The 55,575-nt window shown below is 67.3% G+C and carries 53 protein-coding genes and 5 pseudogenes (1 of these 58 only partly in view); 32 read left to right on the forward strand and 26 right to left on the reverse strand.

Annotation, left to right across the window (positions count from 1 at the left end):
* A protein-coding gene (locus KBY96_RS06830; protein WP_254978610.1) for a CTP synthase crosses the window boundary here: on the forward strand, positions 1-350 show its end. It extends 1,363 nt beyond the left edge of the window; the window shows 350 of its 1,713 coding nt (coding positions 1,364-1,713); the start codon falls outside the window, past its left edge; its stop codon occupies positions 348-350.
* Here the strand turns inward: KBY96_RS06830 and KBY96_RS06835 are convergent.
* The 4 genes and pseudogenes from KBY96_RS06835 to KBY96_RS06845 form a co-directional block, all read right to left on the reverse strand.
* Positions 337-1,500 (reverse strand): HlyD family secretion protein, encoded by a 1,164-nt coding sequence (locus tag KBY96_RS06835; protein WP_254978611.1) that lies wholly within the window; start codon positions 1,498-1,500, stop codon positions 337-339. The two genes, KBY96_RS06830 and KBY96_RS06835, sit on opposite strands and share 14 nt — an antisense overlap.
* Before the next feature lie 211 nt (positions 1,501-1,711).
* Positions 1,712-2,318: pseudogene (locus KBY96_RS16525) on the reverse strand (ATP-binding cassette domain-containing protein); the annotation flags it as partial.
* A gap of 54 nt (positions 2,319-2,372) precedes the next feature.
* Positions 2,373-4,442 (reverse strand): annotated as a pseudogene (locus tag KBY96_RS06840) (ABC transporter transmembrane domain-containing protein); the annotation flags it as partial.
* A complete protein-coding gene (locus tag KBY96_RS06845) occupies positions 4,439-5,173 on the reverse strand; it encodes a peptidylprolyl isomerase (RefSeq protein WP_254978613.1) in 735 nt (244 codons plus the stop codon). The pseudogene KBY96_RS06840 and the gene KBY96_RS06845, both read right to left, overlap by 4 nt.
* Positions 5,174-5,248: 75 nt before the next feature.
* Between KBY96_RS06845 and KBY96_RS06850 the strand changes: the two genes are divergently transcribed.
* Genes KBY96_RS06850 through KBY96_RS06865 form a run of 4 tightly spaced genes read left to right on the forward strand, consistent with a single transcriptional unit; the run spans position 5,249 to position 8,878 of the window.
* On the forward strand, positions 5,249-5,890 hold the full coding sequence (locus KBY96_RS06850; protein ID WP_254978614.1) for a 7-carboxy-7-deazaguanine synthase QueE: 642 nt from the start codon (positions 5,249-5,251) through the stop codon (positions 5,888-5,890).
* Between the two features lie 5 nt (positions 5,891-5,895).
* Entirely contained in the window at positions 5,896-6,597 is a 702-nt protein-coding gene (queC, locus tag KBY96_RS06855; protein ID WP_254978615.1) for a 7-cyano-7-deazaguanine synthase QueC, read from the forward strand.
* The gene (locus KBY96_RS06860) at positions 6,594-7,946 is read left to right on the forward strand and encodes an anthranilate synthase component I family protein (RefSeq protein ID WP_254978616.1); all 1,353 of its coding nucleotides are present in this window, start codon (positions 6,594-6,596) and stop codon (positions 7,944-7,946) included. The genes queC and KBY96_RS06860 overlap by 4 nt, the downstream gene beginning before the upstream one ends.
* Positions 7,943-8,878 carry an aminotransferase class IV gene (locus tag KBY96_RS06865; protein ID WP_254978617.1) on the forward strand — a complete coding sequence of 312 codons (936 nt, stop codon included), beginning with the start codon at positions 7,943-7,945 and terminating at the stop codon, positions 8,876-8,878. Before KBY96_RS06860 ends, KBY96_RS06865 begins: the two co-directional genes overlap by 4 nt.
* Here KBY96_RS06865 and urtE read toward each other — a convergent pair whose 3' ends face one another.
* From urtE to ureE, 8 genes are all read right to left on the reverse strand, one after another.
* Positions 8,879-9,586: an urea ABC transporter ATP-binding subunit UrtE gene (gene urtE / locus KBY96_RS06870; protein WP_254978618.1), complete on the reverse strand. Its 708-nt coding sequence runs from the start codon at positions 9,584-9,586 to the stop codon at positions 8,879-8,881.
* Positions 9,586-10,353 carry an urea ABC transporter ATP-binding protein UrtD gene (urtD, locus tag KBY96_RS06875; protein WP_254978619.1) on the reverse strand — a complete coding sequence of 256 codons (768 nt, stop codon included), beginning with the start codon at positions 10,351-10,353 and terminating at the stop codon, positions 9,586-9,588. Before urtD ends, urtE begins: the two co-directional genes overlap by 1 nt.
* Complete coding sequence (gene urtC / locus KBY96_RS06880) at positions 10,350-11,486, reverse strand: urea ABC transporter permease subunit UrtC (protein WP_254978620.1); 1,137 nt, start codon at positions 11,484-11,486, stop codon at positions 10,350-10,352. The genes urtD and urtC overlap by 4 nt, the downstream gene beginning before the upstream one ends.
* Positions 11,487-11,489: 3 nt before the next feature.
* The gene (locus tag KBY96_RS06885) at positions 11,490-12,644 is read right to left on the reverse strand and encodes an ABC transporter permease subunit (RefSeq protein ID WP_254978621.1); all 1,155 of its coding nucleotides are present in this window, start codon (positions 12,642-12,644) and stop codon (positions 11,490-11,492) included.
* A gap of 100 nt (positions 12,645-12,744) precedes the next feature.
* On the reverse strand, positions 12,745-14,034 hold the full coding sequence (gene urtA, locus KBY96_RS06890) for an urea ABC transporter substrate-binding protein (RefSeq protein WP_254978622.1): 1,290 nt from the start codon (positions 14,032-14,034) through the stop codon (positions 12,745-12,747).
* 176 nt (positions 14,035-14,210) lie between these two features.
* Positions 14,211-14,813, reverse strand: coding sequence for an urease accessory protein UreG (gene ureG, locus KBY96_RS06895; protein ID WP_254978667.1), 603 nt, complete (start codon positions 14,811-14,813; stop codon positions 14,211-14,213).
* A gap of 29 nt (positions 14,814-14,842) precedes the next feature.
* Positions 14,843-15,502, reverse strand: coding sequence for an urease accessory protein UreF (locus KBY96_RS06900; protein ID WP_254978623.1), 660 nt, complete (start codon positions 15,500-15,502; stop codon positions 14,843-14,845).
* A gap of 9 nt (positions 15,503-15,511) precedes the next feature.
* Positions 15,512-16,018, reverse strand: a complete 507-nt coding sequence (gene ureE, locus KBY96_RS06905) for an urease accessory protein UreE (protein ID WP_254978624.1) — start codon at positions 16,016-16,018, stop codon at positions 15,512-15,514.
* Here ureE and KBY96_RS06910 point away from each other — a divergent pair.
* The 7 genes from KBY96_RS06910 to KBY96_RS06940 all read left to right on the forward strand — a co-directional run bounded on the left by KBY96_RS06910 (position 16,017) and on the right by KBY96_RS06940 (position 22,949).
* Positions 16,017-17,024, forward strand: a complete 1,008-nt coding sequence (locus KBY96_RS06910; RefSeq protein WP_254978625.1) for an urease accessory protein UreD — start codon at positions 16,017-16,019, stop codon at positions 17,022-17,024. The two genes, ureE and KBY96_RS06910, sit on opposite strands and share 2 nt — an antisense overlap.
* 107 nt (positions 17,025-17,131) lie before the next feature.
* Entirely contained in the window at positions 17,132-17,434 is a 303-nt protein-coding gene (locus KBY96_RS06915) for an urease subunit gamma (RefSeq protein WP_254978626.1), read from the forward strand.
* 20 nt (positions 17,435-17,454) lie between these two features.
* Complete coding sequence (locus tag KBY96_RS06920; RefSeq protein WP_254978627.1) at positions 17,455-17,772, forward strand: urease subunit beta; 318 nt, start codon at positions 17,455-17,457, stop codon at positions 17,770-17,772.
* A 20-nt stretch (positions 17,773-17,792) separates the two neighbouring features.
* On the forward strand, positions 17,793-19,517 hold the full coding sequence (gene ureC, locus KBY96_RS06925; RefSeq protein ID WP_254978628.1) for an urease subunit alpha: 1,725 nt from the start codon (positions 17,793-17,795) through the stop codon (positions 19,515-19,517).
* Positions 19,518-19,600: 83 nt separating this feature from the next.
* Positions 19,601-21,040, forward strand: a complete 1,440-nt coding sequence (locus KBY96_RS06930) for a circularly permuted type 2 ATP-grasp protein (protein ID WP_254978629.1) — start codon at positions 19,601-19,603, stop codon at positions 21,038-21,040.
* Positions 21,034-22,035, forward strand: a complete 1,002-nt coding sequence (locus KBY96_RS06935; RefSeq protein WP_254978630.1) for an alpha-E domain-containing protein — start codon at positions 21,034-21,036, stop codon at positions 22,033-22,035. The genes KBY96_RS06930 and KBY96_RS06935 overlap by 7 nt, the downstream gene beginning before the upstream one ends.
* The gene (locus tag KBY96_RS06940) at positions 22,020-22,949 is read left to right on the forward strand and encodes a transglutaminase family protein (protein WP_254978631.1); all 930 of its coding nucleotides are present in this window, start codon (positions 22,020-22,022) and stop codon (positions 22,947-22,949) included. Before KBY96_RS06935 ends, KBY96_RS06940 begins: the two co-directional genes overlap by 16 nt.
* Positions 22,950-22,997: 48 nt before the next feature.
* On the opposite strand, the gene KBY96_RS06945 is transcribed toward KBY96_RS06940, so the two are convergent.
* Positions 22,998-23,471, reverse strand: a complete 474-nt coding sequence (locus KBY96_RS06945) for a redox protein (RefSeq protein ID WP_254978668.1) — start codon at positions 23,469-23,471, stop codon at positions 22,998-23,000.
* Between the two features lie 261 nt (positions 23,472-23,732).
* Here KBY96_RS06945 and KBY96_RS06950 point away from each other — a divergent pair, with 261 nt between their 5' ends.
* Positions 23,733-24,617, forward strand: coding sequence for a CsgG/HfaB family protein (locus KBY96_RS06950; protein ID WP_254978632.1), 885 nt, complete (start codon positions 23,733-23,735; stop codon positions 24,615-24,617).
* 33 nt (positions 24,618-24,650) lie between these two features.
* Here the strand turns inward: KBY96_RS06950 and cobA are convergent, their stop codons facing one another.
* From cobA to KBY96_RS06965, 3 genes are all read right to left on the reverse strand, one after another.
* Positions 24,651-25,451, reverse strand: coding sequence for a uroporphyrinogen-III C-methyltransferase (gene cobA, locus KBY96_RS06955; RefSeq protein WP_254978633.1), 801 nt, complete (start codon positions 25,449-25,451; stop codon positions 24,651-24,653).
* On the reverse strand, positions 25,448-26,767 hold the full coding sequence (locus tag KBY96_RS06960) for a CbiX/SirB N-terminal domain-containing protein (RefSeq protein ID WP_254978634.1): 1,320 nt from the start codon (positions 26,765-26,767) through the stop codon (positions 25,448-25,450). The genes cobA and KBY96_RS06960 overlap by 4 nt, the downstream gene beginning before the upstream one ends.
* Before the next feature lie 91 nt (positions 26,768-26,858).
* Positions 26,859-28,457: a ferredoxin--nitrite reductase gene (locus tag KBY96_RS06965; RefSeq protein WP_254978635.1), complete on the reverse strand. Its 1,599-nt coding sequence runs from the start codon at positions 28,455-28,457 to the stop codon at positions 26,859-26,861.
* A 237-nt stretch (positions 28,458-28,694) separates the two neighbouring features.
* On the opposite strand from KBY96_RS06965, the gene KBY96_RS06970 reads away from it, so the two are divergent.
* From KBY96_RS06970 to KBY96_RS06990, 5 genes and pseudogenes are all read left to right on the forward strand, one after another.
* A complete protein-coding gene (locus KBY96_RS06970; protein WP_315859474.1) occupies positions 28,695-29,786 on the forward strand; it encodes an anthranilate phosphoribosyltransferase family protein in 1,092 nt (363 codons plus the stop codon).
* A 196-nt stretch (positions 29,787-29,982) separates the two neighbouring features.
* Positions 29,983-31,290 (forward strand): CmpA/NrtA family ABC transporter substrate-binding protein, encoded by a 1,308-nt coding sequence (locus KBY96_RS06975; RefSeq protein ID WP_254978636.1) that lies wholly within the window; start codon positions 29,983-29,985, stop codon positions 31,288-31,290.
* 73 nt (positions 31,291-31,363) lie between these two features.
* Positions 31,364-32,197, forward strand: a complete 834-nt coding sequence (gene ntrB / locus KBY96_RS06980) for a nitrate ABC transporter permease (RefSeq protein WP_254978637.1) — start codon at positions 31,364-31,366, stop codon at positions 32,195-32,197.
* Position 32,198: 1 nt separating this feature from the next.
* Positions 32,199-32,987: pseudogene (locus KBY96_RS06985) on the forward strand (nitrate ABC transporter ATP-binding protein); the annotation flags it as partial.
* Positions 32,988-33,039: 52 nt separating this feature from the next.
* On the forward strand, positions 33,040-33,900 hold the full coding sequence (locus KBY96_RS06990; protein ID WP_315859475.1) for a nitrate ABC transporter ATP-binding protein: 861 nt from the start codon (positions 33,040-33,042) through the stop codon (positions 33,898-33,900).
* Between the two features lie 15 nt (positions 33,901-33,915).
* Here the strand turns inward: KBY96_RS06990 and KBY96_RS06995 are convergent, their stop codons facing one another.
* On the reverse strand, positions 33,916-36,126 hold the full coding sequence (locus KBY96_RS06995) for a molybdopterin oxidoreductase family protein (protein WP_254978638.1): 2,211 nt from the start codon (positions 36,124-36,126) through the stop codon (positions 33,916-33,918).
* A 20-nt stretch (positions 36,127-36,146) separates the two neighbouring features.
* On the opposite strand from KBY96_RS06995, the gene KBY96_RS07000 reads away from it, so the two are divergent.
* Genes KBY96_RS07000 through KBY96_RS07015 form a run of 4 tightly spaced genes read left to right on the forward strand, consistent with a single transcriptional unit; the run spans position 36,147 to position 39,459 of the window.
* Positions 36,147-36,740 carry a nitrate reductase associated protein gene (locus KBY96_RS07000; RefSeq protein ID WP_254978639.1) on the forward strand — a complete coding sequence of 198 codons (594 nt, stop codon included), beginning with the start codon at positions 36,147-36,149 and terminating at the stop codon, positions 36,738-36,740.
* Complete coding sequence (locus tag KBY96_RS07005; RefSeq protein WP_254978640.1) at positions 36,737-37,390, forward strand: NTP transferase domain-containing protein; 654 nt, start codon at positions 36,737-36,739, stop codon at positions 37,388-37,390. The genes KBY96_RS07000 and KBY96_RS07005 overlap by 4 nt, the downstream gene beginning before the upstream one ends.
* A gap of 24 nt (positions 37,391-37,414) precedes the next feature.
* Positions 37,415-38,344, forward strand: a complete 930-nt coding sequence (locus tag KBY96_RS07010; protein WP_254978641.1) for an MOSC domain-containing protein — start codon at positions 37,415-37,417, stop codon at positions 38,342-38,344.
* A gap of 56 nt (positions 38,345-38,400) precedes the next feature.
* Complete coding sequence (locus tag KBY96_RS07015; RefSeq protein ID WP_254978642.1) at positions 38,401-39,459, forward strand: GTP 3',8-cyclase MoaA; 1,059 nt, start codon at positions 38,401-38,403, stop codon at positions 39,457-39,459.
* 23 nt (positions 39,460-39,482) lie between these two features.
* On the opposite strand, the gene KBY96_RS07020 is transcribed toward KBY96_RS07015, so the two are convergent.
* Positions 39,483-40,217 carry a sulfite exporter TauE/SafE family protein gene (locus KBY96_RS07020; protein WP_254978643.1) on the reverse strand — a complete coding sequence of 245 codons (735 nt, stop codon included), beginning with the start codon at positions 40,215-40,217 and terminating at the stop codon, positions 39,483-39,485.
* 156 nt (positions 40,218-40,373) lie between these two features.
* Positions 40,374-42,647, reverse strand: coding sequence for an FdhF/YdeP family oxidoreductase (locus tag KBY96_RS07025; RefSeq protein WP_254978644.1), 2,274 nt, complete (start codon positions 42,645-42,647; stop codon positions 40,374-40,376).
* 108 nt (positions 42,648-42,755) lie between these two features.
* On the opposite strand from KBY96_RS07025, the pseudogene KBY96_RS07035 reads away from it, so the two are divergent.
* The 10 genes and pseudogenes from KBY96_RS07035 to KBY96_RS07080 all read left to right on the forward strand — a co-directional run bounded on the left by KBY96_RS07035 (position 42,756) and on the right by KBY96_RS07080 (position 48,002).
* A pseudogene (locus KBY96_RS07035) lies at positions 42,756-43,534 on the forward strand (integron integrase).
* 269 nt (positions 43,535-43,803) lie between these two features.
* The gene (locus KBY96_RS07040) at positions 43,804-44,421 is read left to right on the forward strand and encodes a hypothetical protein (RefSeq protein ID WP_254978646.1); all 618 of its coding nucleotides are present in this window, start codon (positions 43,804-43,806) and stop codon (positions 44,419-44,421) included.
* 150 nt (positions 44,422-44,571) lie between these two features.
* Positions 44,572-45,174, forward strand: coding sequence for a hypothetical protein (locus tag KBY96_RS07045; RefSeq protein WP_254978647.1), 603 nt, complete (start codon positions 44,572-44,574; stop codon positions 45,172-45,174).
* 109 nt (positions 45,175-45,283) lie between these two features.
* Positions 45,284-45,670, forward strand: coding sequence for a VOC family protein (locus KBY96_RS07050; RefSeq protein ID WP_254978648.1), 387 nt, complete (start codon positions 45,284-45,286; stop codon positions 45,668-45,670).
* A 239-nt stretch (positions 45,671-45,909) separates the two neighbouring features.
* Complete coding sequence (locus tag KBY96_RS07055; RefSeq protein WP_254978649.1) at positions 45,910-46,155, forward strand: hypothetical protein; 246 nt, start codon at positions 45,910-45,912, stop codon at positions 46,153-46,155.
* The gene (locus KBY96_RS07060) at positions 46,137-46,490 is read left to right on the forward strand and encodes a type II toxin-antitoxin system PemK/MazF family toxin (protein ID WP_254978650.1); all 354 of its coding nucleotides are present in this window, start codon (positions 46,137-46,139) and stop codon (positions 46,488-46,490) included. Before KBY96_RS07055 ends, KBY96_RS07060 begins: the two co-directional genes overlap by 19 nt.
* A gap of 140 nt (positions 46,491-46,630) precedes the next feature.
* Positions 46,631-46,885, forward strand: a complete 255-nt coding sequence (locus KBY96_RS07065) for a type II toxin-antitoxin system HicA family toxin (protein WP_254978651.1) — start codon at positions 46,631-46,633, stop codon at positions 46,883-46,885.
* Entirely contained in the window at positions 46,882-47,214 is a 333-nt protein-coding gene (locus KBY96_RS07070) for a type II toxin-antitoxin system HicB family antitoxin (RefSeq protein ID WP_254978652.1), read from the forward strand. Before KBY96_RS07065 ends, KBY96_RS07070 begins: the two co-directional genes overlap by 4 nt.
* 156 nt (positions 47,215-47,370) lie before the next feature.
* Positions 47,371-47,673, forward strand: coding sequence for a type II toxin-antitoxin system RelE/ParE family toxin (locus KBY96_RS07075; RefSeq protein ID WP_254978653.1), 303 nt, complete (start codon positions 47,371-47,373; stop codon positions 47,671-47,673).
* Entirely contained in the window at positions 47,670-48,002 is a 333-nt protein-coding gene (locus KBY96_RS07080) for an addiction module antidote protein (RefSeq protein ID WP_254978654.1), read from the forward strand. The genes KBY96_RS07075 and KBY96_RS07080 overlap by 4 nt, the downstream gene beginning before the upstream one ends.
* A 300-nt stretch (positions 48,003-48,302) precedes the next feature.
* On the opposite strand, the gene KBY96_RS07085 is transcribed toward KBY96_RS07080, so the two are convergent.
* From KBY96_RS07085 to KBY96_RS07115, 7 genes and pseudogenes are all read right to left on the reverse strand, one after another.
* Complete coding sequence (locus KBY96_RS07085) at positions 48,303-49,367, reverse strand: transposase (RefSeq protein ID WP_254978655.1); 1,065 nt, start codon at positions 49,365-49,367, stop codon at positions 48,303-48,305.
* Positions 49,367-50,272 carry a site-specific integrase gene (locus KBY96_RS07090; protein WP_254978656.1) on the reverse strand — a complete coding sequence of 302 codons (906 nt, stop codon included), beginning with the start codon at positions 50,270-50,272 and terminating at the stop codon, positions 49,367-49,369. The genes KBY96_RS07085 and KBY96_RS07090 overlap by 1 nt, the downstream gene beginning before the upstream one ends.
* Before the next feature lie 476 nt (positions 50,273-50,748).
* Positions 50,749-51,687, reverse strand: a complete 939-nt coding sequence (locus KBY96_RS07095) for an alkene reductase (RefSeq protein WP_254978657.1) — start codon at positions 51,685-51,687, stop codon at positions 50,749-50,751.
* 47 nt (positions 51,688-51,734) lie between these two features.
* Positions 51,735-52,022, reverse strand: a pseudogene (locus KBY96_RS07100) (molybdopterin-binding protein); the annotation flags it as partial.
* 18 nt (positions 52,023-52,040) lie between these two features.
* Positions 52,041-53,315, reverse strand: a complete 1,275-nt coding sequence (locus tag KBY96_RS07105; RefSeq protein WP_254978658.1) for a molybdopterin molybdotransferase MoeA — start codon at positions 53,313-53,315, stop codon at positions 52,041-52,043.
* Complete coding sequence (moaC, locus tag KBY96_RS07110; protein WP_254978659.1) at positions 53,308-53,802, reverse strand: cyclic pyranopterin monophosphate synthase MoaC; 495 nt, start codon at positions 53,800-53,802, stop codon at positions 53,308-53,310. Before moaC ends, KBY96_RS07105 begins: the two co-directional genes overlap by 8 nt.
* Positions 53,803-53,851: 49 nt before the next feature.
* A complete protein-coding gene (locus KBY96_RS07115) occupies positions 53,852-55,126 on the reverse strand; it encodes a thioredoxin family protein (protein ID WP_254978660.1) in 1,275 nt (424 codons plus the stop codon).
* Positions 55,127-55,575 lie beyond the last annotated feature (449 nt).

The following is a 55,575-nucleotide window of genomic DNA, read 5'->3' on the forward strand; positions in this document are numbered from 1 at the left end:
ATCAGCTCTACGGCGAGGAGGTGGTGTACGAGCGCCACCGCCACCGCTACGAGTTCAACAACGCCTACCGCCAGGCGTTCATCGATTCGGGCTACCGCATCAGCGGCAGCTCCCCCGACGGCCGCCTGGTGGAGCTGGTGGAACTCACGGACCACCCCTTCTTCACCGCCTGCCAGTACCACCCGGAATTCCTGTCGCGACCCGGCCGGCCCCACCCCCTGTTCCGGGGCCTGATCGAGGCGGCGCAGGGGCGGCACCAGGGCGCAGACGATTCCGCTGCCACCGATCCCAACTCCACCGAACCCAACTCCGCGCAGACCACGTTCAAGGAGAGCATCACAGCCGCCTGAGCGAATCGGTCTTGTCCTGGAAGCCGCCGAGCAGCAGCTGCAGGTAGCTCACCTTGCGCAGCTTGATGTTGGCGGTGAGCGACATGCCCACCTGCAGGGGCAGCTCCTGGCCCGACTTCAGCATGAACTGCTGGCTGTCGAGGGCCACGGTGGCCGGGAAGCGATAGCCGGGATTGCGCTCATCGGGGGGCAAGGCGTCGGAGCCGATGGCCTGGAGTGTGCCCGCCAGGGTGCCGAAGTCGCTGGCGCGGAAGGAATCGATGCTGATCTCCACCGGCTTGCCCACCTGCACGAAGCCGATGTCGCTGCTGTTGATCTCCACCTTGGCCTCCAGGTCGTTGAAGGGCACGATCCGCATCACCGGCTCGCTGCCCTGGGCCACGAACCCCGGCCCGGTGGGCTTGAGGTCGAACACCACCCCGTCCACCGGCGAGCGCACATCCTGATAGCGCACGTTCACCGTGGATTCGCTGAGCCGGCCGCGCAGATCCGCCAACTCGCTGTTGAGCTGGGCGATCGCCTGCTGCAGGATCGCTGTCTGGCGGTTGCGGTCCACCCGCAGCTTGTCCAGCTCGCCCTCCACCTCCTGCACCCGGTTGCGCTGCTGCAGCATCTGCAGTTCGGGCACCGCTCCATCGCGTTGCAGGCCCTCCAGGCGCCCAAGGATCTCGCCCTCCAGCTCCAGGTTGCGCTGCAGCACCAGCTGCTCGGTGTCGTTCAGGCTCAGGTAACGCTCCAGCTCCAGCTGCTTGAGACGCAGCTGCTCCAGGCGCGCGGCGATCGACTCCTGCAGCGCCCGCTGGCGATCCAGGGCGGTCTCGTTGTCGAGCCGCAGCAGCACCTGGCCCGCACTCACCCGCTCCCCCTCCTGCACCAGCATCTGATCCAGTACACCGCCCACCGGCATCTGCACGGTGCGCACCTCGCCGACCGGCTGCAACCGCCCCGGCGCCACCACCACCTCCTCGGTGCGGGCCAGCGCCAGCCAGGCCAGGGCGGCGCCGGTGGTGCCGAGCAGGGCCCAGGTGATCGTGCGCGCCAGCAGGCGCGATTGCTGCAGCGCCAGGGTTTCATGGCTGCTCTGCACCCGCCGCTCCAGGGCGTTCTGGCCGGCCTTCACCAGGGCCCCCGGTCTGCGCATCAGGGCCATCAGCCGGCCTCCTGCTGGCGGTAGAGGGCGTAGTAGCGACCGCGCCGCTCGATCAACTCATCGTGGCGGCCCACCTCGGCGATGGCACCTTCGTGCAGCATCACGATCAGATCGGCGCGGCGGATGGTGGACAGCCGGTGGGTGATGAAGAACACCGTGCAGTCGCTGAGGGTGTCGAGCAGGTTGTCGCACACGCGACGCTCGGTGTCGTAGTCGAGGGCGCTGGTGGCCTCATCCAGCACCAGCAGCCGGGGCTGGCTGAGCAGGGTGCGAGCCAGGGCCAGGCGCTGGCGCTGGCCGCCCGATAGCCCCGCGCCGCGCTCACCCACCGGGGCGCTGTAGCCACCGGGCATTTCCATGATGAAGTCGTGGGCGCAGGCCATCCGGGCGGCGGTGATGATCGCTTCGATGCCGGCATCGGGATCGGTGAGGGCGATGTTCTCGGCCACGCTGCCGGAGAACAGGAGCGGCTCCTGGGGCACGATGCCGATCTGGCGGCGCAGCGAATAGAGCTCCACCTTGTCGATGTCGCAGCCGTCGATCAGGATCCGCCCCTCGCCGGGGGCGTAGAGGCGCGAGAGCAGCTTCATCAGCGTGCTCTTGCCGCTGCCGCTCTGGCCCACCACCCCCACGAAGGTGCCCGCCGGAATGCGCAGATCGATGTGCTGCAGCACCTGGGTGGAGGTGCCGGGGAAGGCGAAGCTCACGTTCTGGAACACCACCTCCCCGGCGATCGGCGGCAGGGGAATCTTCTGGCGGTCGGCCTCGTTGCTCTCCTCCGGGGTGTCCACCACGTCGGCCAGGCGCTCGAACGACACCTTCAGCTCCTGGATGTTCTGCCAGATCGAGGAGAGCCGCAGCAGCGGCTGGGTGACATAGCCGGAGATGATCCGGAAGGCGATCAGCTGGCCCAGGGTCATCTCGGCGTTGAGCACCATCGAGGCCCCCACCCACAGCACCAGCAGCTGGGAGAGCTTCTGCAGCACCTGGGAGGTTTCCACCAGCGCCGTGCCGGTGATCGTCTTCTCGAAGCTGCGGGCGATGTAGCGGGTGTAGAGGTCCTGCCACTTCCAGCGGCTGATCATCTCCACGTTCTGGGCCTTCACCGTCTGGATGCCGGTGAGCACCTCCACCAGGTGGCTCTGGGTGCGGGCATTCTCCTGGGCGGCGGCACGGTACTGCCGGCGGAACAGGGGCGCCCCCAGCACCGTGAGCCCCACCTGGATCGGCAGCACACACAGGGCGATCAGGGTGAGCAGCCAGCTGTAGATCAGCATCACGGCGATGTAGATCACCGAGAAGGCCGTATCCAGCAGGGTGGTGAGCGCCTGGCCGGTGAGGAATTCGCGGATCTTCTCCAGCTCCGCCACCCGCGTGCCCAGCTCCCCCACCGGCCGGCGGTCGAAGTAGCTGAGCGGCAGGCGCAGCAGGTGGTCGATCACCTCGGCACCGAGGCGCAGGTCGATGCGGTTGGTGGTTTCGGTGAACAGGAAGGTGCGCAGGGCGCCGATCACCCCCTCCATCAGCGTCACCACCACCAGGGCGATGCCCAGCACCTGCAGGGTGTCGAGGCTGCGTTGGCTGATCACCTTGTCGATGATCACCTGGATCAGCAGCGGGTTGGCCAGGCTGAACAGCTGCACCACGAACGAGGCCAGCAGCACCTGCAGCAGGACGCCGCGGTAGCGCTGCAGCGCCGGCCAGAACCACTCGAAGCCGAAGCGCTGCTCGGGGGTGGTGTTGCTGCGCTCCAGCAGCAACACGTCGATGCCGTCGGGAAAGGCGGCCTCGATCTCGGCCGGCGGCAGCTCCACCCAGCCCTGGCGCGGCGAGGCCAGCACCAGGCCGCGGGCATCGGCGGCGCGCACCAGCGCCATGCCCCCCTTCCAGCTCACCAGGGCCGGCACCTGCAGCCGGGTGCCCAGCTGGGGCGGCACCCGCACGCCGCTCACGTGCAGCCCCATCATCGCGGCGATGTTGCCGCACAGCTGCAGGTCGGGGGTCTGGCCGCGGCGCAGCACATCGCGCAGGATCTTCTCGATCGCGTCGCGGCGGAAGGGCAGCTTCAGCTGGGCCGCCAGCATCTGGAAGCAGGCCAGGGTTTCCTCCAGGGCGCCGCTGCCGCGCACCAGCAGCAGTTCGGGGCGGTCGCGCTGGCCCAGATCCAGGCCACTGGCCAGGGGTCCGGCAGCGGCGGCGGGCACCAGCTGCGATCCCCCGCCATCCCCTTCCAGCACCGGCTCCAGCGGCTCCGGCGGCGCCAGCACCGCCTGCAGCGGCGCGGCCGGCAGGGCGATCAGCCGCGGCGGCAGCGGCGGCCTCGCCCTGGGCACGCCCTGGGCGGGATCAAGCGCCGTGCCCAACGGGTGATCGGCGAGGTTGTGGCTGGCGGCGAACAGCAGCTCCTCGGCCGTGAGGCTCTGCACGCCCTCGCGCGTGGGCGCCACCAGCCGGGCCTGTGGCGCCAGCTGCCGCCACAGGTTCAGCAGCGACACATCCGCCTGGGGCCGGAGCTGCAGCAGCTCGACCAGCAGGGCCAGCAGCTCGGCGCTGAACAGCTGAGCGGCGCACCAGGCGGCAAAGGCGGGCTCCTCCTGCAGCAGCGCCAGCAGCCGGCCATCGGCGATCGCCAGCGCCTCCACGTCGCCGGCCGCCGCCACCTCCTCACAGGGGGCCGCCCGCAGCAGCGACGCCAGGCCCACCCAGGCCCCCGGCCCCAGCTTCTCGGCGGTGCGCAGGGAGCCCGCGTCGCGCACCAGCAGGCGGGCCGAGCCCCGCAGCAGCAGCAGCACCTCGGAGGGGATCAGGTCGTCGTGGCAGAGGGCCTGGCCGAGGCCGTAGAGCCGCCGCTCACCGCTGGCCAGCAGGCGCGCCCGCAGTTGCGCGCTGAGCCCCTCCAGCCCGGGGAGGTCGGGGGGGGCCTGGGGGTCGAGGGCGGTCATGGCAGGGGCTGGCTGACGGCGATGGGCACGGGCTCAGGGCCCCTGGCGAGGGCCTCCAGGCGGCGACTCACCTCCTCCTCCAGCCACTCATTGAGAAGCTCCTGGGTCATGGCATCGGCGGCATCGGGCCCGAAGCCGGCAGGCAGCAGGCTCTCCAGCCGCACCAGCAGCCACCAGCTCTCGATCGCAAACGGCTCCAGCACCACCCCCGACTCCACCGCCCGCAGGCGGCCCACCAGTTCGGGGTGGCCCTGATCCAGCGGCACCGGACCCACGATGCCGCGGGTGGCACGTTCCGGACCCTCGGCGTAGCGGACCGCCAGCTCACCGAAATCAGCCTCGCCCTCGCTCACCTGCAGGAACAGCTCCCGGGCCAGCCCTGGATCCTTGGTGCGCAGCAGGCTGTACACCACCTGATCGAGGCTCTGCTTGCGAGCCAGGAAGCGCGACTCGGCCTTGGGGGCGAAGTGCTGCTGGCAGTACTTCCACACCCCCACCGGGTAGGCGATCCGGTAGTCCAGATCAGCCGGGGACAGGCAGCGGCTGCGGGCGTAGTCCTGCAGCGCCTGCTCATCGGCGAGGTCCCGCTCCTCCATGAACTGCTGGCGGGCCGCCTCGCGCTCCTCCGGCTCCAGCGCAACCGAGGCCAGCAGCTCCTCCAGCAGCTCCTGGCGCAGATAGCTGTGCAGCAGGCCGTAGCGGGCCAGGCGGGCCGGGTCCGGAGTGGGCATCGAGGCTCCTGTGCGGGCCCATTCTGGCCTGCGGCAACGGTTGAGCTGTTTAGGGTTGGGGTGCAGCCCGATCCCATGCCGGCAACCCCCACCGCCGCCATACCCTCAGCCATCCCCGTGGTGGAAACCTTCCATTCGCTCCAGGGGGAGGGGCTGCATGCCGGGCGCAGCGCCTTCTTCCTGCGCCTGGCGGGCTGTGCGGTGGGCTGCACCTGGTGCGACACCAAGCACTCCTGGCCACAGGAGGCCCATCCGCACCGCGGCCTGGAGGAGCTGGCCGCCCAGGCCAGCGCTGCCGGCGGCGCTGGCGCCTCCTTCGTGGTGGTGACCGGCGGCGAGCCCCTGCACCACAACCTCGATGGGCTCTGCGCGGCCCTCGAGGCCGTCGGATTGCCACTGCACCTGGAAACCAGTGGCGTCGACCCGCTCAGCGGCCGCTTCGACTGGATCACCCTCTCGCCCAAGCGCCACCGGCCGCCACGACCCGAACTGCTGGCCGCCTGCCACGAGCTCAAGCCGGTGGTGCATGAGCCGGCCGATCTCGCCTTCGCCGAGGCCATGGCCACCGCCGCCGCCGAGGCCGGCAACCATCCCGTGCTGCTGCTGCAGCCCGGCTGGGACAGCGCGCCGGGCCAGGAGCTGGCGATCGCCCACGTGCGCCGCCACCCCCGCTGGCGCCTGAGCCTGCAGAGCCACAAGTGGCTGGGGGTGCGCTGAGGTCGATGAGCACATCTGCGCAACCCACCGCCATCGCCCTGCTTTCGGGCGGCCTCGATTCCGCCACCGCCGCCGCCCTGGCGATCGCGGCGGGCTGGCGCGTGATCGGCCTCTCGTTCGACTACGGCCAGCGCCACCGGCGCGAGCTGGTGGCCGCCGCCGCCGTGGCCGCGGAGCTGGGGCTGGCCGAACACCACACCATCGCCGTGAACCTGGCCGCCTGGGGGGGCTCGGCCCTCACCGATCCCGGCGTCGCCCTGCCCAGCTCCGGGGTGCAGGAGGGGGTGATCCCCAGCACCTACGTGCCCGGCCGCAACACGGTGTTCATCGCCCTGGGGCTGAGCCTGGCCGAGGCCCGCGGCGCCGAGCGGCTGGTGCTGGGGGTGAACGCCGTGGACTACTCCGGCTATCCCGACTGCCGGCCCGACTACCTGGACGCCTTCCAGACCCTGGCCGACCTGGCCAGCAAGGCAGGCCGGGAGGGACGCGGTGCGCGCCTGTGGGCGCCGCTGGTGCAGTGGAGCAAAACGCGCATCGTGACCGAGGCGCTGCGGCTGGGGGTGCCGATCGCCGCCACCTGGAGCTGCTACAGCGGCGGCGAGGTTCCCTGCGGCGTGTGCGACAGCTGCCGCATCCGCGATGCCGCCCTGATCGAAGCGGGCCGGCCCGATCTGGCCAGCCCGGCGGCCGGCGCCCCGTTGCCATGAGCCCTCTGCTGCGGCGGGAGCTCCCCTGGTGCCAGCCCGAAGCCCTGCTGCAGCGGCTGCTGCCGCAGCTGGAGCGGCCGGCTCTGGTGTGGCTCGACGGCGACGGCTCGGCGCTGGGACGGCGCAGCGTGCTGGCCCTCGAGCCGCTGGAGGAGCGGGTGTGCCGGGGCCTGCCGGGGGATGCCGGCGCCGAGGATCCCTTCGCCGTGCTGGCGCAGCTGGAGGCGAGCGGCCGGCCCTGGCTGGGCTGGCTGGCCTACGAGGCCGGCGCCTGGCTGGAGCCGGCCCGCCACTGGCAGCGGCCGGCGATGGCGGTGCTGTGGGCGATCCAGGCCGACCCGCTGCTGATCGCCGACCACCAGCACCGGCAGCTGTGGCTGGAGGGCCACGACCCCCAGCGGCTGGAGGCGCTGGCCGAGCGGCTGGAGCACGCCGCGGCGGAGGCCCTGGCGGAGAGCGGCGGCGCCGAAGCGCTGGTGCTGCCCCTGGAGGGCTGGCACTGGCACACCAGCCGTGCGGGCTTCGCCGCCCAGGTGCGGGCGGTGCGGCAGCACATCGCCGCCGGGGATCTGTTCCAGGCCAACCTCACCGCCTGCTGCGAGCAGGAGCTGGCCGAGCCCCCCACGGCCGCCACGCTGCTGGAGCTCTACGGCCGCCTGCGGCGGCACTGCCCTGCGCCCTTCGCCGGCCTGGCCATCGGCGGGCCGGCGGCGGCGGGGGAAGCGGTGCTGTCGGCCTCACCGGAGCGCTTCCTGCACCTCCTCGCCGATCGAGAGGTGGAAACCCGCCCGATCAAGGGCACCCGCCCCCGCCACACCGATGCCGCCGCCGATGCCGATGCGGCCGCCGAGCTGATCACCAGCCCCAAGGACCGGGCCGAGAACGTGATGATCGTGGACCTGCTGCGCAACGACCTGGGCCGGGTTTGCAGGCCTGGCTCAATCCAGGTGCCCCAGCTGGTGGGGCTGGAGAGCTACCGCCAGGTGCACCACCTCACCTCGGTGGTGCGGGGCCGGCTGCGGCCCGGCCTGGGGGCGGCGGATCTGCTGCGCGCCTGCTGGCCGGGGGGATCGATCACCGGGGCCCCCAAGATCCGCGCCTGCCAGCGCCTGGGGGAACTGGAGCCGGTGGCCCGCGGCCCCTACTGCGGCTCCCTGTTCCACCTCGATGGCGCCGGCGGCTTCGACAGCAACATCCTGATCCGTTCCCTGTTCGTGGCTGGCCGAACGCTGCGGGCCCATGCCGGCTGCGGCATCGTGGCCGATTCCGATCCCCAGGCCGAGGCCGAGGAACTGGGCTGGAAGCTGGAACCGCTGCTGGCTGCCCTCGGCGGCAAGCCTCAACCATGACCGGATCGCCAGTCAGTCCGACGCCACCAGCCAGCACCGCCCCTGGAGAGTCTCCCGGAGCCGCCCTGGCCTGGATCGATGCCCCGAGGCCAGAGGGCCGCTGGGGCCGCCCCGACGCCCTGGCACTGCCGCTCAGCGACCGGGCCCTGCTGCTGGCCGACGGGATCTTCGAAACCGTGCTGGTGCTGGATGGCCGCCCCCGGCTGCTGGCCGAGCACCTGGCCCGCTGGCACGCCGCTGCCGCCCTGCTGGCCATGGATCCGCCACCGGATCCGGCCCGGGTGGAGGCCCTGATCCAGGAGGCCATCCTGCGCAGCGGCATCACCACCGGCGCCCTGCGCCTCAACTGGAGCCGCGGCAGCCCGACAGCCGCCAGCAGCCGCGGCATCGCCATCCCGGAGCATTGCCGGCACCGCTTCTGGCTGCAGCTCACGCCAGCGGCGCCCTCTTTTGCTCCACTCACCGCGCTGGTGAGTGCCACGGAACGGCGGGACCCCTTGAGCCTGCTGAACCGATGCAAGACCTTCGCCTACGGCAACGCCATCCAGGCCCGCCGTCTGGCCGCCGCCGCTGGCGCCGACGATGCACTGCTCATGAGCACCGGCGGCGAGCTCTGCTGCGCCACCACCGCCAACCTGCTGCTGCGCCGCGGCGACCACTGGTTCACCCCTCCCCTGGCCAGCGGCTGTCTGCCCGGGGTGATGCGGGCACGGGCCCTGGGCCTGAGCCTGGCTGAGGAGGCAGCTCTGCACCCAGCCGACCTGCCGACCTGCCGCGGGGCACTGCTGCTCAACAGCCTCGGCTGCCGGCCCATCCACCAGCTCCGCAGCCCGGCTGGGCACCAGACGCTCGCCTGGCCCCAGCAAGGGGAGGCGGGCTGGGCCTCGGCCCTGGCAGGAGAGGCAGCCAGGCTCTGGCAGCGGCTGCTCTGATCAGACGCTGAGGAAGCGATCCACCACGTCCTGGCTGAGGTCGGCGGTAGGGCCACTGGCCACAATCCCACCCCGCTGCATGGCGTAGTAGCGGTCGGCCTGGCGCACGAAGTTGAGATGCTGCTCCACCAGCAGCACGCCGATGCCGGTCTCGGCGATGATGCGGCGCACAGCCCGTTCGATGTCCTGCACGATGTTGGGCTGGATGCCCTCGGTGGGTTCATCGAGCAGCAGCAGCGATGGCTGTCCCAGCAGGGCCCTGGCGATCGCCAGCTGCTGCTGCTGGCCGCCGCTGAGGTCCCCGCCCTTGCGGGGCAGGAACTCGCGGAGGATCGGGAACAGCTCGTAGACGATCGGATCGATCTGACGGTGGCGTCCCAGCCCGCCGGGGCGGGCCTCAAGGCCGAGCAGGAGGTTTTCCTCCACCGTGAGCTGGGGGATGATCTCCCGCCCCTGGGGTACGTAGCCGACACCGGCCCTGGCCCTCTGGTGCGGAGCCAGCCGATCCATGGGCTTGCCCTCCAGCAACACCGTGCCGCTGCGGGGCCGCAGCAGGCCGATCAGCGATTTCAGCAGGGTGGTCTTACCCACCCCGTTGCGCCCGATCAGACAGACCATCTCACCGGCATTCACCGTGAGATCCACATCACGCAGGATGTGGCTCTCCCCGTAGTAGGTGTTCACCCCATGAATCTCGAGCAGGGTCATCACTGCTGCTCCTCAAGTTGGTGATCATCTGACCCACCGAGATACACCTCGATCACCCGCTCGTCGCGCTGAATGTCATCCATCAATCCTTCACAAAGCACATGTCCCTGGTGGAGGACGGTGACCTGCGTATCGAGCCGGCGGATGAACTCCATATCATGCTCAATCACCACTACGGTGTGATCACCAGCCAGTGACTTGAGCAGATCAGCGGTGAGGTCAGTTTCCTCGTCGGTGAGACCAGCCACCGGCTCATCCACCAGCAGCAGGTCGGGATCCTGACCAACCAGCATGGCAATTTCAAGCCACTGTTTCTGCCCGTGGGAAAGGGATCCAGCCGGTTGATCAGCTCGTGGATGGAGGGCCACAACCTCCATCAGCTGGTCGACGCGCTCGCGCCGCTCGCGCGACAGCCCGCTGGTGAGCAAGCTCCAGGGATTCTTGGGACGGCTCACCGCCAGGGCAAGGTTGTCACGGACCGTGAGCTGTTGAAACACGCGGGGACTCTGAAACTTGCGACCAATTCCCAGGCGAGCAATGCTGAATTCCTGGTAGCGCAACAAGGAGCGCCCCTTGAACACCACATCCCCGGAGGTGGGCTTGATCTTGCCGGTGATCACATCAAGAAAGGTTGTTTTACCAGCGCCATTCGGTCCAATCACGGCCCTTAATTCACCCGGCTGCAGGCTGAGGTTGAGATCGCGAAGGGCCAGGAATCCATCAAAACTGATGGTGATCTGGCGCAGTTCAAGCAGGGGGGCGGTCATAGCTTGATCTCCTCCTGGCCATCGAGCTCGAGACTGGGATAGGTGGCGAGCGGCCTGGCCAATCCGCAGCGCACCAGGAGATTACGGAATTCTTCGGCAAAAAACCAGCCAAGCACACCTTGTGGAAGGGCAGTAACCACCAGTATGAAGAGGGCACCCTGAATAAAAAGCCAGCTCTGAGGCAGGGCCTCACTCACAAGACTCTTGCCGTAGTTGATGACCACAGCACCAAGAATGGCGCCCAGCAGGGTGCCACGACCACCCACGGCCACCCAGATCACCATCTCAATCGAAAATGGCACCGACATGTACTGAGGGGTGACAATCCCCGACTGAACCGTAAACAAGGCGCCCGAGATCCCAGCAAGAGCTCCGGCGATTGAGAACACAATCGTCTTGAACATGACTGGGTTGAAGCCGGTGAAGCGGATGCGAGGTTCATCATCACGAATGGCGATCAACACATCACCGAACCGATCGCGAACCACCCATCGAACAAAGAACCAGCTTAAAATCACCAGAACTCCAGTGATCCAGAAGAGAGCCCGCTGCATCGACTCAGAACCAACCAACTGGCCAAACAGAACCGTGGTATCGGTGGGCAGGCCATTGGTGCCATTGATTAACTTCTGCTGACCATTAAAAAAGTTAAAGAATACCAGCAGTGCAGCTTGGGTGAGAATCGAAAAATAAACCCCCTTGATGCGGTTGCGGAACACCAGATAACCCAGCACAGCAGCCACTAGGGCTGGCACCAGCCAGAGGGCGATCAGGGTGAAGACGGGTGAACGAAAGGGCTCCCAGAAAAACGGGAGGGACGACACGCCATAGAGCCGGAAAAACTCAGGCAGCATGCCGGCCGCTGCCGATGTGTTCAGCTGCAGGAACATGGCAACGGCGTAGCCACCAAGGGCGAAGAAAACGCCCTGGCCAAGGCTGAGAATGCCGGTGAACCCCCAGATCAGATCAATGCCGAGCGCTGCGATGGCCAGCGACAGGAAACGGCCCAGGAGATTGAGGCGGAAGACTGGCAAGACTGCCGGGGCAGCAATCAGAGCTGCCAGGATCACAGTCCAGATCGCAACGCGAACCCATCGCGATGGTTGGGGGAGAAGGGTGGAGGAAGCAACCATGGATCAGGCCTCCACCAGGCGTCCCTTCTGGGGGAACAAACCGGCAGGACGGAACTGGAGAAAGACCACAATCAACGAAAAGATCAACACCTGAGCCATGCTGGTGGTAGCAAAGAAGTCGACGACCGTTGCCATTGATGAAGGCATTCCAGGCCAAGCCGTCAACAATCGACCGGCGCCGATCAGATCAGTCATCACGCCGATCACCAATGAGGCGATCACCGTGCCCAACAGGTTGCCCACACCACCGAGCACCACCACCATGAAACAGCCCACGATGTAGGAGGTGCCGACGTTGGGACCCACCGAGCCCAACAGTGACACCGCCACTCCTGCCACCCCAGCCAGGCCGGAACCGACGCCGAAGGTGAGCACATCCACGGTTTCCGTGGGGATGCCCAGGCAATCGCTCATCGGGCGATTCTGGGTGACCGCTCGAATGCGCATCCCCCACACGCTGCGAGCCAGAAACCAGGCGATTCCCAGCACCGCGACCACAGTGATGGCGATGATCACCAGACGGGGCACGGGCATCGTGAGCCCCGCCAGATCCAGGCTGCCCCGCATCCAGGCAGGGGCGGTGACGTCGACATTGCGAGGATTGGCACGGGAGAGAGAACTCACGAGCGAGCCCAGACCCGCCGCTGCCAACACGCCCATCAGAGCGGCGCCAGCCCAGATGCCAGCGCTGGTGAACCGGCCTCGAGGTCCGGCCATCAACTCGGATGGCAGCAACGCGGGGGCCAGCAGACCCACGAACAGCGCCAGTACCAGGCCAGTAGCCGAAGCCAGGGGGACACTGCGAACGAACTGCTGCAGGATCAGGCTCACACCCCAGGTGGCCAGAAGTGTTTCCAGGGGGTTGCCATAGAGCCGACGAATCACCGTGCGCTCCAACAGCACCCCCACCACCCCGCTCACAAGGAAGGCAGCCGGGAGGGCAACCAACACGTAGGCGTCGAAGAAGGGCTGGAAAAGTGGCAAACGGAAAATCAATTGCACCACATAGGTGGTGTAGGCCCCCAGCATAATCAATTCGCCATGGGCGAGATTGATCACACCCATCAGACCAAAGACAATGGCAAGACCCAGAGCTGCGATCAACAGCACGGAGCCGATTGCGATGCCATTAAACAGACTTTCAACAAGTAGCTGCACAGCCCACAATGTGAAGATCTAAAAAAAGAGAGGAAGCCCTGAAGCCTCCTCTCCAGAGTCAGCCCTAGAGGGAGATCGGGTTCAAGACCAAATCATCACCTCAAAGCCTGAATCGCTCACCTTTGCTAGGATCCGACCAATCGCAGGCATATCCTTTGGAGGAGGGTTCGAACTGGTTCCAGGCCTGGGGATCGATTGGGCCGTCACTCTCTTCGATGATTTTGAACTGACCATCTGCTGTGATCTCGCCAATCCGCACAGTCTGGGAAATATGGTGGTTCGGACGCACCTCAATCGGACCTTGCGGCGCATCAAACTTGATGCCAATGAGGGCTGCCCGCACTGCTGCATTATCGAACGTGCCAGCCTTCTCGACACCCTTCTTCCACAGATAAACCATGTTGTATGCCGACTCTTGGGGGTCCGCTACAACACGATCGTCACCATATTTTTTCTTGAAGTTCTCCGCAAACGTTTTCGATGCGGGCGTGTCGATCGACATCATGTAGTTCCAGGCGCCATAGTGACCCTCAAGGAACTCAGGGCCAATCTGACCGATTTCCTCCTCTGCAATCGAATAGCTCATCACGTAGTAGTCATTAGCAGGCGTGATGCCAGCGTCCTGAATCTGCTTGAAGAAGGCAACGTTCTGATCACCATTCAAGGTGTTGATGATCACGCCGCCATCAGGAAGAGCCGTGCGGATCTTGGCGATGATGGGAGCAACCTCAGTGTTGCCGAGGGGCAGATAATCTTCGCCCACAACTTCGCCACCAAGAGACTTCAGCTGTTCCTTGGTAATTGTGTTGGACGTGCGGGGGAACACATAATCTGAGCCCACCAGATAGAATGGCTTCCCTGCCGCCGGTGACTCCTTGAACATGAAGGCGGTAGCCGGCTCAGACTGCTGGTTCGGAGTGGCACCTGTATACATGATATTGCGAGAACACTCCTGACCCTCATACTGAATCGGGTAATACAGGAAGGCATCTTTCGACTCAAACACCGGCAGCATCGCCTTGCGGCTTGCCGAGGTCCAGCCGCCGAAGACCACAGGGACTTCGTCCTGGTCGATCAGCTTGGCTGCTTTTTCAGCGAAGGTCGGCCAGTCGGAGGCGCCGTCTTCAACAATGTATTCAATCTTGTATTTCTTACCATCAACTTCCACACCACCGGCAGCATTGATCTCGTCAATGGCCATTTTCTGGGTATCCACCAAGGTGGATTCCGAAATCGCCATGGTGCCGGTGAGGGAATGCAGGATCCCCACCTTGACGGTATCGTCGAAATCACCGGCGGCCTGATCACCGGGGCCACAGGCAGCCAGGGAAAAGGCAACCACGGAAAAGGCAGCGCCAGCAGCAATGCGGCGAATCTTGATAGAAGGCATCATTCAGATCAATCTGAGATTGAGCTCAGTGAAAGCAGCGACAGGAAGCCAGTCGTGACGCTGAAGGCAAAGTCAAGGTAAAGAAGGCCCGCCGCCCCACTTGTAACAAGCGTCACCAAAAGCCAGGTCGCCTTCGCAAAGCCGCGAACAAACCACAAAATCAACCGGTTTAACGCTCAATTTGGTAGCTGTTGCAGCAGAAAGGCCGTCACCTGATCCACGCCTTCGCCGCTGCGAATATTGGTGAAACACCAGGGGCGGCCACCGCGCATGCGCTCGGTGTCGCGCTCCATCACCTCCAGGCTCGCCCCCACCATGGGTGCCAGGTCGATCTTGTTGATCACCAGCAGGTCGGAGCGGGTGATGCCGGGTCCGCCCTTGCGGGGGATCTTGTCGCCGGCGGCCACATCGATCACGTAGATGCAGAGGTCCACCAGCTCGGGGCTGAAACTGGCGGCCAGGTTGTCGCCGCCGCTCTCCACCAGCACCAGATCGAGATCGGGAAACGCCTGCTCCAGCTCCGCCACGGCGGCCCGGTTGATCGAGCAGTCCTCTCGGATGGCGGTGTGGGGACAGCCGCCGGTTTCCACGCCGCGGATGCGCTCGGGCTCCAGGGCGCCGGCGCGGGTGAGGAACTGGGCGTCTTCCTGGGTATAGATGTCGTTGGTCACCACCCCCAGCTGCAGCCGATCCCGCAGCCGCCGGCACAGGGCCTCCACCAGAGCCGTCTTGCCGGAGCCCACCGGCCCGGCCACGCCCACCCGCAGCTTGCTCATCAGCCCTGTCTCCCCATCGGCGAGCCCTCGCTCTAGCTGCGAAACAGCCTGGAATAGAGCTCAGCATGGCGGAGCTGGGCCAGGCCGGCCCCCACGCCGGCATTCCATGGCGCAGGGTCCACACCGGAAGCCAGCAGGGCCTCCGCCCGTTCGACGATCACAGGGGCCAGGCCCAGCTGCAACCGCTGGGCCTCGGTGGGGCCGAGGGGCACCAGCCGCACCGCCGCACTGAGCTGGTTGGCCGTCCAGCCGTGCAGGTAGGCCTCGAGCAGCGGCAGTGGCGCCAGCTCCAGGCACAGGCCAGCCCAGGCCCAGGCGCCGGTGAAGCCCAGGGGCAGGGGCCGCGGCAGGGGCCAGCCCAGATCGGCCAGCAGCTGCAGCAGCGATTGCCCCATCTGGCGTTGCTGGGCCCGCAGTTCGGCAGCCTCCCGCTGGGCCAGCAGCCAGCCGTCGCGGTCGCCGGCAGCATCCCAGTCGCCGCGGGCGAGGGCCTCCATCAGCGCCGGCAGGGCGGCCGCCTCCACCGCCACCAGCCCCCGGCGCAGCTCCGCCTCCAGCCAGGCCCGCACAGCGGGGGCCGCGCTGAGCCGGCCGGCCTGCACCAGCACCTCCAGGCCCTCGGAGTACGAGAAGGCCCCCACCGGCAGAGCCGGACTCACCAGCTGAAACAGGCGCAACAGCTCCAGGCCCATCGCCTCCCCTCAGGCCTCCCCTGTTCCGGAATCATGGCTGTGGCTGTGGGGATGGCTGTGGCTGGGTCCCCGGCCGTAGGCCCCGGCCTCGGGTAGAAACGGCGCCGTCAGGCGATCCACCTGGAGGCCGCGATGCTCCAGCAGATGGGCCAGCACCGGATCCTCCAGCAGGCGCAGCTCAGCGCTGTGGATCTGCAGCGCCACGTGGCGGTTGCCGAGGTGATAGGCCGCCTGCAGCAGGGCCAGCTGATCACCCGCGCGCACCCGCAACAGGGGCTCGGCAGCCGCCTGAACCTGCAGCCAGGGCGCCTGCGGATCGTCGCTGCACAACCACTGACCCGGCTGCAGGGCCTCGCCACGGGGCAACTGCAGCAGCACCTCCTCCCCACCGGCGCAGCGGCGGCGGCCCCGGCAGCGGCAGCGCTCCTCGGCCGTGAGCGGCAGCTGCCAGCAGGTGGCCAGCGCCGGCGGCGGCCCGGCGTGGTGGCGGCGGAAAACCGGAGGAGTGATGGCCATGCCCAACCTGTGGCGCGCCCTGCGCTGCCGATCCCAGCACGGGCCGCCGCCGCTCTGCCAGGGTCGGGCCATGGATCAGTCCCCATCCCAGGCTCTGCCAACGGCCGAGGCACCCGCCGGCTGGCAGGCCCGGGCCTGGCTGCGGCTGGAGGCAGAGCCCGGCCGCTACCGCTGCGGAGCCACGGCGCCCCTGAAGTGGCAGCGGGCCTACGGCGGCCCCGACCGGCGCCTGCAGCTGCCCCTGCTGCACACGGCCGGAGGGCTGGTGGGCGGCGACCAGCTCGACCTGGAGCTGGAGGCCCGCGCGGGCAGCCGCGGCCTGCTCACCACCGTGGCCGCCCAGAAGGTGTACGGCTCCGTGGGCCGCTTCCGCCGGCTGCAGGCCAGCCCCCGATGGGTCCGCCAACAGCTCACCATGCAGCTGGGGGAGGGGGCAGACCTGGAGTGGCTGCCCCAGGAACTGGTGGTGTATGCCGACGGGCTGTTCGAGCAGCACTGCCGTGTGCAGCTGGCGGCGGGGGCCAGCTGGCTGGGGGCGGAGGTGGTGCGCCTCGGCCGCAGTGCCGCCGGCGAGGGGTTGGGGGCGGGCTGCTGGCGCTCCAGCCTGGAGATCCTGCGCCCGGATGCGGCAGGGGCACGGCGCTGGGAGCTGGTGGATCGCCTCAGCCTGGAGGGCGAGGCCCTGGCCAGCCCCCACGGCATGGACGGCCAGCCGGTGCTGGGCTCCCTGGTGTGGGCCGCCCCGGACGGGCTGCCCGGCCAGCTGCTGGCGCAACTGGCCGGCGAGGCCCGGGCCGCCCGCCAGGGACTGGCGGGGGACATGGCGGTGGGCTGCCTGGGCCAGGGCCTGATCGCCCGTTACCGCGGCGCCTCGTCCCAGGCCGCCCGCTACTGGTTCACGCGGCTGTGGGCCCTCACCCGCCGCTGCCGAGGGCTGCAATCGCCCCAGCTGCCTCGGGTGTGGCCCTTTCAGGAAGACCCATGGCTGGCTGAAGGTTCGGCCTGAACCGGCTGTAGCCGGCGGGGCTGGCAGGGTGCTGTGGTTCCGGTTTCATGTCAGCCTGCGGTCACTGGCCTGCAGGCCCCCGATCCCCCGGGCGGATCACTTCCAGGATGCATCTCTCCCCCCAGGAAAAGGACAAGCTGCTGATCGTCACCGCCGCCCTGCTGGCGGAGCGGCGCCTGAACCGCGGCCTCAGGCTCAACCACCCCGAGGCGGTGGCCTGGCTCAGCTTCCTGGTGCTCGAAGGGGCCCGCGACGGCAAGACCGTGGCCCAGCTGATGGAGGAGGGCAGCGGCTGGCTGAGCCGCGAGCAGGTGATGGAGGGGGTGCCTGAGCTGGTGAGCGAGGTTCAGATCGAGGCCGTGTTCCCCGACGGCACCAAGCTGGTGACCCTGCACGACCCGATCCGCTGAATCCCCCTGCCCGCAAGCCCATGGCCCCTCTGATTCCCGGCGAATTGATGCCCGAACCGGGCGAGATCGAGCTCAACGCCGGCCGCCCGGTGACCACGGTGCAGGTGGCCAATACCGGCGACCGTCCCGTGCAGGTGGGGTCGCACTTCCACTTCCACGAGGCCAACGGCGCCCTGCAGTTCGACCGCGAGGCCGCCCGCGGGCTGCGGCTCGACATCCCCGCCGGCACGGCGATCCGCTTCGAGCCCGGCGACAGCCGCAGCGTGAACCTGGTGCCCTTCGCCGGCGACCGCCGGGTGGTGGGCTTCAACGGCCTGGTGAACGGCCCCCTCGATTAATCCGCTCAGCGAGACAGCCCATGCCCTACCGCATCTCCCGCCGCGCCTACGCCGAGACCTACGGCCCCACCACCGGCGACAGGCTGCGGCTGGCCGACACCGAGCTGATCCTGGAGGTGGAGAAGGATTTCACCGTCTACGGCGATGAGGTGAAGTTCGGCGGCGGCAAGGTGATCCGCGACGGCATGGGCCAGGCCCAGACACCCCGCGCCGCAGGGGCGGTGGACACGGTGATCACCAACGCCCTGATCCTGGATTGGTGGGGGATCGTGAAGGCCGACATCGGCCTGCGCGACGGCCGCATCTGCGCCATCGGCAAGGCCGGCAACCCCGACACCCAGGCGGGCGTGACGATCGTGGTGGGCCCCGGCACCGAAGCGATCGCCGGCGAGGGCCACATCCTCACCGCCGGCTCGATCGACACCCACATCCACTTCATCTGCCCCCAGCAGATCGAAACGGCCCTGGCCAGCGGCGTGACCACCCTGCTGGGGGGCGGCACCGGCCCGGCCACCGGCACCAATGCCACCACCTGCACCCCCGGCGCCTTCCACCTGGCCCGCATGCTCCAGGCCGCCGAGGGGCTGCCGGTGAACCTCGGCTTCTACGGCAAGGGCAACGCCTCCACCCCCGAGGCGATCGAGGAGCAGGTGCGCGCGGGTGCCTGCGGCCTCAAGCTGCACGAAGACTGGGGCACCACGCCGGCGGCGATCGACTGCTGCCTCACGGTGGCCGACCACCTGGATGTGCAGGTGTGCATCCACACCGACACCCTCAATGAAGCGGGCTTCGTGGAGGACACGATCCGCGCCATCGGCGGCCGCACGATCCACACCTTCCACACCGAGGGGGCCGGCGGCGGCCACGCCCCCGACATCATCAAGATCTGCGGCGAGGCCAACGTGCTGCCCAGCAGCACCAACCCCACCAGGCCCTACACCCGCAACACGCTTGAGGAGCACCTCGACATGCTGATGGTGTGCCACCACCTGGATCCCAGGATCCCGGAGGACGTGGCCTTCGCCGAATCGCGCATCCGCCGCGAAACGATCGCCGCCGAGGACATCCTGCACGACCTGGGCGCCTTCTCGATCATCGCCAGCGACTCCCAGGCCATGGGCAGGGTGGGCGAGGTGATCACCCGCACCTTCCAGACCGCCCACAAGATGAAGGTGCAGCGCGGGCCCCTGCCCGAAGACGCCGCGACGGGCGGTGGGCGCAACGACAACACCCGCCTCAAGCGCTACATCGCCAAGACCACCATCAACCCGGCGATCGCCCACGGGCTCGATTCCCAGATCGGCTCGGTGGAGGTGGGCAAGCTGGCCGATCTGGTGCTGTGGAAGCCGGGCTTCTTCGGGGTGAAGCCGGAGCTGGTGATCAAGGGCGGCTCGATCGTGTGGGCCCAGATGGGCGATGCCAACGCCTCGATCCCCACCCCCGGTCCGGTGCACGGGCGGCCCATGTTCGCGGCCTTTGGGGCCGCCCTGGCCCCCAGCTGCCTCACCTTTGTAAGCCAGGCTGCCCTCGATGCCGACCTCCCCCGCCAGCTGGGCCTGAAGCGGCCCTGCGTGCCGGTGGTCAACACCCGCGGCGGCATCGGCAAGGCGGCGATGAAGAACAACGACGCCCTGCCCAGCATTGAAGTGGACCCTCAGACCTACGAGGTGTTTGCCGATGGGGAGCTGCTCACCTGCGAGCCCGCCGAGGTGCTGCCGATGGCCCAGCGCTATTTCCTGCTGTGAGGGGGATGGGGGTTTCGTAACAACCCACACCAGAGAGGCCCCACCTGCTCTCGGATGATCCGAAGGTGCAGCCCTGGCCAGCCATGTTCACTGACTACCGACCGCGCCACGGCTACGACGAATACTTCAGCGCTTTCGACGAACCGCGCAGTGCCCTGCGGCCCCTGCTCTCCTCCCTCGGTCAGCTGGGCCTGGAGGAGCTGAACCGCAACCACGCCGCGGCCGGCAACCTGCTCAAGCGCCTGGGGGCCACCTTCCGCCTCAACGACTCCGGCGAGCGCGGTGTGGAGCGGATCCTGCCCTTCGATCCGTTGCCCCGCCTGATCAGCAGCAGCGACTGGCAGCTGCTCGAGCGCGGGCTGTTGCAGCGGCTCGAGGCGATCGATCTGTTCCTGGCCGACGTCTACGGCGAGCAGCGGATCCTCAACGACGGAGTGCTGCCGCGGGAGGACGTGGTCAGCTCCCAGGGCTGGCGTCCCCAGCTGCTGGGCTTCAAGCCACCCCTGGGCAAGTGGTGCCACATCTCCGGGCTCGACCTGGTGCGCGACGGCCAGGGCACCTGGAGGGTGCTGGAGGACAACCTGCGCTGCCCCTCGGGAGTGGCCTACTTCCTGGAGAACCGCCGCGTGATGAAGCGCATGTTCCCCAGCCTGTTCTCCGGGCGCACCGTGCAGCCGATCGACGACTATCCCTCGCATCTGCTGCGCAGCCTGCGCGAACTGGCCCCCTGGACGGAAACCCCCAACGTGGTGCTGCTCACCCCCGGGGTGTACAACAGCGCCTACTTCGAGCACAGCTACCTGGCCCAGCAGATGGGCATCCAGCTGGTGGAGGGCCGCGACCTGGTGGTGCAGGACGAGCGCGTGTGGCTGCGCAGCACCAGTGGCCTGGAACTGGTGGATGTGATCTACCGCCGCATCGACGACGACTTCCTCGACCCGGCGGTGTTCCGCAGCGATTCGATCCTGGGGGTGCGGGGCCTGATGGAGGCCTATCGGGCCGGCCGGGTGGCGATCGCCAACGCCCCTGGCACCGGTGTGGCCGACGACAAGCTCATCTACGCCTACGTGCCGGAGATGATCCGCTACTACCTCGACCAGGAGCCGATCATCGAGAACGTGCCCACCTACATCTGCGCCAGGCCCGACGACCAGGCCTACGTGCTGGCCCACCTCAAGGAGCTGGTGGTGAAGGCGGTGGCCGAGGCCGGCGGCTACGGAATGCTGATCGGCCCCCATGCCGGGCCGGAGGAGATCGCCGAGTTCGCCGAGAAGATCAAGGCCCACCCCCGCAACTACATCGCCCAGCCCACCCTGGAGCTGTCCACGGTGCCATCGCTCAGCGACGGCGAACTGTTTCCCTGCCACGTGGACCTGCGGCCCTACGTGCTGCGGGGCAAGGGCACCTGGGTGAGTCCGGGCGGTCTCACCCGGGTGGCCCTGCGGCGCGGTTCACTGGTGGTGAATTCCTCCCAGGGTGGAGGCTGCAAGGACACCTGGATCGTGGGAGAGCCCTCATGCTGAGCCGCGTCGCCGACTCCCTCTACTGGATCAACCGCTATGTGGAGCGGGCCGAGAACATCTCCCGCTTCGTGGAGGTGAGCGAGGCCATGGCCCTCGACTGCCCACCGGGCAGCGCCGAGCCCTGGCTGCCCCTGATCGATGCCAGCGGTGACCGGGAACTGTTCGACTCTCTCTATCCCCGTGGCACGCCCGACGAGGTGGTGGCGTTTCTGGTGTCGGCGGAGGACAACCCCAGCAGCGTGGTGAACTGCATCCGCCACGCCCGCGAGAACGCCCGCCAGATCCGTGAGGTGATCACCACGGAGATGTGGGAGCAGATCAACGACATCTACTGGACCCTGCAGGAGAACGAGAGCTTCTGGCGTCAGCAGCCCCAGGAGGTGCTGCGCGAGATCCGGCGGGCCTGCCAGCTCTTCTATGGCATCACCGACGCCACCCTCAGCCGCGACCTCTCCTGGCAGTTCAGCCGGCTGGGGCGGCTACTGGAGCGGGCCGACAAGACCACCCGCATCCTCGATGTGAAGTACTTCCTGCTGCTGCCCTCCCCCGATGAGGTGGGCGGCGTGCTCGACGAACTGCAGTGGATCTCCCTGCTGCGCAGCGCCGGCGCTTACCAGATGTTCCGACAGGCCCGCCAGCAGGCGATCGAACCCAAGGCGGTAGCCGCCTTCCTGCTGCTCAATCCGATCTTTCCCCGCTCGGTGCGCTACTGCCTGCAGCGCATCCACGAAACCCTGCACATCGTGGGCGGGCAGGCGTTGCCGGGGGTGCCCGACGACCTCGAATGCCTCAGCGGCATCACCCTGGCGCGCTGGAGCTACACCCGCATCGATGATCTGATCGCCAGCGGCCTGCACGAGTCGATCGACGCCCTGCAGGGCGACCTCAACCAGCTCCATGAGCTGATCGAGCGGCGCTATTTCATCGCCACCGGCGACGACACCCTTCCCACCCTCCACTCCGCCAGCACCGATCCGGCATGCGTGCTCGCGTAACCCACACCTTCACCTATCGCTACAGCGCTCCGGTGCTGCTGGGTGCCCACCGCTTCTGCCTCAAGCCCAGGGGTCATGGGTTCCAGCGGCTGGTGGACTTCCGGCTGGAGATCAGCCCGGAGCCGAACCGGCTCTACCCGTTGGTGGCCGCCAGCGGCGATGAGATTCTGCGGGCCCGTTTCCAGGGCGGCAGCGAACAGTTTCTGGTGCGCGCCACCAGCATCGTGGAGACGGACACGCCACCGCTGCTGCAGGCCTGCCTGGAGGAGATCGAACCCCATCTGCCCTATCCGGTGGGTCACCTCAACGGCGACCTGATGGGATCGCTGAACGGCTGGCTGCCCAATGGTCAGCACGATCCGGCGGCCGTGGACCTGGCCCAGGAGGCCCTGATGGGCAGTGATCAGCGGGCGCTGATGTTTCTGCAGCAGCTGGTGGAAATGATCCAGGACCGGGTGAAGTACAACCAGCGCCACGTGGGCCCGGCCTGGCCCGCCGGCCGCACCCTCAAGGAGCGGGTGGGCTCCTGCCGCGACCTGGCCATGCTGATGGTGGAGGCCTGCCGCTGCGTGGGGCTGCCGGCGCGATTCGTGAGCGGCTACCACCTGGTGGAGCCCAAGCCCAAGCGCTACGACCTGCACGCCTGGGCAGAGGTGTACCTGCCCGGTGCCGGCTGGCGGGGGGTGGACCCGAGCGGCATGGGCATCATCGACGACCGCTACATCACCCTGGCCACCTCTTCCAAGCCAGAGCTCACCGCCGCCATCACCGGCAGCTTCTCAGGCCCCCCGGGAGTGGAAAGCACGTTCGACTGGCAGATTGAAGCCGAGATGCTCGATGCCACCCACAGCATCACCGGAACGGTGTCGGCCGGTCACGGGGTGGACTTCAGCGCGTTTCAGCCCAGCCCCTGACCTGCTCCTCTGGTCTCCCCCAGACCCAAGCTCCCCCCTGAATCCCGCCTACCAGTTGAGCCCGTGCAGCTTCGGCAGAGGTGCGGTGTTGCAGGTGGTGGCAAACAGGCGCGGGATGCGACTGCTGTTGTACACCCGGAATTCACGCACCAGGCTGGCGTTCTCCTCTCGCACCGCCTGATTGAGCACCACCGAACCATCCGGATCGGACACCGAGCGGTGGAAGGTGCCGGGCGGGATGCGCAGGATGTCGCCGCCGGTGTCCAGGCGCACGATGTGGAAGGGATAGTTCCAGCCGAAATTCACCAGGAAGAAGGTGCGGCCGCCATGCAGGGCCAGCAGGTTGTCCTCCTGGTGGGGATGCAGATAGAACTGCCAGGCTCCGCTGTCGTCGTCGGGGGGAGAGACGGCGGGGCCGGAGTGCACCACCAGGTCGCGGGCGTTGGACGCGGCCACGGTGATGTCGAAGAAGCGCACACTGGGGGTGTCGCGGAAACGCTCGTAGGGAATCAGCTCGAACATCGGCGCCGGACGCACGGGGTGGGTCGGCGCCGACGGTTGACTCTCGAGCAGCTCAGGGTTGCGGTGTAGAGGTGTGGCAGCCATGGAGGGGGAGGCCGGAAGCGCTGGGGGGGGGGGTGAACCAAGTGAACCGAAGCACCAGGGCCGGGGACCGTGGCGAGAACTACCAAAGCCCGCACTGGGCCGGTGAGTTCCGATTGTCTTCAGCTTGATCGTGGTTGCTTGAATACGACGGCTGGAAGCAGGACGCGAAAGCTGACGATGACGAAGCCCACCACGATCAATCCTGAACCATCCCCCAGCCGGCATCTGGCCCGCTGGCGTACGGGTCTCACCCTCACCCTGGCCCTGGCCCTGAGCGCCGGCGGCGCGCCGGCCCTGGCTCAGGGGCCGGCGCCAACGGGCCGGCCCACCGTGTCGGTGCCCGAGTTCAAGAACACCGTGAACCAGTCGTGGTGGTGGAGTGGCCCGGTGGCCGACGACCTCTCGGCGGCCCTGGCCAATGAGCTGCAGGCCAGCGGCGGGCTGCAGGTGGTGGAGCGGAGCAACCTCAAAGCGGTGCTCTCCGAGCAGGAGCTGGTGGAGCTGGGCATCGTGCGCCAAGGGGCCTCAGCCGCCCAGCGCGGCCAGGTCACCGGCGCCCGCTTCATCGTGCTCGGCACCGTGAGCTCCTACGAATCCAACGTGGCCAGCAAGACCTCCGGGGGCGGCATGAGCCTGCTGGGCATCGGCGGCCGCCGGGAGCAGGCCGAAACCAGCGACTATGTGGCCATCGACATCCGCGTGGTGGACAGCACCACCGGCGAGGTGGTGGGCTTCCGCACGGTGGAGGGAACGGCCACGAGCACGGCCGAGAGCCGGCAGCAGGGCGTGAACCTGCTGCCGGCCGCCGGGCTCACCATCCTGGGGGTGCCGATGAGCCGGGGCGGCCAGGCCCTGGTGGGGGCGGCGGGCACCTTCCGCTACGACAACTCCAGCAGCGAAACCGAGCGCACCCCGGTGGGCAAGGCCCTGCGCGCCGCCCTGGTGGACGCCTCCGACTACGTGAGCTGCCTGCTGGCCCCGCAGGGCAACTGCATGGAGCACTTCGAGGCCCAGGACCAGCGCCGGCGCCAGCGCACCCGGAGCGTGCTGCAGATGGACTGAATCGCTGGAGCGATACTGATTCGCTCCAGCGATTCAGAGCGGAATCGGCATCTCCACAGCCGCCGGAGTGGGGGAGCAGGCGCTCACCCGCTGGGCCACCACCTCCCCCACCACCACGATCGAGGGGGATGCAAACCCTTCGGCCTCGGCCCGCTCGGCCAGCTGGGCCAGGGGGCTGAGCAGCAGCCGCTGGCCCTGCACCGTGCCCTGCTGGATGATCGCGGCCGGGGTGTCGTCGGCCAGGCCGCCGGCCAGCAGCTCCTCGGCGATGCGGCCCAGGTTGTGCAGCCCCATGTAGATCACCAGGCCGTCGCTGCTGCGGGCCAGGCCGCGCCAGTCGACGCCTGGGCGCTGCTTGTCGATCTCCTCGTGGCCGGTCACGAAGGTGACGCTGGAGCCGGCACTGCGGTGGGTCACGGGGATTCCGGCATAGGCCGGCGCGGCGATGCCGGCGGTGACCCCCGGCACCACCTCCACGGCCACGCCGTGGGCCGCCAGGTGGGCCGCCTCCTCGCCGCCGCGGCCGAACAGGAAGGGGTCACCGCCCTTGAGTCGCACGATGCAGCGATGGCGGCGGGCCAGCTCCACCAGCACGGCATTGGTGCTGGGCTGGGGCAGCGAGTGGTGGCCGCGGCGCTTGCCCACGAAGTGCCGTTCACAGCCGGCGGGCACCAGCTCGAGCAGGGCGGTGGGCACCAGGGCGTCGTGCACCAGGGCGTCGCACTGGCCGAGCAGCCGGTGGGCCCGCACGGTGAGCAGCTCGGGATCCCCGGGGCCGGCACCCACCAGATAGACAGTGCCGCTGGGGTGCGGGCCGCCGGATCCGGAGGTCATGGCAGGGCCTCCAGCGCATCGAGGAGCTGCCGGCGCAGGCCGGGGCGCTGCAGCAGCGGCGCTCCAACCTGATCGCCAAGCAGATCGGTGAAGCGGTTGGCCGCCAGAGCCAGGGGCAGGGCCGGGGCTGAAAGGGTCAGCTGGAGCGCGGCGAGATGCTCGGCACTGTATGGAGTGGCGAGACAACGGCCACCGCAGGCCGACTCCAGGTGGGACAGGAAGCGGCCGGCCAGGCGGCCCTCGACGGGATGATGCAGCAGCAGCGGCGGCTCCTGCTCCCCTGCTCCGGCGGCAGCCATGGCCGCCAGTTCGTGCTGGAGAGCGCGCTGCCAGCTTGGCCATGCCCCCAGGAACGGCAGGCGCCGCACGCGGGTGTGGCGCCGCCAGTGGCGCACGATCACCGGCAGGTCGTGACGCACGTGCCCCCCCGGCAGCAGCAGCAGCGGCACCAGGGTGAGGGCCAGGCCGGGCTTGAGCAACGCAGCCGCGGCCGGCGGCGCGTCGGCCGTGAGTGCCTGCAGCCGCACCGGGGTGCCGCGACGCTGCTCCAGCTCCGTCGCCAGGGCCTGCAGTTCGGCTGGCAGCGCGCCGCCGCTGCGGCCATGCACCACCAGCAGCAGGGGCTGGGCCGGCGTGGCGGCCAGGCGTCGCTGCAAGCGTTCAGCCACGGTCACCGCCAGGGGACGCCGGGTCAGCGGCACCAACCAGCGCCGGCAGGCGGGCAGGCGGGCCAGGAGATCCACCGCGGTGGCCGCCAGCCGGGGGTCAAGGTCGCCCGCCAGGCTGGTGAGGCAGGCCACCAGAGCGGGGCGGGGCCAGACGGGCAGCCCCCGGGCCACTCCCTCCAGGGCGGCACGGCGCAGGGGGGTGGCGATCGGCGCCCGCAGCCAGGCCTCCAGCAGCGGCCAGGCCTGGCGTTGCCGCTGGTGCCCAAGCAGCGGCAGCAGCGTTGCCGCCATCTCCGCTTGCAGCCCGCCCTGGAGGGCGGCGGGACCAGGCGCCAGCTGGGCCCGCAACCAGGCGGCGGTGGCGCCATCCCGATCGCGGGCGACCAGCCCGGGCAGAGCGGGATCCGGCCGGGGCTGGCGCCGCCACCAACACAGCAGGCGCCGCTGGGCCACGGGATCCAGGCGCTCGGCCAACACCGCCAGCAGATCGCTGCGGGGCTCCAGCAGGCCACGCTCCACCGCCCACAGCCACGGTTCCGGATCCAGCTCGTGATACCGACGCAGTTGCTGCAACCAGCGCCAGCGAGCGGGATCGCCGCTGGCCGGAAGGTCGGTGGGAGAGGGCTGGACGGATGCCAGGGCGATCACCCCGCGTGAGCCATCGGTGAGGTCAGGGGGCTCGACACGCCCCGCGTGGGTACTAGCACTGACACGGGGGCAGCGGCGCAGTGCCCAGCCCTCAGGCGGATGCGACGGACAGACGGCGGGCACCGAAGCGCTCCACCAGCAACGCTTCCAGCACATCCGGGAGGTCGCTCAGCGGCACGCCCTTGTGGTGCAGTTCGGCGAGCTTTGGGTCGGCGTCCATCGAACCGCCCAGAAAGATCTTGGCCGCTTCCACCATCGCCCCGTCCTTGCGGGCCTTGGCCCCCATCAGCCCGATCTGGCCCATGTAGGGCTGGCCGCAGGCGTTGGGGCAGCCGGTCCAGTGCATGCGCACGGCATGGGGCAGTTCGACCCGCCGCTCCAACTCCTCCAGCACCGCCTGGGCGGTGCCCTTGGTGGAGATCAGGGCGAAACTGCAGTAGGCGCTGCCGGTGCAGCTCACCGCTTCCGCCTGCAGGGGAGAGGGATCGGGCCGGAAGCGCTTCAGCAGGGGCTCCGCCAGCAGGGCCTCCACCCGGTCGGCCGGCACGTTCACGATCAGGGCGTTCTGGGCCTCGGTGAGGCGCAGCTCGCCGCTGCCGTGGATGCGGGCCAGGCGCGCCAGCTCCAGCATCGCGGCCACATCGAGGCGCCCCATCGGCACGTGCAGTCCCAGCCAGTGCAACCCGTCCTGCTTCTGGGGCTGCACGCCGAGGCCGTCGCGGGGGGCACGGCTCACCAGGTGGCTGCCGTCGTGGGGGCAGGCTTCGGCCGGAACGCCCCCCTGGTCCACCCCGACCTCTGCCGCCAGGTCGGCCCAGGTGTCCAGCACCGCAAGGCGGTACGCCTCCAGGCCGAGCTGATCAATCAGATACATCAGCCGGCTCTTGGTGCGCTGCTGGCGGTTGCCGTGACGCGCGTAGTGGCGCAGCACCGCCAGGGTGAAGGCGGGCAGCTGCCCGGCCTGCAGCCACAGGCCCAGGGGAATGGCCAGCTCGTTGCGCTGGGCGGAGAAGAATCCGCCCACCATCACCGTGAACCCCAGCTCGCCCTCGCGCAGCGCCGGCAGGAAAGCGAGATCGTTGTGCAGCAGAAAGCTGTCGGGGGCCCCGCCCACGGCCACGTTGAACTTGCGCGGCAGGTTGCGGGGGCCATCGGCCGCCAGCAGCCGCGCCTGGATCGCCTCCACCAGCGGCCGGGTGTCGACGAACTCCTCCGGATCGATACCGGCCAGGGGGTTGCCGGTGATGTTGCGGGGGTTGTCGTGGCCCGACTGACGGCTGGTGAGACCCACCCGCTCCAGCGCCGCCATCAGCGGCGCCATGTCCTCCAGCAGCAGGCCTCGCAACTGGATGTTCTGGCGGGTGGTGATGTCGGCGCTGCCGTGTTCGCCGCAGCGATCCACGGCTTCGGCCAGCACCTCCAGCTGCTCGGCGCTGATCACGCCATTCGGCAACCGCAGCCGCACCATGAACCTGCCCGGCGTCACGGGGCGGAAGAAGATTCCCAGCCACTTCAGCCGGATCGTGAGGGTGGCCTCATCGAGCGCCTCCCAGCCGTCACGCCCGAGCGCCTCAAGGCGGGGGGCCAGTTCCAGGCCGCAGAGCTCGGCCTTGGCCTGCTCGATCTTGCTGAGCGGGGGATGGGCACCCACAGGGGGCCTGGCGGCCGAAGAGGGCGAAGGACTGATCATGGGGCAGGGCTGCAACGCGCTGGACAACCTCGGCATGCCCAATGGAGCCCGAGGCTCCGGTTCGGGCCCGAGCCAGCGTCGATGAGAGCTACGCAGCCGGGAGCAGGAGTGGTGGAGGGGTGGCGCCTGGTACAGCTGCGCCGGCCCCGATGATCGAGGTCCCCCTCCGCTGGGGGCGAGGCAGATTGTGTGCCGAAGTGCCGCCTTTCCGTGTCGCAACCGCTACCGACAACTCCATTGACACCGGATGCAGCCGATGGAGCCGCGGGCGAAGCGCGGCGTCTCCATCGGCTGCAGGCCCTCGGAGTGGATCGGGCCGGCTTCCGTGAGCTGATCGGCAAGGTGGGCAGCGGCGAGCACACCAGCACCGGCCTCAGCCGCGCCGAGGCCGAGCACGCTATGGATCTGATGCTGGAGGGCCGGGTCAGCGACGCCCAGATGGGGGCGTTTCTGATTGCCCACCGCATCCGCCGGCCGCTGCCCATCGAGCTGGCCGGCATGCTCGACAGTTACCGCCGTCATGGTCCGGTGCTGGAAACGCCGGGCCGTCAGGCCCTCTGCTTCGGCGTGCCCTACGACGGCCGCAGCCGCACCTCACCGATGCTGCCGCTCACCGCCCTGATGCTGGCCAGCGCCGGTCTGCCCGTGGTGCTGCATGGCGGCGATCCGATGCCGGTGAAATTCGGTGTCGCCCTGGCAGAGCTGTTCGCGGCCATCGGCATCGACTGGCGAGGCCAGCCGCTGGCGGCGCTGCAGCAGTGTCTGCACCAGCACAACCTGGTGCTCACCCATCAACCGGATCATTTCCCGGCCGCGGAACGGCTCCTGCCGGCACGGGACGAGATCGGCAAACGGCCCCCTGTGGCCAGCCTGGAACTGCTCTGGACCCCCCACCGCGGCGACCACCTGCTGGTGAGCGGGTTCGTGCATCCGCCCACCGAAAAGCGGGCCTGGGACGCTCTCACCACCGCCGGCGAAACCAACGTGCTCACCGTCAAGGGCCTGGAGGGCTCCACCGATCTGCCCACAAGCCGGGCGGGCATCACCGCACGGCTGCGGGGGGAGGCGGTGGAGCGGATCCTGCTGCACCCCCGTGACCACGGCCTCCACGGCGAGGAAACGCCCTGGCAGAGCCTGGAAACCTGGCAGCACGACGCCCTGGCCGCCCTTCGGGGTGAGGGCCCCCTGGGCCAGGCCCTGCTCTGGAACCTGGGCGCTTGTCTGTGGCTGGCCGATCAGTTCGACTCCCTGGAGAACGCTCTGGAGCAGGCCCGCGCGCTGCTGGCCGCGCGCTGTGGCGAACGCCTGCGCCAGACCCTGGCGCGCTGAAAGGCGGTCACCGCTTGCGCACCAAACAGGGGATCGGTAACAACAGCAACCCTGCGCCAGGGGGCTGGTGTGTTGACCTGATTTGGTCGGTCAGCATGGAGCGCCGACCACAGATTCAGACCGGTTCGGTGCGCTTCGTTGTGGAGCCCGTCCGGAGTGCACTATCTCGCCACTCCGGCATCCATTGCGAAGTCCAATGTCCAATCTTTCCCGTCGTCGCTTTCTGCTCACCGCCGCCGGCAGTGCGGCCGGTGCCATCTGGCTGAGTGCCTGTGGCGGCCAGAAAACCACCTCCGAGGCGCCGGCCACCGGCGGTGGTGACGGTCCTGAAGTAGGCAGCGCCACCCTGGGCTTCATCGCCCTCACCGATGCCTCGCCGCTGATCATCGCCAAGGAGAAGGGCTTCTTCGCCAAGCACGGCATGCCCGACGTGAAGGTGGTGAAGCAGACCTCCTGGGCCGGCACCCGCGACAACCTGGAACTGGGCAGTGATCGCGGCGGCATCGACGGGGCCCACATCCTCACGCCGATGCCCTATCTGCTCACCACGGGCTCGATCACCAAGAGCCAGAAGCCGCTGCCGATGTACATCCTGGCCCGGCTCAACGTCAACGGCCAGGGACTATCGCTCTCCAACGAATTCCTGGCCGAGAAGGTCACCATCAAGGACCCGAAGATCAAGGCGATCGCCGACAGGAAAAAAGCCGGTGGCAAGCTGCTCAAGGCGGCGATGACCTTCCCAGGCGGCACCCACGATCTGTGGATGCGCTACTGGCTGGCGGCCAACGGCGTGAACCCCGTCACCGAGGCCGACCTGGTGGTGGTGCCGCCGGCCCAGATGGTGGCCAACATGCAGACCGGCACCATGGACACCTTCTGCGTGGGTGAGCCCTGGAACCAGCGCCTGGTGAACCAGAAGCTCGGGTACACCGGAGCCATCACCGGTGAGCTATGGAAGGATCACCCCGAGAAGGCCTTCTCGATCCGGGCCGACTGGGTGGACAAGAACCCGAAGGCCACACAAGCACTGCTGATGGCGGTGCAGGAGGCCCAGATCTGGTGCCAGGACCCCGCGAATCTCGACGAGCTCTGCGAGATCACCTCGAAGGACAGGTATTTCAAGACCAGCGTGGCTGACATCAAGCCGCGTCTGGCGGGCACATTCGACTTCGGCGACGGCCGCAGCGTGACCGATTCGCCCCTGCGCATGCATTTCTGGAAGGACACCGACTCCTACTCCTTCCCCTACAAGAGCCACGACCTCTGGTTCCTCACCGAGGACATCCGTTGGGGCTACCTGCCTCAGGACACCGACACCAAGGCCCTGATCGAGAAGGTGAACCGCTCCGACCTCTGGAAGGAGGCCGCGATCGCGATCGGCCAGGAGAAAGCTATTCCCGCCAGCGATTCGCGCGGCAAGGAAACATTCTTCGACGGCGTGGTGTTCGATCCGGAGGATCCCCAGGCCTACCTGGCCGGCCTGACCATCAAGGCCCTCAAGTGACCCTGCCCGAGCTGAACGCTCCAACACCCGGGCGCTGCCCCAGCCGCGCTTGTCCTGACTCCATCCAGCCTCGATGACCACCCTCAGCCCCCCGCGCCGGCGGCAAGCCGGCCTCCTGCGCCTGCCCGCCCTCAGGCAGACGCTCCCCTACATCCTCTGCATCGGCGCCTTCCTGGTGACCTGGCAGATCCTCTCGGCCCTGCTCGGGACGGCTCGCCTGCCAGGTCCCGTCAACGTGATCGTGGACACCTGGGACCCCTACATCAGCCAACCCTTCTTTGATGAAGGCGGCACCAGCAAGGGCCTGGGCTGGCAGATCCTGATCTCGCTGCAGCGGGTGGCCATGGGCTATGGCCTGGCGGCCGTCGTGGGCATCTCCATCGGCGGCCTGCTGGGTCTCAACCGCTTCTTCGGCAAGGGCTTCGACCCGGTGGTGCAGGTGCTGCGCACGGTGCCGCCGCTGGCCTGGTTTCCGATCTCGCTGATGGTGTTTCAGGACGCCAACACCTCGGCGATCTTCGTGATCTTCATCACCGCCATCTGGCCGATCATCATCAACACGGCGGTGGGCATCCAGGAGATTCCCCAGGACTACACCAATGTGGCCCGAGTGCTGCGCCTCAGCAAGCGGGCCTACATCCGCAACATCGTGATTCCGGCCACGGTGCCCTATGTGTTCACCGGGCTGCGCATCGCGGTGGGGCTGGCCTGGCTGGCGATCGTGGCCGCCGAGATGCTCAAGGCCGACGGCGGCATCGGCTACTTCATCTGGGATGCCTACAACGCCGGCGGCGACTCCAGCTCCAGCCAGATCATCCTGGCCATCCTCTATGTGGGCGTGGTGGGTCTTCTGCTCGACAGGCTGGTGGCCTGGGTGGGTCGCAACGTGAGCCGGGGGGAGAACTGAGATGGCCACCGGACTGCTCACGGTGGATGCCGTCACCCAGACCTTCCCCCTCGACGGGGGTGGGCGCTATGTGGCCCTGCAGGGGGTGAATCTCGACGTCCGCGCCGGGGAGTTCATCACGCTGATCGGTCACTCGGGCTGCGGCAAGAGCACCCTGCTCAACCTGATGGCGGGCCTCAGCCAGGCCACGGAGGGAGGCATCCTGATGCATGGCCGTCAGGTCACCGATCCGGGGCCCGACCGGATGGTGGTGTTCCAGAACTACTCGCTGCTGCCCTGGCTCACGGTGCGCCAGAACATCGCCCTGGCGGTGAACACCGTCTATCCCCAGCTCGCGCCCCAGGAACGGCGCGAAATCGTGGAGCGCAACATCCAGCTGGTGACCCTCACGGCCGCCGCCGGCAAGTTTCCGGCGGAACTCTCTGGCGGCATGAAGCAGCGGGTGGCGATCGCCCGGGCCCTGGCAATCCGGCCCAAGTTGCTGCTGCTCGATGAACCCTTCGGGGCGCTGGATGCTCTCACCCGCGGCAACCTGCAGCAGCAGCTGATGCAGATCTGCCAGGAATCGGAGCTCACCGCCGTGATGGTGACCCACGACGTGGATGAGGCGCTCCTGCTCTCCGACCGGGTGGTGTGTCTGCGCAACGGTCCGGCGGCCGGCATCGGCCGCATCGTGGAGGTGCCCATCCCCCGCCCCCGCGACCGGCTCACGGTGATGGAGCACCCCGATTACTACCACCTGCGAGCTGAGCTGATCCACTTCCTGCAGGAGCAGCGCCGGCTGAAACAGGCCGCCCGCCACGCACCCCGAGCCGCCGCCTGATCCCATTGCGTCAGCACCGATGACCGCCACCGCACCCTTCAGCTCCGCAGCATCCAGCTCCACCGTGACCAGCTCCACCACCGCCGGCAGCGCCAGCGCCTTTCTGGAATTCCGGGGGGTGGGCCAGGTGTTCCAGACCCGCCGCGGCCCCTTCGAAGCCCTGCGCGACATCAACCTGCAGGTGCAGCAGGGGGAATTCCTGTGCGTGATCGGCCACTCCGGCTGCGGCAAGAGCACCCTGCTGAACATGGTGTCGGGCTTCCTGCAGCCCAGCAGCGGCACCGTGACGCTGCACGGCACGCCGATCGAGCGGCCCGGCCCCGATCGCATGGTGGTGTTCCAGAACTACTCGCTGCTGCCCTGGCTCACGGTGTGGCAGAACGTGGAGATGGCCGTGAAAGCGGCCCGGCCCGAGCTGGATGGGGCCACCCGGCGCGAGGTGGTGGCCCACCATCTGGACATGGTGGGGCTGATGGAGGCACGCACCAAGCGCCCCGGCCAGATCTCCGGCGGCATGCGCCAGCGGGTGGCGATTGCCCGCGCCCTCGCCGTGTCACCGGAGGTGCTGGTGCTCGATGAGCCCTTCGGCGCCCTCGACGCGATCACCAAGGAGGAGCTGCAGGAGGAACTGCTGGCGATCTGGGAGGAACAGAAACCCACCGTGCTGATGATCACCCACGACATCGACGAGGCCCTGTTCCTGGCCGATCGGATCGTGATGATGACCAACGGGCCTTCGGCCACGCTCGGGGAGATTCTGGAGGTGCCGTTCGAGCGGCCCCGCAACTACGAGGCCATCCAGGACGACCCCCGCTACGGCCAGCTGCGCAACCACGCCCTCGACTTCCTCTTCCGCCGCTACGCCCACGACGTGGACTGAGTCAGAGCGGCGCCATCAGCTCACCGGCGCCAGCGTCACCGCCGCTCCCTTGAGCTCCGGCTGCCTGGAGATCGGGCAGCCCAGCTCATGCATCAGTTTGTTGGCCTCGCAGGCCAGCTCCCCCTGAGCGGCGCCCCAGTGCATGGGCAGGAACACCGTGCCGGCACGGATGCGCTCACTGATCTGCACCTTGGCGGTGATGGCACCGCGGCGGGAGCACACCCGGGCCAGGACCCCATCGGCCAGGGCCGCGCGCGCCGCATCCTCGGGGTGCACCTCCAGCAGCGGTTCGGGATACGCCTTGCTCACCCGCGCCACATGGCCCGTGCGGGTCATGGTGTGCCAGTGGCCCAGCACCCGGCCCACGGTGAGCACCAGCGGGTAGGAGTCATCAGGGGGCTCGGCCAGGCCCAGGGGCGGATCAGCCCAGAGCCGAGCCTTGCCGGATGGGCTGGGGAAACGGTGCCCCGGGGGTGCTCCCGGGAAGGACTCGACGCCGCCATAGAGCCGCGCCTGGCCGCCGCCGGGGGCGGTGCCGGCGGGAAAGGGCCACTGCTGGGGGCCGTGCTCGGCCAGGAGGGCGTGGCTGAGGCCGCTGCTGTCGCACACCCGCCCGGCGGTGAGGGCCACGAATTCGGTGTACACCTCTGCGGCTGAGCCGTAGCTGAACTGCTCGGTGAAACCCAGGCGACGCCCCAGCTCCGCGAAGATCGCCCAGTCGGGCCGGGCCTCGCCGGGAGGCTGGCGGAAGGCGCAGCAGAGGGTGACCCGGCGCTCGGAGTTCACCATCACCCCGTCCTTCTCGCTCCACTGGGCCGCCGGCAGCACCAGGTGAGCCACCGCCTCGGTTTCGGTGCCGGCGTAGGGCTCACTCAGCACCACCAGGGGACACCGGGCCACCGCCGCCCGCACGCGATCGAGGCTGGGCAGGCTCACCAGCGGATTGGTGGCCGCCACCCACCAGAGGTCAAGCTCCCCGCACTCCATCGCCTCGATCTGCTGCCAGGCCGCCAGGCCGGGCTGGGGGGCGATCGATCCGGGCCCCAGACCCCATTGGCGCTCCAGCTCCGCCCGGTGCTCGGGATCGGCCACGGCGCGGTAGCCGGGCAGCAGCTGGGCCAGGCCGCCCACTTCGCGGCCGCCCATGGCGTTGGGCTGGCCGGTGAGCGAGAAGGGGCCGGCCCCCGGCTTGCCGATCTGGCCGCTCGCCAGGTGCAGGTTGCAGATCCCGGCCACGGTGGCGGTGCCCTCGCGGCTCTGGTTCACCCCCATCGACCAGAGGCTGAGCACGCCCGCGGCCCCAAGCCACCACTCGGCCAGCTGGCGCAGATCGGCGGCGGCAATGCCGCACACCGCCGCGGCCCGCTCGCAATCCCAGGCGCGCCAGAGCGTCTCCAGCTCGTCGAAGCCCTCGGTGTGGGCCGCCACGAAGGCGTGACCTACCCCGCCCCGCTCCAGCAGCAGGTGGCCCAGGCCACAGAGCAGGGCCAGATCGCTGCCCGGCCGGATCGCCAGGTGCAGATCGGCGGCGTCGCTGGTGGCGGTGGCGCGCGGATCCACCACCACCAGGCGCAGGCCATCGGGCTGTTTGCGCTTGCGCTTGAGCAGGCGCTGAAACAGCACCGGATGGCACTCGGCCGTGTTGGTGCCGATCAGCAGCACCAGATCGGCCAGGTCGAGGTCGTCGTAGCAGCAGGGGGGGCCGTCGGAGCCGAGGCTGCGCTGGTAGCCCGCCACCGCCGAGCTCATGCACAGGCGGGAATTGCTGTCGAAGTTGTTGCTGCCCAGGAACCCCTTGAGCAGCTTGTTGGCCAGGTAGTAGTCCTCGCAGAGCATCTGGCCGGAGCCGTAGATGGCCAGGGCCTGGGGCCCCCTGGTGGCGAGGGTGGCCTGGATGCGCTGCACCAGCAGGCTGAAGGCCCGCTCCCAGCTGATCGGGGTGAACGGCTGGTCGGTGCAGGCGCGCCACAGGGGCGTGGTGAGCCGGTTGTGGTGCAGGGTCTCGCCCACGGTGGCGCCCTTGACGCACACCTGGCCCAGCGACGAGGGGTGGTGGCGGTCGCCACGGGCGGTCCACTGGCCATCGGGCGCGGCCTCGCCAGGGACTGGGGCCAGGTTGTCGGGCGGCTTCAGCTCCAGGCCGCAGCCCACGCCGCAGTAGGGGCACTGGGCCCGGGCGGCAGCAGGGGCTGGGGCGGCCGGCAGACCAGGGGAATCTTGAGCCATCGCCAGGCCGGGAGGGAAACGTGAATCGCCCAAGCCGACGCTGCCGGACCTGGTGGCGCTGGCATCCGAACGGGGGGAATCGGACCGCTCTGCCCAACCCCCATCCTGCCGCGCTGGAATGGCGCCTGGCTCGCATCACAACCCTGGCCACCACCCTCGCCAACACCTGCTTCCAGTTCGAGGCCGACTTCACCGCGGCGTTGCGCTGCATCCCCATGGCCGTACGGCGCAAGCTCGATCTGGCCGGGGTGAAGCTGAAGCTGCAGCACTGGAGCGAACTCAGCGAGCGCGAACGCGCCGAGCTGCTCGCCTGGCCCGACGACCCCGACTCCATCGCAGCCCTGCGCCAGCAGCTGCTGGAACGCACCGCCGCGCTGAGCCCCGGCCGGGCCAAGGAACTGCCGCGGCCCACCGGCGAACCCTGGCAGCAGGCCGAGCAGCTCCCGGAAGGGCTGGTTGCCTCCTGCGCCCAGCTGGGTCTGGCCGTGCGGACCAGGGGCTGGAGCGAGCTCGATGAACTGCAGCGCTTCGCCCTGGTGAAGCTCAGCCACCCCGGCCACGAACACCGCAACCTGCCGAGGGCGCTGGCCGAGTTCGGCCTGCTGCAGGCATGAGCCACTCCGGGCAACCAGTAGCCCAGCGCCAGCCTGCGCCGCTGCGCTGCTGCCTGCTCAGCGGGGGCGCCAGTCGGCGCATGGGGCGCGACAAGGCGCTGCTGAGCCATCCCGAAGGCGGCACCTGGCTGGAGCGCAGCCTGATGCTGCTGGGCCAGCTGCAGCTGCCGATCAGCGTGCTCAGTCGCCACGGCAGCCATCTGGAGCTGGCCTGGCAGTTGGCAGCCACCACCGCGCTGCCGATCACGCCAATCCCGGAACCCCCCCCCTGGGAGGGGCCGCTGCTGGCCCTGCACCGGCTGATGCAGCACCACCCCGATGCGGCATTGCTGCTCTGTCCCGTGGACATGCCCTGGCTCAACCTGGATGCCCTGCAGGCGCTGCGGGCGGCTGCCGCGGCCGAGCCCGGGTGCATCCACCTTGCCCACGACGGTGGGCGCCTGCAGCCGCTGCTGGGGGTGTACCCCGGCCAACGGGAGCTGAGCGCCCACCTGGCCATCGCGGTGGCGGGGGGGGAGCGGCGCCTGCAGCACTGGCTCGCCAGCCACCCTTGGCGCAGCGTGGCGCTGGAAGCCCGGAGCCTGCGCAATGTCAACTGCCCCCAGGACTGGTCGGGCGGGGCGGAGCCGGTGTCCAACGGTGTGCACTGAACCTTTGCCATCAACCCGCCCGCTTTGGATGGGATCGGCAACGGCGTCAGTGATGCCGGTGGCAGTGATGTGGAGGCAGTGCAGCGGGTGGCGGGCATGACGGAACGGGTGGCGGGCGAGGCCGTGGGCGAGGTGGAGGCGCTCTGGCGTTATCCGGTGAAATCGATGCTGGGTGAACAGCCCCAGCGGGTGCTGATCACCGAGCGGGGGGTGTGCGGTGATCGCGCCTATGCCCTCTGGGATCACGCCACCGGCCGGGTGGCCAGTGCCAAGAACCCCCGGCTGTGGCAGGCCCTGCTTGGATTTCGGGCGGCGTTCGTGCAACCACCGCAGCCCTCGGCGCCCACGCCCCCGGTGCGGATCTCGCTGGCCCCTCCGGGCGCTGGCGAATCGGGGAGCAGCGAGGTGCTGCTCAGCAGCGATCCGGGCGCCAGCGAGGGGCTCAGCGACCTTCTCGGTCGCCCGGTGACCCTGCTCGATCAGGCCCCCGAACGGGCCAGCCTCGATCAGTACTGGCCCGATGTGGCGGAACGGCAGTTCCAGAACGTGGTGAACGAGCTGGTGCTGCCGAGCGGCACGTTCTTCGATTCCTGCCCGATCCACGCCCTCACCACCGCCACCCTGGAGCGGTTGCAAGAACTGGAGCCACGGCTCGACTTCGCTGCGGAACGGTTCCGTCCCAACCTGCTGATCCGCCCCAGCGAGGGTGAGCAGGGCTTCGTTGAGGAGGGCTGGGTGGGCCACACCCTGCGCATCGGCGACAGCCTCGAGCTGCGGGTGAACGACGGCTGCCCCCGCTGTGTGGTCACCACCCTTGCCCAGGGGGGCTTGCCCCAGGAGATCGAGATCCTGCGCGCCACGGCCCGCCACAACAACGTGGTGGCGGGCATCCGGCTCACGGTGCTGAAGCCGGGGCCCGTGGCCGTAGGCGATGCGGTGAGGCTGGTGGCGTGAATCAGTTTCCGGCCGCTCTGGCCAGCGTCAGCCCAGCGGATCCAATGGATCCAATGATGGATCGACCAACCCAGCCCTTCGATCAGCTGCGGCGGCCTCTCGGGGTGTTGCGCCTGTCCCTCACGGCACGCTGCAACCTGGCCTGTCCCTACTGCCTGCCCGATGGCGCAGAGCCCCCGGGGCTGCTGAGCCTGGAGGAACGCCGCGCCCTGGTGGCGGCGGCGGTGGCCCTGGGCGCGGGCAGCCTGCGGCTCACCGGCGGCGAACCGCTGCTGAATCCAGGGCTGGAGGCGCTGGTGGCCGCCGTGCAGCCGTTGCGGGCCCGGGGCCTGCGGGAGATCGCCCTCACCAGCAACGGCGTGCTGCTCACCTCCGAACGGGCCCGGGCCCTGCGCGCGGCGGGGCTGGATCGCCTCACCCTCAGCCTCGATGGCGTCACGGGCACGGCCGTGGCCCGCATGGCCGGCCTGAGCGGCGGTGATGCCGACACCCGGCGACGCCGGGGCGAGGCCCAGCTGGAGCAGGTGCTGGCGGCGATCGAGCACGCCCGCAGCGCCGGCTTCGCTGCGGAGCGCGGCCAGATCAAGCTCAACGCCGTGATCCAGCGCGGCGCCAACGACGACCAACTGCTGCCCCTGGCCGGGCTGGCCCGCCAGCGGGGCCTGGAGCTGCGCCTGATCGAATTCATGGATGTGGGCAACCGCAACGGCTGGCGGCCCGAGGCGGTGCTGAGCGCCGCCGAGATGGTGGGCCGTATCAACCGCCGCTGGCCCCTCGATCCGGTGGGGCGCGACCCCCATGGCACCGCGATCCGCTGGCGCTTCCGCGATGGGGGCGGCCACCTGGGCGTGGTGGCATCGATCAGTGCCCCCTTCTGCGGCGACTGCAACCGCCTGCGCATCACCGCCGATGGCATCGCCTACACCTGCCTGTTCGGCTCCCAGGGCACCGACCTGCGGCCCTGGCTGCGACCCAGCCCCGACGCCGAGGCCCTGGAGCGGACGCTCGCCCGCCTCTGGCGGCAACGCCACGACCGCTACAGCGAGGAGCGCACCGCGCTTGCCCTGGGTGATCAGCGGCCCGCGCCGGCAGAGATGGCCTACCTGGGCGGCTGACAGCCTGCGGGAGCAGCCGGGGCTCAATCGCTCAGCAGGAGCCGCATGCCGGCCACCGCCACCACGGCGGCCAGGGTGCGACGGATGGTCGCCACGGGCCAGTGAGCACTGCCCAGCCGCGATCCCAGGCCGCCGGCCAGGGCCACGGTGAGGAACAGGGGCCAGGGCAGGGGCGGCACCGTTTGGCGGGTCAGCAGCAATCCCCCCAGAGCCGCCAGGGAGTTGAGCAGGATGAACAGCACCGACACGGCGGCGGCTTCGCGGGTGCGGCACCAGCCCATCAGCACCAGCAGCGGCGTGAGGAACACCCCGCCGCCGGTACCGGTGAGACCAGCCAGCAGGCCGAGGCTCGACCCGGTGAGGAGCAGGGTGGAGGGACGCGGATCGCGCAGCTGCTCGGGATCACGCGGTTGTTGCACGAAGCGCGCTGCCGAGGTGAGCAGCACCAGCCCCACAAGCCCGTTGAACCAGCGAATCGGCAGATCGAGATAGCCGCCCAGAAAGGCACTGGGAATCGCCAGCAGGTACACGGGCCAGATGCGCCCCAGCCTCAGGTGGCCGGACCGCAGAAACTGCCAGGTCCCCAGCGCTGCCACGGCCACATTCAGCACCAGAGCCAGCGGCTTGATGGCACTGGCCTCAACACCGAACAGACTGAACACGGCGATATAGCCGGAGGCGCCGGCGTGGCCCACGGAGGCATAGAAAAAGGCCACCAGCGCCAGGGCCAGCAGCATCGGGCCAGAGTGGTCAACCATGCCTCAGCGGGCCAGGCCGCGATCGGCGGGTTCGCTGAGCCTCAAGAATCGCCAGGAACTGCACCTGAGCCGTTGCGGGAGTTGAACTGGTGTGTACAGGAGCATGGATGACGACACCCGCAGGCTTATTCAGATCGAAGGTCGGGCTGACCCTCATCAGCGCCCGCGCACCAGCACCGGCACCCGCTTGAAGGCGGGGGTGCCGCTGTGCGGATCACTCACGGCCCGCATCAGCACATTCGCTTCCGGGTAGAACATCAGGGCCGCGCCGCTGCGGATCGATCCGGGGATCAGCTCCACCCCCTCCAGAGCGCCCACCTCCCCCTGCACGGTCACCCGCTGGTGGGCGGCCAGACCGCTGGCAACCAGATCGGCGGGGTTGATCAGCAGGGTGTGGCGGTGCGGCATGCCGCGGTACTGGTCGCCCTGCTTGTACACCACGGTGTTGTGCTGGCCATAGCTGCGGGCGGTGATCAGGCTGAGCACCAGGCCCCGCTCGCCCGGCGCCAGGCCGCCGAAGTGCTCCGGCTCGGGCAGGGTGAGATCCGGCAGGGGCGTGGCCGCCAGCCGGGCACGGCCGCTGGGGGTGGCGAAGCGGGGTTCGTGGAACACCCGGCCGCTCACCTCAAATTCGCGCCGGCTCGTGTCGATGCCCGCCATCGCCTTGTAACCGGGAACGGTGCAGGCGATCAGTTCGCGCACGTACACCGGATCCTGCAGGCGCCGCCAGTCGATCGGCGTGTCGCCGTGCAGGCGGTGGGCCAGCTCGGCCAGGAACGCCACCTCGCTGATCAGCTGGCCACTGCGCAGGTGGGTGCTGCCGGGCTCGTTGAGCCGCACCCAGTTGTTGCCCGATTCCACCGTGGTGCGGTGGGGTGTTTCGAAGCGGTTGTACACCGGCAGCAGCAGGGTGTGGCGGGCCGCCAGGCCGTGGAAGTGGCCGGTGTTGGGCTTGGTGGCCAGGTAGGCGATCGTGTCGATGCGGCCGAGGGCGCGGCGGGCCTGGGCGCTGTGGGGATTGGCGCCGAACAGGTTGCCGCCCAGGCACAGCAGCGTGTCAACCGTGCCGCGCTCGGCCGCCTCGATCAGGGCGCGGGTGTCGTAGCCGGGAACGCGGCTGAGGGGCCGGCCGAGCAGCTGCTCAAGGGCCAGCCGCATCGGCTCGCGCAGGTGCACCGTCACCCCCATCGAGCCGAAGCCCTGCACGTTGGAGTGGCCGCGGATCGGCATCGTGCCCGCCCCCGGCCGGGCCACGTTGCCGCTGAGCACGGCGGTGTTGGCGATCGCCTGCACGTTGGTGGTGCCGTTGGCATGGTGGGTGATGCCCATCGCCCAGGCGAACACCACGGCGCGGCAGGCGGCGAGGCGGGCGGCGGTGTGCTCCAGCTCCTCGCGGCTGAGGCCGCAGCAGGCGGTGATCGCCTCCCAGCCGGTGCTCTCGATCTGGGCGATCAGCTCCTGCCAGCCCTCGCTGTGGGCCTTCAGGAACTCCCAGGCGACGGCGCCGCGCTCCAGCAGGGCCTTCTGCAGGCCCAGAAACACCGCGGTGTCGGAGCCGGGGATGGGCTGCAGGAACAGCGAGGCGATCTCACTGCCGCCGCCGAGCATGGAGCGCACCGGGAAGGCCGGCGAGCCGAACTTCAGCAGCCCGGCCTCCAGCACCGGGTTGATCACGATCACCGTGCCGCCGCGCTCGCGCAGGCGGATCAGCTCGTTCATCAGGCGCGGGTGATTGGCCGGCGCGTTGGAGCCCACCAGCACCACGCCATCGGCGTGCTGGAGGCTCTCCAGGTTCACCATCGAGGTGCCGCTGCCGAACACGCGGCTGAGGCCGATGGTGGAGGGGGCGTGGCAGAGGTCGGAGCAATCGGCCAGGTTGTTGGTGCCCAGGGCGCGCAGCAGCAGCTGCAGCAGGTAGGCGGCCTCGTTGGAGGAGCGGCCGGAGCTGTAGGAGGCCACGCGCTCGGGCGGCGGGCTGCGGAAGGCCGCGGCGGTGAGGGCGTGCACCTCCTCCCAGCCGATCGGCTCGTAGTGCTCGCTGCCGGCGCGGCGGATCAGGGGCCGGTCGAGCCGGCCCAGCCGGTCGCACTCCGCGGAGGTGAGCTGCTGCAGCTCGGCGATGGTGCGGCCGGCGAACACCTCGCGGGGCACCGCCGCCTGCAGCTCGGCCCCGATCGCCTCCACGCTCTTGAGGCAGCGCTGCAGCGGCTCGCCCAGCTCATCGCGAAAGCCGCCGTTCTGGCCACCGGTGCCCCAGGCGCACGACAGGCAGGCGCTCTTGTGGGTGAGGGTCTGCCAGAGCCGGGGACCGGTGGGGGAGAGGGTGGCGCGGGCCCAGCCGTCGATCAGGGGCCAGCCGCCGCCGCCGCCGGCGTCTTCCGGCGCGGGTGGCTCCAGGGCGTGTGTCGGAGCGGGATCGGCGGGAGCCATGGCAGGAGCTTCCGGGGTGAACTCCAGTTAAGGAGTGCCGGCGCCCGGATTGGGGACGCGGGCCCCCGGCGGGGCGGGGAATCCTGAACCTGTGCCGCCGCCCCATCGATGACCACCCCAAGCCGACCGGCCGGGCTGATCCAGCGCTACCGCGAGGAACTGCAGGTGCGCCACTACGCCCGCCGCACGGTGACGACCTATGAGCAGTGGCTCAGGAGGTTTCAGCGCTTCCACGGGCTGCGCCATCCACGGAGTGGGTGCCGTCTGTGCTGCAGCAGCTGGAGGGGACCGAGGCGCTGGTGGCGGGCCTGCTCTACGGCAGCGGCCTGCGGCTGATGGAAGCGTTGCGGCTGCGGGTGCATGACCTGGAGTTCAGCCGGCAGGAACTCACGGTGCGCGACGGGAAGGGCGGCAAGGACCGTCGCACCCTGCTGCCCCGTCGCGTGGCGGATCCGCTGCGCTGCCATCTGCAGGAGGTGAGGACGATCCACCAACGGGATCTGGCCGATGGCTGGGGACGGGTGCAGCTGCCCCACGCCCTCGCCCGAAAATATCCAAATGCGCCTGTGGAATGGGGCTGGCAGTGGGCGTTCCCGCAACACAGCCGCTGGTGCAATCCGGCCACCGGTGAACAGGGACGCCACCACCTGGATCCCACCCTGATCCAGAAAGCGGTGCGCCAGGCTGTGCTGGCTGCGGGGATCAGCAAGCCGGCCACCTGCCACAGCCTGCGCCATTCCTTTGCCACCCACCTGTTGGAGCGCGGGCAGGACATCCGCACCATTCAGGAACTGCTGGGCCACAGCGACCTGAAGACCACGATGATCTACACCCACGTGCTGAATCGCGGCCCCCTGGGTGTCGCCAGCCCAGCCGACGAGCTTTGATTGTGTATCAGGACGAACAAGCCGTTATCGGATCCGCATAAAATCCTCGCCTGGGTAGCCCTGAAGCACGAAAACCGAAGCCCAGAACTGACTTTCACCCCATGAACGGAGGTCCCCAAGGATGTTTAGGCTGACCATAGGGACGGAAAACGGGCGGATACCGGACCCGCCCATTGAGCGTTAGGCAGTCAAAACCAATTCACATGCAACCATCTGAATCCGCGACTCAACTGCTTGCACGATATGAGCACCAACCAGTCCTTCGTGGATTGGTTCAACTGATTCCTTTCGGAATCGGAGCAGCGATCGAGTCTGCTCTGCTTGCCCAGCTGAATCGATATCGAGAAGAGCAGCTGCAGGTATTCTTTGATGAACTTGGCTCGGGGAGCGTGCCCCTAACAGAGGAACTGACTCGTAGTAATGATTTTTTGCACTGCTACTTCGCGACCCTTAGTGCTGTTCTACGAAGCCGTAGGCATGAAAAGATAAGGTTCTTAGCAAGGCTTTTACGTGGAAGCTTCGATGGAAGGGTGTCTGACGTAGACGAATATGAAGAGCTGATTGGGCTTACAGACGAACTATCGCATCGTGAACTGGTAATATTGGCTCTTCTAAATGAGCACGAAAAAGCCAATCCCATCGAAGAGGGCGAAAATGAGCTTCAGCGCGCATCGCGCTTCTGGCCGGGCTTCGTTGCCGATGTAAAATCCAAATTAGGCTTAGGCGAGCCTCTTCTCCGTGCATTGTTGGTTCGACTCCAGCGATCTGGTTGCTATGAAGAGTTCACAGGTTCTTATGTGAGTTATACGGGTGGAAGAGGGCGAACAACTGACCTCTATCTTCGGCTGACACGGGCTGCAAGTAGCATTAAAGATATTGTGCCCTAGCAACATCTAAGAGTGCGCCCCTCGCATGAATACCATCTTCTACCAAGCTCCTTGCCTCCCAATCAAGAAAAGAGTTAAACACAACCGCAAGGAAGCTCCTTAATGGAAACGAAAGACTTCCTAACGCTCATTGGCTGGCCTGTGTCATGCTTGCTCAGTATCTTGGCAGGTGGTTACATCATTCCAAAGCTTACCCGTAAACGCAGGGTGCTTTCTTGGGCAACCGTATCGGAGTCTGAACTCATCCCATCCGACCTGGCTGATACGTCAGCGATTCCAATCAAGGTCGAGATCAATGGCGTTTCACCCCGCTCTGTAACACTAGTAACAATCCGTGTAGGAAACTCTGGCAACGATGTGATGGAAAAGATTTCTGTAGCCATTTCGGCAAATCCCACATGCGCAATTCACTATCTTAAGCCAACCGAAGATCTAGGCGAGTTCTGGCAGCATATTGACTGTTTCGTTGAAGGCTCAAAGGGAAAGCTAGCCTTCGCATTTCTCAATCCTGGCACGGCAGCAGAGTTTGAATTACTTGTTAGTAATTATGACGAAGGTTCCATTGCTGTTGATTGCTCTGGACCAGGTATTGAAGTACGCCGACAACAATTAGAAAGATGGCAGGTCTCAACCTCAGTGCTGAGAAGCGTTGGTCTAAGCTTTATTGGTGTGCGGTACGACCCATCAGCCGCATCGCTGCTAGAAATCGCAACTGAGCTTAAGGCCATTCGTCGCAGTCTTCGTGACAAGTGAAGGATTGCCTAACAACCAGATCCAGAAGACGGGAGCTCAGGCTGTGTTCAACCCGCAAATCTATGCCCGCTTCTGATCTGGAGCGTTAGGCCGCTCAAACGCAGATTCCATGCGCATTCCACCGGGTTTCAATACCGTCACTCCGTACTTCTTCGTGGAAGGCGCTGACCGCTTTCTTCAATTCCTCGCTAAGGCATTTGGTGGTGTCGAGATAGGCCGCCACATGAACGGCGAGCGGATCGCAAACGCACAAGTGCAGATTGGAACATCAACTGTCATGGTCAGTGAGGCATCAACAGAGTTTCCTGCCATGGCGGCGTCGTACTACCTCTACGTCGAGAGCGCTGATGAGGCGATGTTGAAGGCCATGTCTGCGGGGAGCGTAAAGATCATGGATGTAGCGAACATGCCATACAATGACAGGCAGGGCGGAATCAGAGACCCATTCGGCAATCTGTGGTGGTTGTCGGAGCGCCTGACAGATGGTCCGTACTGAAGGGCAGGCTGTACGTATGACCTTGCGGCACTGCCAACGACGTGCGGTCTACCCGTGGCTCGAGCGGACAGCCTGCCAGCGGTGCTGGCCGGCTCTCTCCGCGCTTCGCGCTACGGCTGCCGCTCAGCAACAGTGTTAGAAGGATGGGTGGGAGACTGTCGACTCAATCCCTTGGGTAGACATGCCCAGGCTCCCTTTGGCAAGCCAGGGGGAGGCTGTTCGATAATTTCCTGGCTAGGATGGAGCACGAATGCAAGGGAGATCCAAAGAAGGGAATGGAAAACCTCTATGAAGCTGTCGTTGAGCCTGACGGAAGAATACGGCTCAATACATCAGTTCACCTAGAAAAGGGCCTCAAGGTCTTGGTCGCAGTGCCACCAAGCGAGAAGGATTCAGCTTTCAGCGGAATTGCCTTAAGCGAACCCTCGCTTTCAAAAGATTGGCTCAATCAGGATGAAGAAGAAGCATGGGCGCACCTTCAGTAGGGGATGTTGTAATTATCCCATTTCCCTATTCTGATCTATCGCAATCCAAGCGCAGACCTGCTCTGGTTCTAGCTGAAGCGGGCAGAGGTGATTTCCTGCTATGCCAGATCACCAGCAAGCAATATGGCGATCTTCATGCCTTGTCCCTCAAAGAGACCGACTTCTTCTCCGGAGGCATCAAGCGAGACAGTTTCATCCGTGGCACCAAGCTCTTCACTGCCAATGAGGCTCTCATTCTTGGAGTTGCAGGCCATCTCACCCATTCCAAGCTTTCAGAAGTTGTTTCCCAACTTATTGATATCCTATCTGCTTGCCTGAAAGATGACACCTTCTAACATCCAGATACAGAAGGCGGGAGCGATGGCTGTCTTCTATGCCGAGATTCATGCCCGCTTCTGATCTGGAGCGTTATCCGTATCCAGCAAGCCGTTGAGAGGTAGCCGCATCTGGTACCGAGAGGCAGTACCATGATGGAATGAAGCGAAAGCACCACCGCACCCTTGAGCTGATCTTCTCCCGACCTGTAAGCGGCAGCTTGCCGTGGAGGGACATCGAAGCCCTGTTTCAGGAGCTTGGTGGGGAGGTAAGCGAGAGGGCGGGCAGCCGAGTCGCGGTCGTTCCGTTTGGCGAAGTCAGGGTCTTCCACAGACCCCACCCATCGCCCGATACAGACAAGGGTGCTGTTGCTTCAATCCGCAAATGGTTCGAAGAACACGGAGTGACACCATGAATCTGATGAATGTGGACGGCTACCACGCCAAGATTGAGTACGACGAGGAAACAGATCAGTTTCGCGGGGAGATTCTTGGGATCTCTGGAGGAGCGGACTTCTATGGATCAAGCCCAGATGAGCTTCGTCGAGAATTCAAGAAATCACTGGAGGTTTTTCTTGAAGTCTGCAAGGAGAAAGGAATCGAGCCACGTAGACAGTATTCTGGCAAGTTCAATCTTCGGATTCCTCCTGAACTGCATGAGAAGCTGGCGATGACTGCAGAGGTGCAGGGGAAGAGTCTGAACACCCTCGCTCAGGAAGCACTGCAGAGAAGTGTCACGGCATAGAGGAACGGATAACATGTCCTTCGAGTGGTCAGGCCACCATAAAGTTCTCACCCATAGCCCACTCTTCTTGCCTGCAATTCAGGGGCAGCGTTAGCCAAGGAACCTAGTGCGATGGCATCCGTTGTCGATCCGTAGCTCAGGGGCTACAGTAGGGAGATGAGGGTCGCCAAGACGGATGCCTACCAAAAGTGGATTGACAACCTCAAGGATCAAGTTGGAAGAGCACGCGTGCTCATGCGTGTTGATCGCCTCATCCATGGCAATCCTGGGGTTTTCCGAAATCTCACGGAAGGCGTTTCTGAATTGAAGATTGATGTTGGAACCGGCTACAGGGTTTACTACTCGATGCGGGGTGATCAACTCCTACTGCTTCTTGCTGGAGGCAGCAAATCAACTCAGTCAAAAGACATCGCAAAGGCCCTTGAGTTAAACCGGCAGTTTCAGAGTTTCTTTCAATGACCCAAGCACAACCAGCTTCCAATTCTCAAGCTGCCAGGATTACTCCCTATGACGTGGCGGAGCACCTTAGGACTCCTGAAGAAATGGCCGCCTATCTTGATGCTTGGCTAGAAGAAGCGCCTGAGGATGTTGCCGGTATTGCACGAGCTCTTGGAGATATTGCTCGCGCCAAGGGCATGTCACAAGTGGCAAAGGATGCTGGGCTGAGTCGAGAAAGCTTGTACAGGGCACTCAGCTCCGAAGGAAATCCAAGTTTCGCGACGGTTCTCAAAGTTGCCAAAGCTCTTGGGTTGCGGCTTCATGCTCAGCCAATTGAACAGGTTGGCTAACGAACAAGGATAGATCGTGCGCAGCCACGATCTTATCCGGTAGTTGGACTAGCCCTTTATCGCCATTGACGAGCAGCTTACGGTAGATACGTCGGCCCGAATCTCAGCTTTTCTTTTGATTTCCGGCTGGTTGAATCGTGCCGCCTGGCTTGCTCACCGTCGCCTCTGTTGAGGAACGTCCAATTTATCGCAGGGCAATGCCACGGCCCTTCGTGCTGCTGCCAAAGCAGCCGTCTTGTGCCCGGTTGAGAATGGCTTGGCGCTACGGATCTATCGGTATGATTGACACAACAGAGCGGTTCAGCACAGCCTGTGATGGCTGGGCTCTACCATTCGGGCGAGGATTGTCATCACCTGGCCGCAGCGATCACAGAGAACCGGAGGGCGTGGTGGCAGAGGCTCAGGGCGAGGTACCCGCATGTGCAGGGTCAGCTGCAGCAGCTGGATCAGGCGTTTGGCATTCGCATGGAGGAGGCCAAAGTCCCTTACCCGCCGGAAGCGGCGGGGCAGGACGTGCTTGAGCAGCAGCCAGAGAAACTCTCCGCCCGGCAGGGTGCGGACCTGGCGTTTTCCCTTGTTGTCCTGATAGCAGAAGCTGACCTTGCCATCACGGTCGGCGATGATGTTCTTCTCCGGCAGCACGCCGCGATAGAGGTAGCGGCCCAGATAGACCAGCGCCTGCTCACCCCGCCCCACCTTTTTGCAGTGCACCACCCATGCATCGGGCAAGGTCTCCTCGCAGCGCAGACCTGCCAAGCGCATGGCCTCAAACCACTTGGCCCTGAACACATCGGAGAGATTCCCTGCCCAGAAGAGAACCTTCTCTTTCTTCCTTTTCTGCTGCCATCTCTTGCTGCGCATGTTGATGGCCCCGGCGGGCACAATCAGATGCACATGGGGATGGTAATCGAGATTGCGGGAATGGGTGTGGAGCACAGCATGGGCACCGGTTCGGCCCTTTAGATGACGATCACGGCGGGCAAAGCTGTCGATCGTCTGCCAGGCGGTTTTTAGCAGCAGGTCATAGGCAATCCGTTGGTTAGCCCAGAACAATCCCCTCAGTTGCACCGGTACGGTGATGGTGACCATGAAATAGTCAACCGCCAGCAGTTTGGCCTTCTGCCGCTCCAGCCATTGCTGGCTTTCGTGGTGCTGGCAATGGGGACAGCTGCGGTGGCCGCAGGAATGGGGGAGAATGGCCTGATGGTGGCAGCCGTTGCATTCCAGCACCATGACGCGGCTGTGTTGATTGCGGCAGCGGCGCATGGCCTGCAGAGCTCGATAATGGCCAGGAAGCAGATGATGGCCGTGGCCTTGTTCCAGATCGCTGCCATAGCGATCGATCAGATCAGCAAGGAGGATCATCAGATCTCCTCCCAGCGCAGGGCAAAGCCGGCCACCAGATCCTCGATGCGATCCCTGGCCTGTTGCCGGTTCACCTCGGTGAGATGGGCATAGCGGGCCGTGGTTTCCGGTTTCTGGTGGCCCAGCACCACCTGGATCGAGCGCAGATCCACGCCCAGCTCCAGCAGATGGGTGGCGTAGGCATGGCGCAAGCTGTGCACCGTCAGGTGCTTGTGGATGCCGCAGCTGATCCGGGCCGCCTTGATCGCTGCCTGCACCCCGCCGCGATCCATGGGACTGGTGGCGGTGCGAGCTGAGGCCTCATTGCCACAGCCATTGGGAAACAGCAGCCGGGGATTCCTGTGGCTGCTCCAGAAGCGACGCAGGTGCTGCAGGGTGGCATCCGGAAGGGGCACGTAGCGATCTTTTCCTCCTTTGCCCTGGCGCACATGCACACGCTGATGGGCCGCATCAATGTCGCCGATCTCCAGGCCCAGACCTTCCCCCAGCCGCAGGCCCATGCTGTAGACCGCAAAGAAGTACACGCGGTAGCGCAGCCGATAGACACTGTTGATCAAACGCTGTACTTCCTCCCGTGTGGGAATATCAGGCAACGATCTGGAGTTGGGTGGCTTGATGATCTCCACCCACTCCATCGGTTGGCCAAGGACCTGGCGGAAGAAAAACGACAACCCCCAGAGATCCACCTTGACGCTGCTCCAGGAGTAGTTCTCCACCATCCAGGCGAAGTAGGTTTTCAGATCAGCGGCTGTGAGGTTGTCAGGGCAGCGGTTGAAGAAGCCTGCGATGCGGCGTACAGCCCTGGCGTAGCCGTCGATCGTCTTGCCCCGTTTTCCCTGCAGCGTGAGGGCCTGCAGGTGCTGGGCATAGAGCTGGTCGAATCGCTCCTGTTCGTGTTGTTCCATGGTGAGGTTCCTCCCCAATGGGATGGAAGAAATGACACACACCTGACGGTGTGCATCCTTCACTGTGGAACTGCGCAATCGACTGGCGAACGAGTCTGCTGCTACAGCCCAGGCTGCCCGCCAATCAACTCATCAGTTTCTGGCCATCTTGCATGGCTCTGGCTATGCTGGCTTTGAATCTGCCGCGCAGCGGCTTAGTCCAACAAGCCCCTCGCGTGGACAGGCCACCACATCTTCACTTCAGATATCAGACACACCTTGCTTTCCACTCAGGGGCAGCGCTAGGTGCACCGCTGAGACCGGCACAATTCTTTGATGACTGGCCTGCCGAATCAAGCCGATGGCATAATCGGCTGATTGTTACTTTGCGCGAGGTGATATGACCTAGCAGCATGCCGGAAGATACAGGGATCTGGCCTGGAAAAAGGGCGCATGAACGGCTATCTCATTCCTATGCACGGCGCCGATCGTGACCCTCATGCCGCAGGGAGGGTGGGGTAATCGGTGTAACCCGCCGGCCCGGGGCTGTAGAAGGTGGCCGGATCGGCAGCGTTGAGGGGAGCCCCGCGGCGGAAGTGGCGGCGGGCGGGGCTGAGCACGTCGCCCTGCTGACGGCCGAGGAAATCGCCGCTCATCAGGTGCAGATAGGCCAGGGGCAGATCGTTCAGGCGCCTGGCCAGCCAGGTGATCAGGCCGATCGGATCGCTGTCGGCCATGTCGTTGAAGCTGTTGATCGGTGACAGGCGCAGGCCCATCAGCGGCGTCTCCTCCGCCACCGCCTCCAGCACCTCCAGCAGCAGCCGCGCCCGGTTCTCGATCGGCCCCCCGTAGGGGCCGCTGCGCCGGTTGGTGCCGTCGCGCAGGAACTGATCGAGCAGATAGCCGTTGGCGCCGTGCACCTCCACCCCGTCGAAGCCGGCGGCCATCGCATTGCGGGCCGCCCGGCGGAACCCCTCCACAATGGGCGGGATTTCGTCATCGCCCAGTTCCCGGGGCACCACGTAGGGCTGCTTGCCCTCAGGCGTGTGCACCTCATCACCGCTGATCGCGATCGGGCTGGGCGCCACCGGCTGACGGCCGCCGTTGAGCAGGGGATGGCAGGCGCGGCCGCCGTGCCAGATCTGCAGCACGATCCGGCCACCGGCGCGGTGCACCGCCTCGGTGGTGAGCCGCCAGCCGTTCACCTGCGCCTGGCTGTGGATGCCGGGCTCATGCCAGAAGGCCGAATGGCCCTCCATCGCCATGGTGGCCTCGGCGACGATCAGCCCCGCGCTGGCCCGCTGGGCGTAGTGCTCGGCCATCAGCGGCCCGGGCACGTGGCCCTCCTCCGCCCGGCAGCGGGTGAGCGGCGCCATCCAGATGCGGTTCGGGAGCTCCAGCGCACCCAGAGCCAAGGGCGAGAAGAGACTGGGCATCGGAGATGGTGAGGCCGGGGGCGATTGTGGCGGGCCCGTTGCGCTCGTCACCCCAGACGGGCGGCGCCCGCCGGCTGATCGGCAGACTCCCCCAGCCGCGGCAGCAGCGCCACCAGATTGCAGGGGCGGGTGGTGGCGTCGAGCTGGGCACGGATCAGGCGGTCCCAGGCGGTTTCCACCGCATCCAGCGAACCGGGCAGCACGAAGATCACCGTGCCATTGGCCACCCCGGCCAGGCAGCGGCTCTGCAGGCTGCTGGTGCCGATCGTCTGGAACGACAGCACCCGGAACAGCTCGCCGAACCCCTCGATCGTCTTGTCCAGCAGAGGCGCCACCTCCGGCGCCGCCGGACCTCAGAGGATCGGCAGGCGCAGCAGCTGGGCCCAGAGCTCCGTTCCGGCCTCCAGGGCCCCCAGCTCGGCCGGGATCTCCAGCAGCAGATCGGCGGCGGCGAGAGAACCGATGCGCGAGGAGGCCTGGGAGCCGCTCACCCGCGCCAGCAGCGCCCCATCGGCAGCCACCACCAGCGCGGCACGGGCCAGCTCGGGCCGGCCGGCGCCCCGCTTCAGAGCCCCCTCCAGCCGCACCTTCAGGCGCGGCAGCCGCTGGATCCGGGCCCCCTCCAGCTGCTGCAGCGCCGGCCAGAGCAGCTGCAGGGCAGTGATCGCCGCCGCCACCGGGTTGCCCGGCAGCCCGAAGAACGGCAGCCGCCGCTCCCCCTGCTCCAGATGGCCATAGGCAAAGGGCCGGCCCGGCTTCAGAAACAGCTTCCAGAAGCCCACCTGCCCCAGCTCGGCCACCAGGGGGCGGATCCAGTCGCTGTCGCCGGCGGACACGCCGCCCGTGCTCACCACCACGTCGCAGCAGCCGGCCAGATCCCCCAGGGCCTGGCGCAGGGGCTGGGGCTGGTCGGCCACCACCCGCTGGGCGGTGACGCCGTAACCCAGGCGTTCCAGCAGGGCCCGCAGCAGGGTGGAGTTGCTCTCCCAGATCTGGCCCGGCCGCCGCGGGGCACCGGGCGGCACCAGCTCATCGCCGCTGATCAGCAGACCCAGCCGCGGCCGGGCCGCCACCGGCAGGCATTCCACGCCGCAGCTGGCCAGCCGGCCCAGCTCCGCCGCCCCCAGCCGGCAGCCGGCCGGCACCAGCAGCGCGCCGGCGGCGGTCTCCTCCTCGGGGGCCCGGATCCAGGGGTTGGGGCCGCAGTCGTCCGCCAGCTCGATCGCCTCGCCATCGCTCTCCTCCACCACGCGCACCAGCTCCTGGGGCAGCACCCGCGCGCTGCCCGCCGGCACCACGGCGCCGGTGAGGATGCGCACCGCCTGGCCGGCTGCGAGCGCGCCCGCGAACGGCTCTCCCGCCGCCGAGCGCCCCACCAGCCGCCAGCGCACACCCGGCTGGGGCACCTCCGCGCCGGCGATGGCGTAGCCGTCCATGATCGAGGCCCGGAATCCCGGCACCGACGCCGCGGCCTGCACCGGCGCCGCGGTGGTGCGGCCAAGGCAGGCTGCGAGCGGCAGCTCCTCACTCAGCCCCAGCGGCTGCAGCGTGTCAAGGATGCGGGCCAGGGCCTGCTCGAGCGGCAGGCCTTCGCGGCCGTAGGGCTCCGGGGAACCGCTGTCAGCCATCGGCCTGCACCTCTGGGTGACGCCAGTCGCCCTGGCGGCCGCCGCTCTTGCGCAGCACCCGCACCGGCCCGATGGTCATGGCCGGATCCACGGCCTTGAGCATGTCGTAGAGGGTGAGCAGCCCCACCTGCACGGCGGTGAGCGCCTCCATCTCCACCCCGGTGGGGCCGGTGGTGCGGGCACGGGCCACCAGCAGCAGGCCGCTGCCATCGGCGGCCGGTTCGATCGCCACCTCCAGACCGGAGAGGGCGATCGGGTGGCAGAGGGGAATCAGCTCCCAGGTGCGCTTGGCGGCCTGGATCGCCGCCACCCGAGCCACCGCCAGCACGTCGCCCTTGGGGGCCGCGCCGGCGAGCACCAGCGCCAGGGTCTGCGGCGCCATGGCGATCAGGCCCTCGGCCTCGGCCTCACGCCTGCTGGCCGGGCGGTCCCCCACCTCCACCATGCGCGCCTCCCCGGAGGCGTTGAGGTGACTGAGCTCCGGCACGGCACACCCATCCGCGGCGTGCCCACAGCATGGCGGATGCCTGCGGCCCTCAGGCCGCTGTCGTCGGCCGCCGTAGCACCAGGACCAGCGCCGCCAGGCCGAGGGCTGAACCGAACAGCCAGAGCGTCCCGGCCAGATCGTCCATCAGTTCGGGCCGCAGAGCCAGCGCCCCGGCCAGAGCCACCATCACGGTGCCACCCACCAGCTTCAGCGCCCGGCCATGACCCTCGCCCATCCGCCCCAGGCTCATGGTGGTGAAGGCGATCGTAAAGATGGCCAACTCATCGATCAGATAGATCAGCACATACAGCGCCAGCAGGCCCACAAACTGCGCCCGGCTCACATCCCGCTCGGCCAGGATCCCCGACCAGACCACGGGAAATCCCGCGGTGCACGGCAGTTCAACCAGCGAAATGCCCGCCGCCATGGCCACGCTGGCGGCGATCAGCACGGGCATGGTCATCGGCTGCTGCCGCAGACGGCGCAGGCGCCGATAGATGGCGGGCTTCTCGCGCTCGGGGATCGAGAAACTGATCCCCCGGCCAAACCAGAGGTAATCCTTGATGCTCACCAGCCCGAAGACGAGCGCGACCAGGGCCACCGCCCAGCGCACCCAGGGCAGGGCAAAGGCAAAGGCCAGCACGCTGAACAGCCCGGCGATGAAGGCGCCATAGATCAGGGCGGTGGTGAGCAGAAAGCTGATGCCCACAACGGCCACCCGCTGGCGCGACCCCGAGGCCAGAACCATGCCCAGCAGCAGGGTGAGCACCCACAGCGAGCAGGGGTTGAAGCCATCCACAAAGGCGATCAGCGCGGTGAGCCCCAGCAGCGAGGCCGCGGCGGGGTCGACCTCGCCCAGCAGGGGCAGGGTGAGGTTTTCGCGCGCGTCGGGCGCCGGGTCCTGGCCCGCCAGCTGCACCGCAATCGCCGTCTCGATCTCGGCGCGCTGGGCGGGGGTGTCCCCCACCCAGGCGCGCCGACCGAGCATCAGCGTGGGCACATAGCTGGCGGTCACGCCCCGCGCCTCAGCCATCTCCTCGAACCGCGCCTGGACACGGGGCGTCTGCGACAGCTCCATCTCCTCCACCTGAAGACCGGGGAAGCGCGCTTCCAGTTGCTCGATCCACGGCTTCTGGCGCACGCACACCGGGCAGCCGAGGCTCCAGAACACGTGCAGGACAGGGCCATTGCCCGGGGTGTCAGCCTGCGACGGGGCGGGGCTGGAGAGCGCCAGGGCCAGGGCCAGTCCAACTCCGGCAAGCACCACGGCAACGCGGCGACGCAGGTTTCGGGACAAGGCTGCGAGCAGAACGGTGGGGCTCATCGGCTCTCAGGATCCGGAAACAGAGGATCGACCCCGGGCATACAACCCTGCGGCGGGGGGTGTCTGTCGGCAAGGGCGGAGTGGGGTTGGTATCAGGGATCAGCAAGCCGGCCACATCTCACACCTTCCGCCATGCGTTGGCAACCCACCTACTGGTGCGCGGCACAAGACATCCGCGCGATCCAGGAGTTGATGGGACACAGCGACAGGACGACCACAGTGATCTGCACGCATGCCGAGCCGCGTCGTTGACGGTACGCGCGTTGGCCGACGGAAACACACAGCCATGAGCGACTGGCGATCGCGCAGCGGGCCCTGACCCTAAGGAACCTCTGGGCAACGAGCCCTGAAAGAGAGGCCAAGGTTCCAATTTGCTCGGAATGAACAATTTTTGGCGGATCTGAGCCTCGATTGGCCTGATTTCACCTTTCTGGGAGCCGAAACTTGCC

It is taken from the genome of Cyanobium sp. ATX 6A2 (genome assembly GCF_024346355.1).
GTDB lineage: Bacteria > Cyanobacteriota > Cyanobacteriia > PCC-6307 > Cyanobiaceae > NIES-981.

Coding starts and splice junctions, on each gene's coding strand:
- KBY96_RS06835 (WP_254978611.1), bottom strand. CDS start 1,500: ATGGCCCTGATGCGCAGACCGGGGGCCCTGGTGAAGGCCGGCCAGAAC.
- KBY96_RS06845 (WP_254978613.1), bottom strand. CDS start 5,173: ATGCCCACTCCGGACCCGGCCCGCCTGGCCCGCTACGGCCTGCTGCAC.
- KBY96_RS06850 (WP_254978614.1), top strand. CDS start 5,249: ATGCCGGCAACCCCCACCGCCGCCATACCCTCAGCCATCCCCGTGGTG.
- queC (WP_254978615.1), top strand. CDS start 5,896: ATGAGCACATCTGCGCAACCCACCGCCATCGCCCTGCTTTCGGGCGGC.
- KBY96_RS06860 (WP_254978616.1), top strand. CDS start 6,594: ATGAGCCCTCTGCTGCGGCGGGAGCTCCCCTGGTGCCAGCCCGAAGCC.
- KBY96_RS06865 (WP_254978617.1), top strand. CDS start 7,943: ATGACCGGATCGCCAGTCAGTCCGACGCCACCAGCCAGCACCGCCCCT.
- urtE (WP_254978618.1), bottom strand. CDS start 9,586: ATGACCCTGCTCGAGATTCATGGGGTGAACACCTACTACGGGGAGAGC.
- urtD (WP_254978619.1), bottom strand. CDS start 10,353: ATGACCGCCCCCCTGCTTGAACTGCGCCAGATCACCATCAGTTTTGAT.
- urtC (WP_254978620.1), bottom strand. CDS start 11,486: ATGGTTGCTTCCTCCACCCTTCTCCCCCAACCATCGCGATGGGTTCGC.
- urtA (WP_254978622.1), bottom strand. CDS start 14,034: ATGCCTTCTATCAAGATTCGCCGCATTGCTGCTGGCGCTGCCTTTTCC.
- KBY96_RS06900 (WP_254978623.1), bottom strand. CDS start 15,502: ATGGGCCTGGAGCTGTTGCGCCTGTTTCAGCTGGTGAGTCCGGCTCTG.
- KBY96_RS06910 (WP_254978625.1), top strand. CDS start 16,017: ATGCCCAACCTGTGGCGCGCCCTGCGCTGCCGATCCCAGCACGGGCCG.
- ureE (WP_254978624.1), bottom strand. CDS start 16,018: ATGGCCATCACTCCTCCGGTTTTCCGCCGCCACCACGCCGGGCCGCCG.
- KBY96_RS06915 (WP_254978626.1), top strand. CDS start 17,132: ATGCATCTCTCCCCCCAGGAAAAGGACAAGCTGCTGATCGTCACCGCC.
- KBY96_RS06920 (WP_254978627.1), top strand. CDS start 17,455: ATGGCCCCTCTGATTCCCGGCGAATTGATGCCCGAACCGGGCGAGATC.
- ureC (WP_254978628.1), top strand. CDS start 17,793: ATGCCCTACCGCATCTCCCGCCGCGCCTACGCCGAGACCTACGGCCCC.
- KBY96_RS06930 (WP_254978629.1), top strand. CDS start 19,601: ATGTTCACTGACTACCGACCGCGCCACGGCTACGACGAATACTTCAGC.
- KBY96_RS06935 (WP_254978630.1), top strand. CDS start 21,034: ATGCTGAGCCGCGTCGCCGACTCCCTCTACTGGATCAACCGCTATGTG.
- KBY96_RS06940 (WP_254978631.1), top strand. CDS start 22,020: ATGCGTGCTCGCGTAACCCACACCTTCACCTATCGCTACAGCGCTCCG.
- KBY96_RS06945 (WP_254978668.1), bottom strand. CDS start 23,471: ATGTTCGAGCTGATTCCCTACGAGCGTTTCCGCGACACCCCCAGTGTG.
- KBY96_RS06950 (WP_254978632.1), top strand. CDS start 23,733: ATGACGAAGCCCACCACGATCAATCCTGAACCATCCCCCAGCCGGCAT.
- cobA (WP_254978633.1), bottom strand. CDS start 25,451: ATGACCTCCGGATCCGGCGGCCCGCACCCCAGCGGCACTGTCTATCTG.
- KBY96_RS06965 (WP_254978635.1), bottom strand. CDS start 28,457: ATGATCAGTCCTTCGCCCTCTTCGGCCGCCAGGCCCCCTGTGGGTGCC.
- KBY96_RS06975 (WP_254978636.1), top strand. CDS start 29,983: ATGTCCAATCTTTCCCGTCGTCGCTTTCTGCTCACCGCCGCCGGCAGT.
- ntrB (WP_254978637.1), top strand. CDS start 31,364: ATGACCACCCTCAGCCCCCCGCGCCGGCGGCAAGCCGGCCTCCTGCGC.
- KBY96_RS06990 (WP_315859475.1), top strand. CDS start 33,040: ATGACCGCCACCGCACCCTTCAGCTCCGCAGCATCCAGCTCCACCGTG.
- KBY96_RS06995 (WP_254978638.1), bottom strand. CDS start 36,126: ATGGCTCAAGATTCCCCTGGTCTGCCGGCCGCCCCAGCCCCTGCTGCC.
- KBY96_RS07005 (WP_254978640.1), top strand. CDS start 36,737: ATGAGCCACTCCGGGCAACCAGTAGCCCAGCGCCAGCCTGCGCCGCTG.
- KBY96_RS07015 (WP_254978642.1), top strand. CDS start 38,401: ATGGATCGACCAACCCAGCCCTTCGATCAGCTGCGGCGGCCTCTCGGG.
- KBY96_RS07020 (WP_254978643.1), bottom strand. CDS start 40,217: ATGGTTGACCACTCTGGCCCGATGCTGCTGGCCCTGGCGCTGGTGGCC.
- KBY96_RS07025 (WP_254978644.1), bottom strand. CDS start 42,647: ATGGCTCCCGCCGATCCCGCTCCGACACACGCCCTGGAGCCACCCGCG.
- KBY96_RS07050 (WP_254978648.1), top strand. CDS start 45,284: ATGCGCATTCCACCGGGTTTCAATACCGTCACTCCGTACTTCTTCGTG.
- KBY96_RS07055 (WP_254978649.1), top strand. CDS start 45,910: ATGGAGCACGAATGCAAGGGAGATCCAAAGAAGGGAATGGAAAACCTC.
- KBY96_RS07060 (WP_254978650.1), top strand. CDS start 46,137: ATGGGCGCACCTTCAGTAGGGGATGTTGTAATTATCCCATTTCCCTAT.
- KBY96_RS07065 (WP_254978651.1), top strand. CDS start 46,631: ATGAAGCGAAAGCACCACCGCACCCTTGAGCTGATCTTCTCCCGACCT.
- KBY96_RS07070 (WP_254978652.1), top strand. CDS start 46,882: ATGAATCTGATGAATGTGGACGGCTACCACGCCAAGATTGAGTACGAC.
- KBY96_RS07075 (WP_254978653.1), top strand. CDS start 47,371: ATGAGGGTCGCCAAGACGGATGCCTACCAAAAGTGGATTGACAACCTC.
- KBY96_RS07080 (WP_254978654.1), top strand. CDS start 47,670: ATGACCCAAGCACAACCAGCTTCCAATTCTCAAGCTGCCAGGATTACT.
- KBY96_RS07085 (WP_254978655.1), bottom strand. CDS start 49,367: ATGATCCTCCTTGCTGATCTGATCGATCGCTATGGCAGCGATCTGGAA.
- KBY96_RS07090 (WP_254978656.1), bottom strand. CDS start 50,272: ATGGAACAACACGAACAGGAGCGATTCGACCAGCTCTATGCCCAGCAC.
- KBY96_RS07095 (WP_254978657.1), bottom strand. CDS start 51,687: ATGCCCAGTCTCTTCTCGCCCTTGGCTCTGGGTGCGCTGGAGCTCCCG.
- KBY96_RS07105 (WP_254978658.1), bottom strand. CDS start 53,315: ATGGCTGACAGCGGTTCCCCGGAGCCCTACGGCCGCGAAGGCCTGCCG.
- KBY96_RS07115 (WP_254978660.1), bottom strand. CDS start 55,126: ATGAGCCCCACCGTTCTGCTCGCAGCCTTGTCCCGAAACCTGCGTCGC.